This window comes from Rahnella rivi (assembly GCF_019049655.1).
Lineage (GTDB): Bacteria > Pseudomonadota > Gammaproteobacteria > Enterobacterales > Enterobacteriaceae > Rahnella > Rahnella rivi.
In genome coordinates, this window is the sequence record NZ_JAFMOX010000066.1 from 225605 (window position 1) to 283275 (window position 57671).

Annotated in this window: 58 protein-coding genes and 4 tRNA genes (1 of these 62 cut by a window edge); 33 read left to right on the plus strand and 29 right to left on the minus strand. The window is 52.2% G+C overall.

From position 1 onward, the window contains the following. Positions 1-2103 carry the 3' portion of a ribonuclease E gene (gene rne / locus J1779_RS22260; RefSeq protein WP_217204819.1) on the plus strand. It extends 1245 nt beyond the left edge of the window, so 2103 of the gene's 3348 nt are visible here — the last part of the coding sequence; its start codon lies off the left edge, out of view; the stop codon is at positions 2101-2103. Between the two features lie 109 nt (positions 2104-2212). Here rne and J1779_RS22265 read toward each other — a convergent pair whose 3' ends face one another. Further along, the gene (locus J1779_RS22265) at positions 2213-2500 is read right to left on the minus strand and encodes a putative quinol monooxygenase (RefSeq protein WP_217204820.1); all 288 of its coding nucleotides are present in this window, start codon (positions 2498-2500) and stop codon (positions 2213-2215) included. 223 nt (positions 2501-2723) lie between these two features. On the opposite strand from J1779_RS22265, the gene pyrC reads away from it, so the two are divergent. From pyrC to J1779_RS22295, 6 genes are all read left to right on the plus strand, one after another. Further along, positions 2724-3773, plus strand: a complete 1050-nt coding sequence (pyrC, locus tag J1779_RS22270) for a dihydroorotase (protein WP_217204821.1) — start codon at positions 2724-2726, stop codon at positions 3771-3773. Between the two features lie 116 nt (positions 3774-3889). After that, a complete protein-coding gene (gene dinI / locus J1779_RS22275) occupies positions 3890-4144 on the plus strand; it encodes a DNA damage-inducible protein I (protein ID WP_056778732.1) in 255 nt (84 codons plus the stop codon). 360 nt (positions 4145-4504) lie between these two features. Then, positions 4505-4759: a biofilm formation regulator BssS gene (gene bssS, locus J1779_RS22280; RefSeq protein WP_056778730.1), complete on the plus strand. Its 255-nt coding sequence runs from the start codon at positions 4505-4507 to the stop codon at positions 4757-4759. A gap of 143 nt (positions 4760-4902) precedes the next feature. Beyond that, on the plus strand, positions 4903-6018 hold the full coding sequence (gene solA, locus J1779_RS22285) for an N-methyl-L-tryptophan oxidase (RefSeq protein ID WP_217204822.1): 1116 nt from the start codon (positions 4903-4905) through the stop codon (positions 6016-6018). A 203-nt stretch (positions 6019-6221) separates the two neighbouring features. After that, positions 6222-6890: a LuxR C-terminal-related transcriptional regulator gene (locus J1779_RS22290; protein WP_217204823.1), complete on the plus strand. Its 669-nt coding sequence runs from the start codon at positions 6222-6224 to the stop codon at positions 6888-6890. Between the two features lie 160 nt (positions 6891-7050). Beyond that, positions 7051-7515 carry a MarR family winged helix-turn-helix transcriptional regulator gene (locus tag J1779_RS22295; RefSeq protein WP_056778722.1) on the plus strand — a complete coding sequence of 155 codons (465 nt, stop codon included), beginning with the start codon at positions 7051-7053 and terminating at the stop codon, positions 7513-7515. On the opposite strand, the gene J1779_RS22300 is transcribed toward J1779_RS22295, so the two are convergent. From J1779_RS22300 to J1779_RS22310, 3 genes are read right to left on the minus strand one after another with little or no spacing between them, the layout of a single operon-like run. After that, positions 7512-8549 (minus strand): AI-2E family transporter, encoded by a 1038-nt coding sequence (locus J1779_RS22300; protein WP_056778719.1) that lies wholly within the window; start codon positions 8547-8549, stop codon positions 7512-7514. The genes J1779_RS22295 and J1779_RS22300 overlap by 4 nt on opposite strands. Positions 8550-8581: 32 nt before the next feature. Continuing rightward, positions 8582-11677, minus strand: coding sequence for an efflux RND transporter permease subunit (locus J1779_RS22305; protein WP_217204824.1), 3096 nt, complete (start codon positions 11675-11677; stop codon positions 8582-8584). Positions 11678-11686: 9 nt separating this feature from the next. Then, entirely contained in the window at positions 11687-12850 is a 1164-nt protein-coding gene (locus J1779_RS22310; protein ID WP_238485259.1) for an efflux RND transporter periplasmic adaptor subunit, read from the minus strand. Between the two features lie 564 nt (positions 12851-13414). Here J1779_RS22310 and J1779_RS22315 point away from each other — a divergent pair. Next, positions 13415-13960: a cytochrome b gene (locus tag J1779_RS22315; protein ID WP_217204825.1), complete on the plus strand. Its 546-nt coding sequence runs from the start codon at positions 13415-13417 to the stop codon at positions 13958-13960. Positions 13961-14009: 49 nt separating this feature from the next. Continuing rightward, the gene (locus J1779_RS22320; protein ID WP_122096104.1) at positions 14010-14585 is read left to right on the plus strand and encodes a YceI family protein; all 576 of its coding nucleotides are present in this window, start codon (positions 14010-14012) and stop codon (positions 14583-14585) included. Between the two features lie 69 nt (positions 14586-14654). Here the strand turns inward: J1779_RS22320 and trhO are convergent, their stop codons facing one another. Then, on the minus strand, positions 14655-15710 hold the full coding sequence (trhO, locus tag J1779_RS22325) for an oxygen-dependent tRNA uridine(34) hydroxylase TrhO (protein WP_056778700.1): 1056 nt from the start codon (positions 15708-15710) through the stop codon (positions 14655-14657). Between the two features lie 218 nt (positions 15711-15928). On the opposite strand from trhO, the gene J1779_RS22330 reads away from it, so the two are divergent. The 4 genes from J1779_RS22330 to mdtG all read left to right on the plus strand — a co-directional run bounded on the left by J1779_RS22330 (position 15929) and on the right by mdtG (position 20447). Continuing rightward, positions 15929-17026, plus strand: a complete 1098-nt coding sequence (locus tag J1779_RS22330; protein ID WP_122095751.1) for an NADH:flavin oxidoreductase/NADH oxidase — start codon at positions 15929-15931, stop codon at positions 17024-17026. A gap of 346 nt (positions 17027-17372) precedes the next feature. After that, entirely contained in the window at positions 17373-18308 is a 936-nt protein-coding gene (locus tag J1779_RS22335; RefSeq protein WP_136377435.1) for a Kdo(2)-lipid IV(A) acyltransferase, read from the plus strand. Between the two features lie 199 nt (positions 18309-18507). Next, entirely contained in the window at positions 18508-18942 is a 435-nt protein-coding gene (locus tag J1779_RS22340) for a DoxX family protein (protein WP_217204826.1), read from the plus strand. Positions 18943-19208: 266 nt separating this feature from the next. Continuing rightward, entirely contained in the window at positions 19209-20447 is a 1239-nt protein-coding gene (mdtG, locus tag J1779_RS22345) for a multidrug efflux MFS transporter MdtG (RefSeq protein WP_056778688.1), read from the plus strand. Between the two features lie 29 nt (positions 20448-20476). On the opposite strand, the gene J1779_RS22350 is transcribed toward mdtG, so the two are convergent. After that, on the minus strand, positions 20477-20818 hold the full coding sequence (locus tag J1779_RS22350) for a hypothetical protein (RefSeq protein ID WP_217204827.1): 342 nt from the start codon (positions 20816-20818) through the stop codon (positions 20477-20479). A gap of 336 nt (positions 20819-21154) precedes the next feature. Between J1779_RS22350 and J1779_RS22355 the strand changes: the two genes are divergently transcribed. Further along, the gene (locus tag J1779_RS22355) at positions 21155-21562 is read left to right on the plus strand and encodes a MysB family protein (RefSeq protein WP_056778676.1); all 408 of its coding nucleotides are present in this window, start codon (positions 21155-21157) and stop codon (positions 21560-21562) included. 3 nt (positions 21563-21565) lie between these two features. On the opposite strand, the gene J1779_RS22360 is transcribed toward J1779_RS22355, so the two are convergent. The 3 genes from J1779_RS22360 to J1779_RS22370 all read right to left on the minus strand — a co-directional run bounded on the left by J1779_RS22360 (position 21566) and on the right by J1779_RS22370 (position 26142). Beyond that, a complete protein-coding gene (locus J1779_RS22360) occupies positions 21566-21811 on the minus strand; it encodes a YceK/YidQ family lipoprotein (protein ID WP_056778675.1) in 246 nt (81 codons plus the stop codon). Positions 21812-22025: 214 nt separating this feature from the next. Then, entirely contained in the window at positions 22026-24614 is a 2589-nt protein-coding gene (gene mdoH, locus J1779_RS22365) for a glucans biosynthesis glucosyltransferase MdoH (RefSeq protein ID WP_056778672.1), read from the minus strand. After that, a complete protein-coding gene (locus tag J1779_RS22370; RefSeq protein ID WP_056779164.1) occupies positions 24607-26142 on the minus strand; it encodes a glucan biosynthesis protein G in 1536 nt (511 codons plus the stop codon). Before J1779_RS22370 ends, mdoH begins: the two co-directional genes overlap by 8 nt. 331 nt (positions 26143-26473) lie before the next feature. Here J1779_RS22370 and mdoC point away from each other — a divergent pair, with 331 nt between their 5' ends. Then, entirely contained in the window at positions 26474-27658 is a 1185-nt protein-coding gene (gene mdoC, locus J1779_RS22375; protein ID WP_056778670.1) for a glucans biosynthesis protein MdoC, read from the plus strand. Between the two features lie 94 nt (positions 27659-27752). Here the strand turns inward: mdoC and J1779_RS22380 are convergent, their stop codons facing one another. Next, positions 27753-28787 (minus strand): HlyD family secretion protein, encoded by a 1035-nt coding sequence (locus J1779_RS22380; RefSeq protein ID WP_217204828.1) that lies wholly within the window; start codon positions 28785-28787, stop codon positions 27753-27755. A gap of 71 nt (positions 28788-28858) precedes the next feature. Next, positions 28859-30472 (minus strand): MFS transporter, encoded by a 1614-nt coding sequence (locus tag J1779_RS22385; protein ID WP_238485260.1) that lies wholly within the window; start codon positions 30470-30472, stop codon positions 28859-28861. A gap of 252 nt (positions 30473-30724) precedes the next feature. On the opposite strand from J1779_RS22385, the gene J1779_RS22390 reads away from it, so the two are divergent. Further along, positions 30725-31504: an IclR family transcriptional regulator gene (locus J1779_RS22390; protein ID WP_217204829.1), complete on the plus strand. Its 780-nt coding sequence runs from the start codon at positions 30725-30727 to the stop codon at positions 31502-31504. Between the two features lie 14 nt (positions 31505-31518). Beyond that, on the plus strand, positions 31519-31965 hold the full coding sequence (locus tag J1779_RS22395; RefSeq protein WP_217204830.1) for a universal stress protein: 447 nt from the start codon (positions 31519-31521) through the stop codon (positions 31963-31965). Between the two features lie 64 nt (positions 31966-32029). Here the strand turns inward: J1779_RS22395 and J1779_RS22400 are convergent, their stop codons facing one another. The 3 genes from J1779_RS22400 to J1779_RS25675 all read right to left on the minus strand — a co-directional run bounded on the left by J1779_RS22400 (position 32030) and on the right by J1779_RS25675 (position 33446). Next, on the minus strand, positions 32030-32287 hold the full coding sequence (locus J1779_RS22400) for a hypothetical protein (protein WP_056778659.1): 258 nt from the start codon (positions 32285-32287) through the stop codon (positions 32030-32032). A 408-nt stretch (positions 32288-32695) separates the two neighbouring features. Next, a complete protein-coding gene (locus J1779_RS22405) occupies positions 32696-33061 on the minus strand; it encodes a DUF2502 domain-containing protein (protein ID WP_056778656.1) in 366 nt (121 codons plus the stop codon). A gap of 253 nt (positions 33062-33314) precedes the next feature. Further along, the gene (locus tag J1779_RS25675; protein WP_256370271.1) at positions 33315-33446 is read right to left on the minus strand and encodes a hypothetical protein; all 132 of its coding nucleotides are present in this window, start codon (positions 33444-33446) and stop codon (positions 33315-33317) included. Positions 33447-33659: 213 nt separating this feature from the next. Between J1779_RS25675 and J1779_RS22410 the strand changes: the two genes are divergently transcribed. Further along, positions 33660-33872: a YccJ family protein gene (locus tag J1779_RS22410; RefSeq protein ID WP_056778653.1), complete on the plus strand. Its 213-nt coding sequence runs from the start codon at positions 33660-33662 to the stop codon at positions 33870-33872. Positions 33873-33943: 71 nt separating this feature from the next. Here the strand turns inward: J1779_RS22410 and J1779_RS22415 are convergent, their stop codons facing one another. The 3 genes from J1779_RS22415 to J1779_RS22425 all read right to left on the minus strand — a co-directional run bounded on the left by J1779_RS22415 (position 33944) and on the right by J1779_RS22425 (position 35159). Beyond that, complete coding sequence (locus tag J1779_RS22415; protein WP_235533458.1) at positions 33944-34207, minus strand: hypothetical protein; 264 nt, start codon at positions 34205-34207, stop codon at positions 33944-33946. 29 nt (positions 34208-34236) lie between these two features. Continuing rightward, a complete protein-coding gene (locus tag J1779_RS22420) occupies positions 34237-34512 on the minus strand; it encodes a hypothetical protein (protein ID WP_122095761.1) in 276 nt (91 codons plus the stop codon). 140 nt (positions 34513-34652) lie between these two features. Then, complete coding sequence (locus tag J1779_RS22425; RefSeq protein ID WP_056778642.1) at positions 34653-35159, minus strand: YlaC family protein; 507 nt, start codon at positions 35157-35159, stop codon at positions 34653-34655. A gap of 184 nt (positions 35160-35343) precedes the next feature. Between J1779_RS22425 and J1779_RS22430 the strand changes: the two genes are divergently transcribed. Then, positions 35344-35820: a GyrI-like domain-containing protein gene (locus tag J1779_RS22430; protein WP_056778638.1), complete on the plus strand. Its 477-nt coding sequence runs from the start codon at positions 35344-35346 to the stop codon at positions 35818-35820. A gap of 5 nt (positions 35821-35825) precedes the next feature. Here the strand turns inward: J1779_RS22430 and deoR are convergent, their stop codons facing one another. Beyond that, positions 35826-36590: a DNA-binding transcriptional repressor DeoR gene (deoR, locus tag J1779_RS22435; protein WP_217204831.1), complete on the minus strand. Its 765-nt coding sequence runs from the start codon at positions 36588-36590 to the stop codon at positions 35826-35828. A 267-nt stretch (positions 36591-36857) separates the two neighbouring features. Between deoR and J1779_RS22440 the strand changes: the two genes are divergently transcribed. Further along, entirely contained in the window at positions 36858-37124 is a 267-nt protein-coding gene (locus J1779_RS22440; RefSeq protein ID WP_056778632.1) for a hypothetical protein, read from the plus strand. Positions 37125-37429: 305 nt separating this feature from the next. On the opposite strand, the gene J1779_RS22445 is transcribed toward J1779_RS22440, so the two are convergent. From J1779_RS22445 to uvrY, 6 genes are all read right to left on the minus strand, one after another. Continuing rightward, a tRNA-Leu gene (locus J1779_RS22445) sits at positions 37430-37515 on the minus strand. 11 nt (positions 37516-37526) lie between these two features. Then, positions 37527-37600 (minus strand) — tRNA-Cys (locus tag J1779_RS22450). A gap of 59 nt (positions 37601-37659) precedes the next feature. Beyond that, positions 37660-37735, minus strand: a tRNA-Gly gene (locus tag J1779_RS22455). Between the two features lie 147 nt (positions 37736-37882). Next, complete coding sequence (pgsA, locus tag J1779_RS22460; RefSeq protein ID WP_056778604.1) at positions 37883-38431, minus strand: CDP-diacylglycerol--glycerol-3-phosphate 3-phosphatidyltransferase; 549 nt, start codon at positions 38429-38431, stop codon at positions 37883-37885. 56 nt (positions 38432-38487) lie between these two features. Beyond that, the gene (uvrC, locus tag J1779_RS22465) at positions 38488-40323 is read right to left on the minus strand and encodes an excinuclease ABC subunit UvrC (protein WP_072158130.1); all 1836 of its coding nucleotides are present in this window, start codon (positions 40321-40323) and stop codon (positions 38488-38490) included. Then, positions 40316-40972, minus strand: coding sequence for a UvrY/SirA/GacA family response regulator transcription factor (gene uvrY, locus J1779_RS22470; protein ID WP_013576296.1), 657 nt, complete (start codon positions 40970-40972; stop codon positions 40316-40318). Before uvrY ends, uvrC begins: the two co-directional genes overlap by 8 nt. A gap of 790 nt (positions 40973-41762) precedes the next feature. Here uvrY and J1779_RS22475 point away from each other — a divergent pair. The 3 genes from J1779_RS22475 to J1779_RS22485 all read left to right on the plus strand — a co-directional run bounded on the left by J1779_RS22475 (position 41763) and on the right by J1779_RS22485 (position 43043). Beyond that, the gene (locus J1779_RS22475; RefSeq protein WP_056778602.1) at positions 41763-41987 is read left to right on the plus strand and encodes a DUF2594 family protein; all 225 of its coding nucleotides are present in this window, start codon (positions 41763-41765) and stop codon (positions 41985-41987) included. A gap of 105 nt (positions 41988-42092) precedes the next feature. After that, positions 42093-42263: a hypothetical protein gene (locus tag J1779_RS22480; RefSeq protein WP_162997847.1), complete on the plus strand. Its 171-nt coding sequence runs from the start codon at positions 42093-42095 to the stop codon at positions 42261-42263. Between the two features lie 3 nt (positions 42264-42266). After that, complete coding sequence (locus J1779_RS22485; protein WP_217204832.1) at positions 42267-43043, plus strand: AraC family transcriptional regulator; 777 nt, start codon at positions 42267-42269, stop codon at positions 43041-43043. Here J1779_RS22485 and leuA read toward each other — a convergent pair. Next, entirely contained in the window at positions 43012-44682 is a 1671-nt protein-coding gene (leuA, locus tag J1779_RS22490) for a 2-isopropylmalate synthase (protein WP_122095765.1), read from the minus strand. The two genes, J1779_RS22485 and leuA, sit on opposite strands and share 32 nt — an antisense overlap. Positions 44683-44874: 192 nt before the next feature. Here leuA and J1779_RS22495 point away from each other — a divergent pair, with 192 nt between their 5' ends. Further along, a complete protein-coding gene (locus J1779_RS22495; protein WP_217204833.1) occupies positions 44875-46641 on the plus strand; it encodes a sensor domain-containing phosphodiesterase in 1767 nt (588 codons plus the stop codon). A 67-nt stretch (positions 46642-46708) separates the two neighbouring features. Here J1779_RS22495 and J1779_RS22500 read toward each other — a convergent pair whose 3' ends face one another. Next, on the minus strand, positions 46709-47122 hold the full coding sequence (locus J1779_RS22500; protein ID WP_217204834.1) for a hypothetical protein: 414 nt from the start codon (positions 47120-47122) through the stop codon (positions 46709-46711). 227 nt (positions 47123-47349) lie between these two features. On the opposite strand from J1779_RS22500, the gene J1779_RS22505 reads away from it, so the two are divergent. Further along, the gene (locus J1779_RS22505) at positions 47350-47598 is read left to right on the plus strand and encodes a hypothetical protein (protein ID WP_056778590.1); all 249 of its coding nucleotides are present in this window, start codon (positions 47350-47352) and stop codon (positions 47596-47598) included. Positions 47599-47869: 271 nt separating this feature from the next. On the opposite strand, the gene J1779_RS22510 is transcribed toward J1779_RS22505, so the two are convergent. Beyond that, a tRNA-Lys gene (locus J1779_RS22510) sits at positions 47870-47945 on the minus strand. Between the two features lie 370 nt (positions 47946-48315). Between J1779_RS22510 and cycA the strand changes: the two genes are divergently transcribed. Beyond that, positions 48316-49710 (plus strand): D-serine/D-alanine/glycine transporter, encoded by a 1395-nt coding sequence (cycA, locus tag J1779_RS22515; RefSeq protein ID WP_217204835.1) that lies wholly within the window; start codon positions 48316-48318, stop codon positions 49708-49710. A gap of 55 nt (positions 49711-49765) precedes the next feature. Here the strand turns inward: cycA and J1779_RS22520 are convergent, their stop codons facing one another. Then, positions 49766-50755 carry a metal-dependent hydrolase gene (locus tag J1779_RS22520; protein WP_217204836.1) on the minus strand — a complete coding sequence of 330 codons (990 nt, stop codon included), beginning with the start codon at positions 50753-50755 and terminating at the stop codon, positions 49766-49768. A 10-nt stretch (positions 50756-50765) separates the two neighbouring features. Further along, a complete protein-coding gene (gene rutR, locus J1779_RS22525; protein ID WP_217204837.1) occupies positions 50766-51455 on the minus strand; it encodes an HTH-type transcriptional regulator RutR in 690 nt (229 codons plus the stop codon). A 411-nt stretch (positions 51456-51866) separates the two neighbouring features. Here rutR and rutA point away from each other — a divergent pair, with 411 nt between their 5' ends. The 7 genes from rutA to rutG are packed head-to-tail and all read left to right on the plus strand — an operon-like array spanning position 51867 to position 57616. After that, positions 51867-52958 (plus strand): pyrimidine utilization protein A, encoded by a 1092-nt coding sequence (gene rutA / locus J1779_RS22530; protein ID WP_056778579.1) that lies wholly within the window; start codon positions 51867-51869, stop codon positions 52956-52958. Continuing rightward, a complete protein-coding gene (gene rutB / locus J1779_RS22535) occupies positions 52955-53707 on the plus strand; it encodes a pyrimidine utilization protein B (protein WP_181955514.1) in 753 nt (250 codons plus the stop codon). Before rutA ends, rutB begins: the two co-directional genes overlap by 4 nt. Before the next feature lie 26 nt (positions 53708-53733). Then, on the plus strand, positions 53734-54120 hold the full coding sequence (gene rutC, locus J1779_RS22540) for a pyrimidine utilization protein C (RefSeq protein ID WP_217204838.1): 387 nt from the start codon (positions 53734-53736) through the stop codon (positions 54118-54120). Between the two features lie 32 nt (positions 54121-54152). Then, positions 54153-54992: a pyrimidine utilization protein D gene (gene rutD / locus J1779_RS22545; protein WP_217204839.1), complete on the plus strand. Its 840-nt coding sequence runs from the start codon at positions 54153-54155 to the stop codon at positions 54990-54992. Further along, a complete protein-coding gene (locus tag J1779_RS22550) occupies positions 54977-55567 on the plus strand; it encodes a malonic semialdehyde reductase (protein WP_217204840.1) in 591 nt (196 codons plus the stop codon). Before rutD ends, J1779_RS22550 begins: the two co-directional genes overlap by 16 nt. 29 nt (positions 55568-55596) lie before the next feature. Continuing rightward, on the plus strand, positions 55597-56241 hold the full coding sequence (gene rutF / locus J1779_RS22555) for an NADH-dependent FMN reductase RutF (protein WP_217204841.1): 645 nt from the start codon (positions 55597-55599) through the stop codon (positions 56239-56241). A gap of 25 nt (positions 56242-56266) precedes the next feature. Further along, positions 56267-57616: a pyrimidine utilization transport protein G gene (gene rutG, locus J1779_RS22560; RefSeq protein WP_217204842.1), complete on the plus strand. Its 1350-nt coding sequence runs from the start codon at positions 56267-56269 to the stop codon at positions 57614-57616. The last annotated feature ends 55 nt before the right edge of the window (positions 57617-57671 follow it).

Sequence of the window (57671 nt, forward strand, 5' to 3'; positions counted from 1 at the left end):
AACGAATCACTTTCCCTGTCGATTCTGCGTCTGATTGAAGAAGAAGCACTGAAAGAAAACACCAAAGAAGTTCACGCCATCGTACCGGTGCCGATCGCTTCTTACCTGCTGAACGAAAAACGCGAATCGGTGAATGCCATCGAGAAACGTCAGGGTGGCGTACGTGCTGTGATCGTACCAAACGATCAGATGCAGACTCCGCACTACCACGTTCTTCGTGTGCGTAAAGGTGAAGAAATTTCTGCACTGAGCTATCTGCTGCCGCAGATTCATGAAGCTGAAATGCTGCAACCTTCAGAAGAAACGCCGTCTGAGCGTCGTCGTCCTGAGCAACCCGCTCTTGCCGCATTCGCTCTTCAGAGCGAAGCACCGCCATCAAGCTTCGAGCAGACAGCAGTTCCAGATGAGCCAGTACAGACACGCACGACAACCGTCAACGCACCTGCTGCACCGGTCGCTGAGAAACCTGGGTTTGTCAGCCGTCTGCTGAGCGGCCTGAAGGGCTTGTTCGCTGCGGAACCTCAACAAGAAGTTAAACCTGTTGAAGAGCCAAAAGCGGAACCAGAAACCACTGAATCTGCAGAAAACCGCCGTAACAACGATCGCCGCAATCAGCGACGTCAGGGTGGACGTCGTGAACGTAACGGCGAGCGAGGCGAACGTGGTGAGCGTACCGATCGCGGTAATCGTGGTGAAGGGCGTGATAACAATCGTGATAATCGTGGCGAGAGCCGTGATACCCGCGAAAACAACCGTGAACCTCGCGAACCTCGTGAAGACCAGCGTCGTAACCGTCGCAATCAGGAACCTGTTGTTACTGAAACACGCAACGAAGAAGTGGAAACTGTCGCTCGTGAAGAGCAGCAGCAACCTCGTCGTGAGCGCTCGCGTCGCCGTTCTGATGATAAACGCAGAACACAGCCGGAAGAGAAAGTTCAGGACGTTGTGGTTCAGGAAGTGGAAGCTCCGGTAGTTCCTGCTCCAGTGCAGGATGATGCCGAGCAGGAAGATCGCCAGCCAACGCATCGTCGTCAGCGTCGTCAGTTGACTCAGAAAGTGCGTTTCGAGTCAGAAGAAGTGGACTCCGAAGCTGAAGCTGCTGCTCAACTGCTGATTACAGGCAGCCGACCTGCTGAACCTGCATTCACTTCACATGAAGAAGCGGGTGCAGAAACGACTCACGCGTCTGATAACGACGAAAACCTGAATGACAACGCCCGTGAAAACGGTATGCCACGTCGTTCACGTCGTTCGCCGCGCCATCTTCGCGTCAGCGGACAACGTCGTCGCCGCTACCGTGATGAGCGTTACCCGACTCAGTCACCAATGCCAATGGCGGGTGCATTCGTTTCTCCGGAAATGGCTTCAGGTAAAGTGTGGATCACCTACCCGGTGGCTCAGGCATCTGAGCAAGGTCAGCGATTTGAAGAGCACACTGCAGAAACAGAAGCGCCAGAAGTGTTAACTCAGCAAGTTGAAATCGCGCAGGAAAACACCCCTGTTCTGAATGAAACTATTGACGTTACACCTCAGCAGCCAACCGTTGAAGCGACTCGCGTTGAAACGCCAGACGTTGAGCAGGTACATGTTGCTGATACTGCACAGCAAGTTACGCAATCCGAAACTGCTGCAGTAGCTGAACAGCCTGTTGCCGATGAACCTGTTCTGGTTGAGCCAGAGACAGCAGAGCCGGTAGAAGAAACACCAGTGGTCGCGATTTCGCCTCAGGCGCAAGAACCTGCTGTTGTTGAACCGGTAGCTGTCATCGCTGAACCAGAAGTTCAGATTCAGGCTCCGGTAGCAGCACCCGCGGTTGAAGTTAGCCCTGCGCCAGCTCCGGAAGTGAAACCTGTTGTTGAAGCGGCACCTGTCGCGGAAACTCCGGTAGTCAGTCAGGCTGCGGCTGTTGCACCACGCTTTAAGCATCATGCAACGTCACCGATGACTAAAGCACCGGCGCCAAGCTATGTGCCAGAGCCTTCCCGTCAAAGTGACTGGGTTCGCCCTGAGTTTAACTTTGAAGGTAAAGGTTCTGCAGGGGGTCATTCAGCAGTAAGTACGGCGACTGCCCCAGCGACTAAACCTGAAATGCCGACAAAGTAATGCTCTGACTCACTGGTAACTGGTTTACTGGTACAAAAAAACCCGCTTCGGCGGGTTTTTTTACGTCTCAGACTCTGTGAATTGTTTTCAACTCATTGGAATCAAATGTTCAGGCCAGAGTTTTCAAGCGTCGAATGGTGAGTTCATCGAGTTTACCTTCCAGACTCGCGGCGAAGTGCTGGAAGTGAGAAGTGTTATTGTGCTGATTCAGGGCTTCTTCGGATTTCCAGCGCTCATAAAATACGAACGTTCCTTCTTTATCCAGATCCCGATGAAGCTCATATTGCAGGCAACCCACTTCCTGGCGGCTGGGCTCAATAACTTCGAGCAAAGCTTCCGTTACCTCAGCCTTAAATTCCGGTTTAGCAACAATAGTGGCAACAACTCTGATTTCCATAGTAGTTCTCCTGTTATTTTGTCCTGCTTCCGGGTGATCCCGTGAAGCCCGGCGAGTAAAATCTGTGACTACTATGACCCCTTCTCTGCATTGATTTCAATACGAAGTTTATTTAACAGATGCAAGCCAGCGGTTTTGCGCTTATTCTTGTTCCCCGCCGCTAATGCTCCCATTACCGCACCTGATCCCAACATCTTGTCTCTCAATGCCGGAGTTTTGCCTGATGACCGCAACACCGCAAGTTTTAAGAATCCGCCGCCCAGATGACTGGCACATTCACCTACGTGACGATGATATGCTCAGTACGGTGTTACCTTTCACCAGTGAAGTATTTGGCCGTGCGATTGTCATGCCAAACCTGACACCGCCTGTCACTACTGTGGAAGCTGCTCTGGCCTACCGCAGCCGCATTCTCAACGCAGTGCCTGAAGGCCATAATTTCACACCGTTGCTGACCTGTTATCTGACCGATTCAGTCGATCCTGACGAAATTGCCCGCGGATTCGAACAAGGTGTTTTCACCGCTGCAAAACTGTATCCGGCAAATGCCACCACAAATTCCCAGCATGGTGTGTCTGATGTGAAAACCATTTATCCGGTGCTGGAGCGTATGCAGAAAATCGGCATGCCGCTGCTGATCCACGGTGAAGTGACTCACAGCCATGTCGATATTTTCGACCGTGAAGCGTATTTCATTGATGAAGTGATGGATCCGGTTCGTCGTCAGTTCCCGGAACTGAAAATTGTGTTCGAACACATCACCACCAAAGATGCCGCTCAGTATGTTCTGGAAGGCAATCAGTATCTGGGCGCAACGATTACGCCGCAGCATCTGATGTTTAACCGCAACCACATGCTGGTGGGCGGCGTTCGTCCGCACCTGTTCTGCCTGCCAATTCTCAAACGCAATATCCATCAGGAAGCACTGCGTAATGTGATAGCCAGCGGCGCCGAGCGCTTCTTCCTTGGCACTGACTCCGCGCCTCACACCAAAGGGCGCAAAGAGTCGAGCTGCGGCTGCGCGGGGTGTTTCAATGCTCCTTTGGCGATGCCCGCGTACGCTACAGTGTTTGAAGAGATGAACGCGCTGCAGCATTTGGAAGCCTTTAGCTCACTGAATGGTCCGCGCTTCTACGGCCTGCCGGTCAATGAAGATTTTATCGAACTGACCCGTACGCCGGTGACACAGCCGGAGGAAATCGCCCTGGGTGATGAGTGCGTTGTGCCATTCCTGGCGGGGCAGACCCTGAACTGGACAGTGACGGCCTGCTAAATACCCGTCAGACAAAATCGTAAGTAACTGCACTGTGCGATTTTCTCTTCATCTCCTAGTTGCGTAACCCGCGGATTGACTGTATAAATATACAGTCAATCTATTCAGGAGGTCCTATGCGTGTTGAAATCACTATCGATAAAACCAAACCTCTGCCTGTCGGTGCGCTTGATGCGTTATCAGGCGAATTGAGTAAAAGAATCAACAAACAGTTTTCCGACCGTGAAAATAATATTCAGGTCCGTTATGCCGGCGCTAATAGCTTGTCCGTTCTCGGTGGTGCAAAAACTGACCGTGATCTGATCGAGGAAATTCTTCAGGAAACCTGGGAAAGTGCCGATGACTGGTTTTCAAATCAGAATGATGAGTAACGCGATGAAACGCCTGAAAATCAATCTTACTGACCCATCTTATTTATAATAATCAGGTTTTTTACAAACCACGCCGCAAGGCTATTTCAGTATTTTACCGGGCGTCGCAGTCCGGTTTTTTATTGCTCTTTTCTGCTTAACATTGACTCACCGCTAAAAATCGAACACGCATAAATCCCCAGATAATTCTTACTCCACAGTTTGTCACTCACTAACAAATACAATTTTTTTACAATTAAATTCAATCAAACACTCCTCAAAGCGATTTAACTGTTTATACTGAAATAGCTCACCTGATAATGAGCCGCATTGATCCTCAGATAGTCACTCACGTTAGTCACTACAAGATAAGGGGTCTATATGGACAGAAATGATGAAGTTATTCAGACACACCCGCTTGTGGGTTGGGATATCAGTACCGTCGACTCTTATGACGCGATGATGATACGTCTACATTACCTGTCTTCTAAAGACCAGACTCCCGAAAATGCTCAGGTAGACAGAACACTTTGGTTGACTACCGACGTTGCACGGCAACTGATTCACATTCTCGAAGCCGGTATTGAAAAGATTGAATCGAATGAGTACGAATACAGTGATCACCGAAAACACTAATCTTTATCTGCCAGTCTGAGGCACCAGCGATTTCCATCCTGGTGCCTTTTTCTTTGCTGCCGCCCCGCTTGCCTTCGCTGCTGTAAACTCTCTATCATGCCCCAAACCATTTGTTAAATTTTTGTCAGAGGAGTCTGAGTAACATGGATTATGACCTCATCATTGTCGGCAGCGGCTCAGTAGGCTCTGCGGCAGGCTACTACGCCACCCGCGCAGGATTGAAAGTCCTGATGATCGACAGCGCGATGCCACCGCATCAGACCGGCAGCCATCACGGTGAAACACGCCTTATCCGCCATGCCTATGGCGAAGGTGCGCGTTACGTGCCGATGCTGTTAAGGGCGCAGATGTTGTGGGATGAACTGGCTGAAGTCAGTGAAGAAAAGGTCTTCCACCGCAGCGGTGTGCTGAACATCGGCCCGGAAAACTCAGATTTTATCGGAAATGTAAAAAACAGCGCCGAAACCTATGACCTGATAACGCAGGATATGAATGCTGAAGAAATCCGCACCAGATGGCCGCTCTTCACGCTGCCCGACGGCTACTGCGGCGTATTTGAGCCTGACTCCGGGTACCTGCAAAGTGAAATCGCCATCAGCGCTTACATACGACTGGCGCGTGAAGCGGGCTGTGCGCAGTTGTTTAACTGCCCGGTCGACAGCATCCGCTGGCTGGAAAATGGTGTGGAAGTGTCCACGGCAGATGGTGTGTACAGTGGCGCAAAACTGGCTGTCACCGCCGGAACCTGGGTGACAAAAATTCTGCCTGAACTTCCGGTTAAACCGTTGCGAAAGGTATTTGCCTGGTTCCACGCCGACGGACGTTACAGTGAAGAAAATCACTTCCCCGCGTTTACGCTCGAAACCCAGCAGGGCGATCAATATTACGGTTTTCCTTCGGTAAAAGACGCTCTCAAGCTCGGTAAGCACAACGGCGGGCAGTGGATCAATTCGCCGGAAGAACGTAAGCCTTATGGCGGATTCAGTCAGGACGGTACAGAGTCATTTAACTTTTTCCGTCACTTCCTGCCGGGTGTGGGGGTCAACCTGCGTGGTGCATCCTGCACGTATGACATGACGGAAGATGAAGATTTCATCATCGACACGCTGCCTGACCGCGATAACACGCTGGTCATTTCGGGTCTGAGCGGTCACGGTTTCAAATTTGCCAGTGTGTTAGGCGAAATAGTAACGCAATTCGCTAACAATCATCCTATCCCCTTTGATTTAAAGCCTTTTTCACTTTCGCGTTTCAAATAATGGAATGAAAGAGAACCGTCATTTATATTCTGCTGACCGTTCTCTTTTATTCTTTACACTTTATCGGTGGGTTTCACTTTGAACCAGATCAATAGACTGGTATTTCCGAATTGACAGCATTATAGAAAAAAACCTATGCTAGCCCAAGAAATCACAGGAGTGGTTTCCAACGCGTAAATCATACGCTTACACAAGGATGTAATATGAAACTCTCCGTTATTGAACCCTGTGGTTTCACCCGCTTAGGTGTTTTCTCTTATCTGATCGAGAATAATGATCTCTATATTATTGATTCGGTGAATATCTCCCAGGCACTCAAATCTTTCAATGAATTCCAGCCTGATTTGATTCTCGTTAACATGACGCAATATTGTCATAGCGCAGAATTATCTGAAGAATTAAAAGCATTCTTTGAATTCCGCCATGGTGCCCGGATTTACTGCTACATCGACGCAAACTACCCGGAATGTGACGATCCGATCCCGATTACCCGCGATGTTTTTATCCTCAATAAACAATCACTGACAACACTTTTGAAACAGATTGCTTCAGATCCTGATGCTTACGTGCAGGCGAATAATGTCGGATTACCGCGCATGTTGTTCAGCGATCAGGAAATTCTGGTGATGAACTACTGGATGTCGGAAATGCCGAACTACCGCATTGCCAGAAAATTGAATATCAGCAGCCGCACCGTTTATGTCCATAAACGCCATCTGGCGCAGAAAATAAAAGTCCGCAACCGCTTAGAGTTCTGTTTCATATACAATTTGATTAAATATTTGTTCTGGCCCATTGATGACATATCTGCCAGTCCCATCAGCCGCCAGATCAAAGACGATTTGTTAATGATCTATAAAGCTCACAGCTAAAAACAATCGCCCCGGCCTGCCGGGGCCTTTTTTTGTCCTCTCCGCCAACCTCTTCGCAATATTCAGACACGTTTTCCCTTCCCATCACGCGGTTGCAGTTTTAATGCATAGGCCTACAATCGGTTCAGATTACCCGCCTCATTTTGAGGAGCCTCACAAAATGGCCGAATTAAACATGGTGGACGCGACTCCCGCCGAGATCACAGAAACATTACTTTCCGTTATTCGTCTGATGCGTAAACAGGTCGATGCGGCAATGTCCGCTCAGGGGCTTTCACTTGCCCGTGGAAAACTGTTAACCGCCATTGCACATGAAGGCACCTGCCGTCCGGGCGAACTGGCGCACGCGCTTCAGCAATCACCGCGAACGATCACTGACGCGATCGATGCAATGGACAGAGACGGTTTGTTAGTGAGAAAGCCGCATCCCACCGATCGCCGTTCACAGTTGCTTGAACTCACAGACGCAGGGAAGCAGGCGCTGGAACAGGTGAAGCAGCCAAAACAGGCCGCCATTGACCGCCTGTTTGAAGGTCTCGATCCCCTTGCCCGTCAGCAGTTGCTGATTTCGCTGCGAAGTATTGAATCGCATGCGCAAGATATTGAGGAGCAAAACAAGGTCTAGCGGTTTGGTGCGCCATCGCCCAACAGGACAGCAATTTTATGTCCTGCGGCTGTGGGCTCCAGAGCGATTTTCATTACAATCGTCAACGGAACAGACAACAGCATGCCCACCGGCCCCATCAGCCAGCCCCAAAAAATCAGCGAAACGAAGACCACCAGCGTGGACAGCCCAAGCCCGCGTCCGAGGATCCTGGGATCAATAATGCTGCCAAAAATCACGTTAATCAGGATGTAACCCGCCGTCACCATCAGCCCGTCGCTCACGCCGTTGAACAGAAACGTCTGAATAATTGGCGGGATGGCCGCCAGGAAGGATCCGATATTCGGAATATAGTTCAGGGCAAAAGCCAGCATTCCCCACAGAAAGGCAAACCTGACGCCGATGAACGCCAGTAATCCCCATACCGCCAGACCAGTGACGACGCTAATCAGCGTTTTAATCACCAGATACCGCGTCACACTGTCCAGTGCACGCTGGATATTTGCCCTGCCCTTGCCGGGATCGTCTGAGAGTTGTTCCAGTTTGTAGGGCAACTGCGGGACTTCGAGCAGCATAAAGGCGACGGTCATCAGCAATAAGAACAGGCCGGCCATGGCGTTCGACAAATAGCTGATGAGCTTACTCACCAGATTCAGTGTCGCAGCCGGATCAATGTAGCCTGCAAGCTGTTCCGGTGTGAACGTCAGTTCGCCCTGCGGAAAATAGGCATCGTACTGGCGCAGTTTCTCGGCAATGATCCCGCGGTATTGCGGCAAGGTGCGTGCGAAATCATTGAGCGTGACCAGCAACGTCGTTGTCAAAAACACCATCACACAAATCACCACCGTCGCCACCAGCATTACCGCGAGCGCTCGCGGCACCCGCGCTTTCTCCAGCAAAACAATCAACGGATTCAGGACGAAAGCCAGAAACAGCGCCAGAATCAATGGGACGATAATATCTGCGGCGGATTTGATGCCGGCAAAAATCACCACCAGCATCGCCATCATCATGACAATTTTCAGCCCCTGATCCGTCACTATTGTCTTTCGCATGGCTTTCTCCTGTTCATGGCCTGTGCAGCAGATTAACGCGATTTCGTCCATTCACGGAAACGTTGAATATGGACATACAGTGCCGGGATAAACAAGATCCCCGCCGTCGTTGACAGCAACATGCCACTGAATACCGTGACACCAATAATGTGTCGGCTCATCGCGCCGGCACCGGAAGCCAGTACCAGCGGCAAGACACCGAGAATGAAGGAAATTGCCGTCATCATGACGGCACGAAAACGCTGTTTCGCCCCGTCCTGTGCCGCCTCCCGTACAGACGCCCCTTCTTCACGGCGTGCTTTCGAGAATTCCACAATAAGAATAGCATTCTTGGCCGCCAGCCCTATCAGCAACACCATACCAATCTGCGCATACACATCATTGCTCAGCCCGGCCAGATGTAATCCCGCGATAGCGCCAAACACCGCGAAGATGACTGAAATCATCACCACCAGCGGAATACTCCAGCTTTCATACTGCGCCACCAGGAACAGGTACGCGAATAACAGTGCCGCGGCGTAAATCAGAATCGCCTGGCCGCCAGCCTGAATTTCCTGTAATGACATTCCCGTCCATTCATATCCGTAACCAGCAGGAAGCTTTTCACTGAGAATATGTTCCATTTGCGCCATAGCTTCACCGGAACTCACGCCCTGCGCCGCCGAGCCGCTGATGGCCAGTGACGGGAACTGGTTGTATTGCGTGATAAATGGCGCGCCGAGTGAAGGCGTCAGATCAACCATTTTGCCCATGCTGACCAGCGAACCGTTATCGCTACGGACGCTCAGCGTGGAAATCTGGTCGGCGCGCTGGCGGTCCTCCATTTCATTTTGCATCTGCACATTGAACAAACGGTTATTGATAATGAAATCGCTGACATTCACGCCACCCAGAGAGGTTTGTAGTGTGCCGAAAATCCGGCTGACCGGCACCTGCAACTGCGCGGCACGGTCACGGTCAACGCTCAGGGCGATTTCAGGTACCGAGGCGCTGAAAGTGGTGAACACGCGGCTGAGCTGCGGATCCTGATTTGCCGCCATGATCAGCGCCTGACCGGTCGCTGCCAGTTCCTGCGGCGACTGCCCCTGCAATGCCTGCAGGCGAAGATCCAGACCCGATGCGGTTCCCAGGCCGGAAATCGCAGGCGGATTAATCGCCATGATCATCGCCGACGGGATGCCCGCCATCGCGGGTTGCAGGCGGCCTATCACCTGATCCACGCTGCTGCGTTCGCCCCAGGGTTTCAGCAAGACAATCCCGAACGCCGAATTTGGCGCACTGCCGCCGCTAAGCAGGCTGAAACCGCTGATGGCGATGACATCGTCAACGGCCGGGTCGTTTTCCAGCAGCGTCTGCATTTGTCCCAGTACCGCATCCGTTCGCCCGAGCGATGCGCCATCCGGCAACTGTACGTTGACGAAGAAATAGCCCTGATCTTCATCCGGCAGGAAGGATTTTGGCAACGTGGAATAACCCCACACGCACGCGACAAGAATCACCATCACGGTGAGGGCACTGGTCAGCACATGTTTACTAAGCCCGCCGGTCGCCGTGACATAAACATCACGCACCTTGTCCAGCCCCCGGTTGAAAGCGCCAAACAGGCGTGCCGGCTTTTCAGGGCGGGGTTTGAGCAAGGTCGCACAAAGTGCGGGTGTCAGGGTTAATGCATTGATACTTGAAAGAATCACCGCAGCCGACAGCGTTACCGCAAACTGACGATACAGCGCGCCTGTGATGCCGGGTAACACGGCGATCGGCACAAATACCGCCATTAATACCACCGTTGTGGCGATGATTGGCCCGGCGATCTGTTTCAGCGCTTTACGGGTGGCTGCCACCCGGCCCAGCGAGGGATCTTCCGTCATCAGGCGCTCGACATTTTCAACCACCACAATGGCGTCATCCACCACCACCGTCAGCGCAAGAATGATGGCAAATAAGCTCAGCGTATTAGCGGAATAGCCAAACGCGTAGAGCACGGCAAAGGTGCCCAGCAAAGAGACGGGAATGGTCAGCGCGACAATAAAAGTGGCGCGTGCACTTTGCAAAAACAGAAAGACAATCGTCAGGACGACCAGAAATGTCAGGACGAGAGAGACGGCGATTTCATCCAGCGTGGCACTGACAAACTGGGTCGAGTCGAATTTAATTTCGTAGTTGAGATCGTCCGGGAAATAACGCGCCTGTCGGGTCATCTCCTCACGCACAGCATTTGCCACGTTCAGCGCATTGGCACCGGGCGCAGGATAGACAGAAAGGAAAGCCGAAGGCGTCTGATTCAGCGTCGCGTTGACCTGATAATCCTGCGCACCCAGCTCAATGCGCGCGACGTCGCGCAACCGCACCGCTCCGCCCTGTTCATTCTTACGCACGATAATATTGGCGAACTCTTCCGGTGAGCTGAGACGCCCGGCACCGCTGATCGTCAGGGTTTGCTGCTGTAACGAAGGACTCGGCGATGCGCCAATCTGACCGGCCGCAGCCTGGACGTTCTGGCTCTGGATCGCGGCGCTGATTTCTGTACTGCTGACGTTCAGCGCCTCCATCTTGCGCGGATCCAGCCAGATACGCATGCTGTAATCACGCGATCCGAAAACCTGTACGTCACCCACACCATCGATTCGCGCCAGAGCGTCCCGCAACTGAATGCTGGCGAAGTTGCTGATAAACAACATGTCATGGGTATTGTTGGGTGAAAGCAGGCTGATGCCCATTAAAATATTGGAAGCCTGTTTACGAACCGACACGCCCGTGTTCAGCACTTCGGCGGGCAATTTTGCGCTCACCTGAGAAATCCGGTTCTGCACTTCAACCGCCGCCGTATCCGGATCGGTACCGCTGGCAAAGGTGATATTCAGTGAGTAGCTGCCGTTATTGCCGCTGTTTGAGGACATGTACAGCATATTGCTGACGCCGTTAACCTGCGCTTCAATAGGCGCCGCCACAGATTCAGCCACGTCCCGCGCACTCGCCCCGGGATAGATGGCGCTGACAGACACAACGGGAGGCGTGATATCCGGATATTGCTCAACCGGGATCACCTTGAGCGCCACCGCACCAATCAGTGCGGTGACCAGCGCGATGACCATCGCAAAACGGGGTCGCTTGATAAATTGCTGAAGCATCGTCGTTCCTTAACGTTGAGTCGTCTGAGCCGTTGAAACACCCTGAGCATCCCGCGTTGAGACGTTCATCCCCGGCTGGATCCATTGCAGACCTTCGGTTACCACCTTGTCTCCGCCCTGCAAACCTTCCAGCACGAAATAACCCTGAGAATTTTGAGCCCCCAGACGTACCGGCCGCGCTTCAATTTGCTGTTGCGCATTGACCAGCAGGACAAAATGACCGGCCTGATTTTGCTGCAATGCATTGGCTGGCACGACGGGCAGACGGGCATCAGATTGCGGTTCCGCCAGCACGTTTACCGTACCGCCCGGCAGCAAACGATGCTGCGGATTCGCCACCACCAGCCTGACGGCGACGGTGCCCGTTTGCGCATCAATACGGTTGCCCAGGGATTCAAAGGTCGGTGTGGCCATGTACGGAGAACCATCCGACAGACGCAGCGACAGTGCCATATTCTCCCCGGACATCGCCTGTTCAAGCGAACCGGTATTCTGGCTGGCGCTGAGAAAATCTCGTTCATTTACGGAAATCACCACACGCACCGGATCAAGCTGAACGATTTCCGTCAGTGTCCCGCTGGCCGGGTTCACCAGGCTGCCGGTATGAAAATGGCTGACGCCGATACGCCCGGAGATGGGCGCAGTAATGCGCGTATAACTCAGCTGTAATTCCTGCGTTTTTAGCGCGGCCTGTGCTTGTGCAACCGCTGCCCGCGCGGTATCACGTGCCGCCACTGCAGCATCTACATCAGACTGGCTGACAGTGCGGGCATCTCCCAGACGCTGAATACGGTTAAGGTGAGTTTGCGCGTGGCGCGCGGTGGCATTGGCGCTGTCGAGCTGCGCTTTGGCTTGGGCGACGGCAGATTTATGCAATGCGGGCTCAATCTCATACAACAGATCGCCCGCGTTAACGAATTGCCCTTCCTCAAAGACACGGCGGGCAATAAAACCTTCAGTACGGCTGGCAACGTTGACTGATTGCACCGCTTCCAGGCGACCAAGATAGGTGCGGTTCACACCCTCGTTCTGTGTGGCGATGGTCACGGTGCCGACAACCGGGAGTGGCTGCGCGCTCACTGCGCCGCAATGGAGCAGGAAAAAAGCCATGACCGCCGCGATAGCAGTAATGTGTGTACCTGTGGTCAGGCGGCGAATTGCAGGAAATACCATAGCGTCACTCTCCATGTGATGTCTCAGGCCTGCGCTGTCAAAAATGTACCAACAAGCATCAGCAGACATCAGATATAAGGAATATAAGAAAATTCCTAAGCAAAATTTTCGGTAAGTATAATTTCGGAAATATTTCGCAACCTGATCTCGATCACTTACGTCGTCACCCTTATATTTCTTTACGTTCTATTTAAGAAACATTTAAACTTTAGGATCATGTACAGAGAATTATATGGGGATATTCCATACTCATATTTAGAGCCTCAGCGGGATACATCAGAAATTATTAATCACGGGCGAAATTACGTTTTTTACTCAAATTTTTAGAAGTGGAATAATCTTTACCTTGCATGACAAATCCTGACAATCCCCCGCCAGTCAGGGCTTCCTTCAATTTTACGGCGTACCTCGCTAACAAAACCGAAACCATTGAACAAGCAGCGGTCATTAGCATCAAAAATAATGAACAAATGAAATTAATCGACATTTTTGATAATTAAATATTGCCAAGATGTTTCAATATGTTTAGCTTTCGAAAATATCATATTGAACGAGAAGCTTTATATGCAGTGGAGAAATACGCCTGTCCGCTTTGGCCATATTTCCGTGTTGATTCATTGGGGCGTTGCTTTTGCCGTTTACGGATTATTTGCCCTGGGTTTATGGATGGTGGGACTGGGTTATTACGATACCTGGTATCACCGCGCGCCCGAAATACATAAAAGCATTGGCGTATTACTTTTCGTCGCCATGGTATTCCGGCTGGCGTGGCGGTTTATTTCCCCTCCGCCAAAAGCCCTGAGCACTTACAGCGCTAAAACCCGCCTCGGCGCCTGGCTGGCACATGTGCTTCTGTTTGCCGGTCTGTTTGCCATCCTGATCAGCGGTTACCTGATTTCCACGGCAGAGGGTCAGGCTGTCAGCGTGTTCGGCTGGTTTGAAATCCCCGCGACGCTTTTCGGGCTGAACCAGCAGGCAGATCTCGCCGGGACGATCCATTTATGGCTGGCGTGGGGAATTGTGATTGTTTCTGCATTCCATGCGCTCGCGGCACTTAAGCACCATTTCATTGACCGGGATAGCACCCTGACACGCATGCTCGGACGCTAACCCGTTTCACTTTCTGCTCTTCACATATGGACAATGGAGAATCACCATGTTGAAAAAGACGACCCTGGGACTGACGCTGGCATCGCTGTTACTGGCAGCCGGTTCAGCAACGGCCGCAAATTACAAAATCGATAAAGAAGGCCAGCACGCCTTTATTGAATTCCGTATCAAACACTTAGGCTACAGCTGGTTGTACGGCAGCTTTAATGATTTCGACGGCGGTTTTACTTTTGATGAAAAAGATCCGTCAGCCGATAAAGTTGACGTCACCATCAACACCACCAGCGTTTTCACCAATCACGCTGAACGCGATAAACACCTGCGCAGCGCTGAGTTCCTGAACGTCGGCAAACATCCGCAGGCAACGTTCAAATCAACGTCGGTGAAGAAAGAAGGTGAAAACCTGGCTGTGACCGGTGATTTCACACTGAACGGCGTGACGAAACCGCTGACGTTGCAGGCTAAATTACTGGGTCAGGGCAAAGATCCGTGGGGCGGTTACCGCGCAGGCTTTGAGGCGGCTGGCACTATCGCCCTGAAAGACTACGGTATCACCACCGATCTGGGCCCGGCCTCTCAGAATGTTGAGCTGATCATCTCTGTTGAAGGCGTTCAGGAGAAATAATTCCTGCCTCATAAAAAAGGCCCTGCATGGCATTGCCAGTCAGGGCCTTTTTACGTTGGGGTAAACGTATCAGTCGTTTTCAGGCGCAGGAATGTGCATGGTGGTTTGCAACAACCCTTTGGACTTATTGAAAATCTTGATCCCGTTCTCACGTCCTGCACGCAGGGAACGCTGTTCCTCCACCGGCAGTTTCAGTTCTGTCATGCAGATTTCACTGCAACAACCGTCAAACTTCGCCGCACAGGTCGGGCACTGAATAAACAGCAAATGGCAGCCGTCATTTTTGCAATTGGTGTGGTTATCGCAGGCCGTGCCGCACTGGTGACAGTGGGCGATCACGTCGTCTGAAATACGTTCACCCATGCGTTCATCAAAGACGAAATTTTTGCCTTTGAATTTCACCGGTAAGCCCTGCTCTTTCGCCCGGCGCGCATATTCAATTATGCCGCCTTCCACGTGATACACATTTTTAAAACCCTTGTGCAGCATGTAGGCGCTGGCCTTTTCACAGCGAATACCGCCGGTGCAGTACATGACGATCTTCTTGTCTTTGTCTTCTTTCAGCATATCGACGGCCATCGGCAGTTGATCGCGGAAAGTATCCGAAGGGACTTCAATCGCCTTGTCGAAATGCCCCACTTCGTATTCGTAATGGTTACGCATATCCACAAACAAGGTGTCCGGATCGTCGATCATCGCATTGACCTGTTCGGCTTTCAGGTATTCACCGATCTTTGACGGGTCAAAACTTTCGTCGTCAATACCGTCCGCCACAATGCGGTCACGCACTTTCAGGCGCAGAACCCAGAAGGACTTGCCGTCATCTTCCAGCGCGATGTTCAGACGGATCTGATCCAGCGCCGGATGGCTGGTAAACAGCTCGGTTTTGAAGGCCTCAAACTGACTTTGCGGGACGCTTATCTGAGCGTTAATCCCTTCTTTTGCCACGTAAATACGGCCAAATACGTTCAGGCGCGTCAGGCTGATATAGAGGGCGTCGCGGAAGGCTTTCGGATCGTCGAGCTGGAAATACTTATAAAAAGAAACAGTGGTGCGCGGCTCAGTTTCAGCCAACATACGCGCCCTCAGTTCCTCATTAGAAATACGGTTATGTAACACTGGCATGGTGTACGTTCCTGTCTTTCGGGGAATTTAAAGATTGGTCACTTTTAAGCGGCAAGATTATACATTAAAGCAACATTGAGGACATCTCCCGTTGCAAATTCCTCAACAGAAAAACACCCGCTGCACCTTGCCGCCGGGATAATTACGATAACCTATGCTTAGGTGTTATCCATTTTCGGGATTTAACGACGATTCAACTTTTCGCAGGAGCAGGAAACATGAGCAAGCTTTTTGAACCGATTACGCTGGGCAAGCTGACACTCCCAAACCGCATTGTGATCGCGCCAATGTGCCAGTATTCCTCGGATAACGGCAAAGCCACATCCTGGCATCATGCCCATCTCGGTCAGTTATCTTTTTCCGGGGCAGGTTTACTGATCCTCGAAGCGACCGCCGTGGAAGCCGTCGGGCGCATTTCTGCCGAGGATTTGGGGCTATGGGATGACGAAACCGAGGCTGCACTGAAGGACCTTATCACGGGCTTGCGCGAAAACAGCGATATGCCCCTTGGCCTGCAGCTCGGCCATGCAGGGCGTAAAGCATCCTGTGCCGCACCCTGGAAAGGAGGCGCACAAATTCCTCAGTCCGCCGGAGGCTGGCAAACCGTTGCCCCTTCTGCCGCAGCCTTTGCTGAAGGCACTGAAGCCCCGGAGGCGATGTCGCTGGAACGCATTGCACAACTGAAACAGGCGTATGTCGACAGCGTCCGCCGCGCCGATCGTCTGGGGTTTGATTTGCTCGAGCTGCACGGAGCGCACGGCTATCTGCTGCATCAGTTCCTGTCACCGCTGTCGAACCAGCGCACCGACCAGTACGGCGGCTCACTGGAAAACCGTATGCGGCTGCTGCTTGAGATCTTCCAGGACATCCGCGAGGCATTTCCGGCCGACAAACCGGTGGGCGTGAGAATTTCCGCAACTGACTGGGTGGAAGGCGGCTGGGATCTGGAGCAGTCTATTGCGCTGGCAAAAGCGCTGGATGCGCTGGGTTGCAGTTATATTCACGTCTCCAGCGGTGGCCTGAGCACTCAGCAGAAAATTGCCGTTGGCCCGAACTACCAGGTGCCTTTCGCGGACGGCATTAAACGTTACGTGAAAATGCCGGTGATTGCCGTTGGCCTGATCACCGAGCCGGAGCAGGCAGAAGCGATTATCGGTACCGGTCAGGCCGATATGATCGCGCTGGCACGCGGTATTTTGTATAACCCGCGCTGGCCGTGGCATGCTGCTGCCAAACTAGGCGCGAAGGTAGCCGCACCGAAACAGTACTGGCGCAGCGAGCCGCACAGCGTGAAAGGTTTATTCCAGCCCGATTAATCCTCCTTTGTAAATTTCCCCGCGGGCAGCACAATTGGCTGCCCGTTTATTTGACAAAAACCGGTTCTCTGCTGATATTCAGTCGGAAAGAAGCGCGTTTACTTAACGGCGGCTTATAAATAGAGCAGATTGCTTTACATTCAGGCAGTGAATACCAAAAAATGAGGTATTAGTGCCGACGCCTTTCACCTCGCACCAAAAAAGTGCCACAATATGTCACTTTGCTACAAATAATTAACGCATAACACGCACTCCATACGGGGAGTGAACGTACTTATGTAGCGGGCTGCTGCACCAGACAGAGCTTATATATTTTCTACTTCGATTATTATGACGCAGAGATTTTATGACTCAGGTACCAACTTTTACTCTTTCATTACTGCATCCGCGTTACTGGATGACCTGGTTAGGTCTGGGATTACTTTACGCGCTGGTGTTACTGCCTTATCCGGTTATTTATCGTATTGGTACAGGCTTAGGCCGCTTTTCAATGCGCTTTCTGAAACGCCGCTACAAAATCGCGTCGCGTAACATCGAACTTTGTTTCCCTGATATGCACCCTGACCAGCGGGAAGACATGGTGGTGAAAAACTTCGAATCCGTCGGCATGGGGTTGTTTGAAACGGGCATGGCGTGGTTCTGGCCTGACAAGCGTATCGAACGCTGGTTCAGCGTCAGCGGTCTTGAACACATTCAACGTGCACGCGACAACCAGCAAGGCGTGTTGTTAATCGGTGTCCACTTCCTCACCCTCGAGCTTGGTGCGCGTATCTTTGGTATCCATAATCCGGGTGTCGGCGTCTACCGTCCGCATGATAATAAGCTGATGGATTGGATCCAGACCAAAGGCCGTATGCGTTCTAATAAAGGCATGCTGGATCGCAAAGACCTTAAAGGCATGATCCGCAGCCTCAAGCAGGGCGATATCATCTGGTATGCACCGGATCACGACTACGGCCCGCGTGCCAGCGTATTCGTGCCGTTCTTTGCGGTGGATAAAGCCGCGACCACGACGGGGACTTACCTGCTTGCGCGAATGGGTAAACCGGCGATCATTCCTTTCACCCCGCGTCGTCTTGAAGGCGGGAAAGGCTATGAGATGATCATTCATCCTCAGGTCGCCGATTTCCCACTGGATGATGAAGTCGTTGCCGCTGCGTACATGAATAAAGTGGTCGAAAATGAAATTCGTCAGGCACCGGAGCAATATATGTGGCTGCATCGTCGTTTTAAAACGCGTCCGCAGGGCGAATCTTCACTCTATAAAAAGTTGAGTGACTGATGAGAGGGCCGGTTCAGGTTCACTGCACCGGTTCTTATTTTTGATTTGCTTAAACAGTTTTTTTGACAGACTTCTTCAAAGTTATCAGATTTTATCTCATGGCGTTTAGGCCAATACTCTCAGCATAATTTCCCCACGTGATTACCCCGGAACGTTAGGGGCCGCGTGATCAACGAGTCTCTCCCGAAAGGAAACTGTTATGCTGGCTAAACTGAACACTGCTTTTACCCGCGCCACCGATCATCCTGATTTTGGTAAGCTTCTGTTACGTCTCACTTTCGGTATTCTGATCCTGTTTCACGGCGTGGCTAAAATCGAGAACGGCGTCGGCTGGATCGCCAACATGTTAGTCGCCGCTGGCCTGCCTGGCTTTATCGCTTACGGCGCGTACATCGGTGAAGTGATTGCTCCGGTACTGATCATTCTGGGCATCTTCACCCGCCCTGCCGCACTGGTGATGGCATTCAATATTCTTGTTGCCGTTTTCCTGGTTGTCGCCGGTAAATTCTTTACGGTCACCGACGTCGGCGCATGGGGTCTGGAAGGCGAAGCGTTCTATTTCTTCGGCGGTCTGGTGATCATGTTCCTTGGCAGTGGCCGTTATTCCGTGATGAAAAACCCGGCCCTGCGTTAATTACGTTTTATTTTGGTTTTTTGTGTCTGTCGCGGCCAGCCTCATCACTGGCCGTTTTTTTTTGCTTTTTGCCAAATTATTGATCTCCTTCAGTCCGCCAAATTTTTTAAACCTGTATTTTACTCCGCTTGTTACAGTTCATTAACATCATTGAAGTGGATGATAATTAGGCGCATAATTATCCATCTGACTGATTGTTACTTGTGCTCTGCCTTGTTTCTTTCTGCCATCACAGAGCGAACCTGACCTCTTTTTTCCGGTAATTTATGACCTCGGCTCCTGAACCTGAACTCGCCCCAGAACCCATTAACTGGAAACGTAATCTGTTTGTTGCCTGGATTGGCTGCTTTCTTACCGGTGCCGCATTCAGCCTGATCATGCCCTTTCTGCCGTTATACGTAGAAACCCTGGGCGTGACGGGCCATGAATCCCTGAACATGTGGTCCGGTCTGGTCTTCAGTATCACCTTTCTGTTTTCCGCCATTGCCTCGCCATTCTGGGGCGGCCTCGCCGACCGTAAGGGCCGTAAGATCATGCTGCTGCGTTCCGCGCTCGGTATGTCGATTGTCATGGTGCTGATGGGATTCGCACAAAATATCTGGCAGTTTCTGGTGCTCCGCGCCCTGCTCGGTTTACTCGGCGGATTTGTTCCCAACGCCAATGCACTGATTGCTACCCAGATCCCGCGCAATAAAAGCGGCTGGGCGCTGGGTACACTGTCCACCGGCGGCGTCAGCGGCGCGCTGCTCGGGCCACTGGTAGGCGGGTTGCTCGCCGACAGCTACGGACTGCGTCCGGTCTTCTTCATCACCGCTGCCGTACTTTTCCTGTGCTTTGTGATGACGCTGTATTGCATTCGTGAGCAGTTCGTTCCCGTCAATAAAAAGGACATGCTCAATCGCAAACAGGTATTCGCTTCCCTTAAAAATCCAAAACTGGTGCTGTGCCTGTTTGTCACAACGATGATTATTCAGGTAGCGACAGGCTCTATCGCGCCCATTCTCACGCTGTACGTGCGTGAACTGGCGGGGAATACGCAGAATCTTGCGTTTATCAGCGGGATGATAGCCTCCGTACCGGGTGTGGCCGCGCTGATGAGTGCGCCGAGGCTGGGCAAACTGGGAGACAGGATCGGGCCGGAGCGTATTCTGGTGGCGATGATGGGGATTTCAGTGTTGCTGCTGATCCCGATGGCTTTCGTGCAAACGCCGCTGCAACTGGGAATTTTACGTTTCCTGCTCGGCGCAACGGATGGCGCATTGCTGCCCGCCGTTCAGACCCTGCTGATTTATAACTGCACCAATCAGGTGGCCGGTCGGGTATTCAGTTACAACCAGTCGTTCCGTGACGTCGGTAATGTCACCGGCCCGCTGCTCGGTGCAGCGGTGTCAGCAAGTTATGGCTTCAGGACAGTATTTTGTGTCACGGCACTGGTGGTGTTGTTTAACGCATTTTATTCCTACTGGTGTCTGCAACGGCGGCCACGCCAGGCGATGACCGATTAAACGCGGCCGCCCTGCCAGACTGACGCGCTTTAAGGTGCTTTGTCTGGTTGCGGCGGCACAGGCATATCGTCGGGCACTTCAACAACCACCAGACGCACTTCGTAATGCTTGCCGGCCGTCGTCGCTGGCAGCACAGACGTCAGTTTTTGGATGGTGGCTGTCGGGTTATCACTGGCCACGCTGGCACAGAACAATTGCCCCGGATGGCAGAACCCCATCATCATCGGTGGCGGCGGCAGCGGCAAACCTTCTCCGTGGAACATGTTCACAGGAGGTTGCGGATGCGTATTTTCACTGGCCTGACTGGAAATGCTGAATAGCACGGCAAGCGCACACAGCGGCAGGAGTAAAGCGCGGGAAAGAGTCTTCATAAAAGTCACCTTAATCTTGAAAGTTCAGGGTCACTGTAGCCCTCAATTTCACGCCCCGCCGGGGGTTTGCTAAACCTTTACCCCTCCCCTTCAGAGCCTTTGCAAATCAGGGAAAGTGCTGACAGTTGTGTCTGTGCGGTTCCTTTTTCCCGCCAGCTTTCCAAAAAAACATCAATGGTCAGACTGTTTTTCTCTGAAAACTTGCATCCTGTCATTTATCGACAACACTCATTGAATCAGCATTTTTACTGACGAGTGGTTGTTACCTGTTCATTCATAACACTATTTACACCACACGCTTTTTAGCTACACCCCATTTCAACTCAGGAGACAACAATGAGCATGTACGTAACGCTTGAAGAAGCTATTGATGCCGCCCGCGAAGAATTTCTCGAAGCCGCGCAGGACAGGATCCAGGGCGATGAAGAGCCGCTTCCCGATCAGTTCAATTTGCAGAAATACATCATGCAGGATGGCGACATCATGTGGCAGGCAGAATTTCTCAGCGCCGAAGGGGAATCCATTGATGCGCTGACCTTCCGCAGCGGTGCCGCTGCACAGGCCATTTTCGATGAGGATTACGACGTCATCGAACTCGAAGAAGAGTGGCTGGAAGAGGCGACGCTGTACGAATGGGATGAAGGGGAATTCCAGCACGAACCGCAGACCGACACCGAAGAAGGTGCGGCAGCGGCAGAAGAATGGGATGACGAAGACGATTATCCGGGCCGTGACATCGACTGACGTTTAATTGTAAGGGCCGTGGCGGGCGTCAACTGGCAGCATGAAGGTGTCGACAATCATCGACAGCGGAACGTCGATCACAGTGACATAACGCCACGGACTGTCCCGAAGATCCCATTGCACGCCAGGATAATACTGATTGCCATGCCCCTGCCCCGGCACCGTGCGGCTGATGATACTGCCACATCCCGAGAGCGTGACGGCCAGCAAAGCCAGAACAGACCCGCGAAAAACACCCCGATTAATCACTCACACAACCTGTCAAATTGAATCAAATGAAGCACTCCGTTGAGCGCTGAATAGCGCTGTCAGCTTAGCATGCGCGTGAAGACCGGCCATGTTAAGACAAAGTAAAATTTTATACGCTGCGGGTTAAAGAGTCACTGAACTTCACACCATAAAAAAACGGACAGTATGCAAATAACATACTGTCCGTTTATTTTTACTGCCCCTTTACGTCAACTCAGGCCGGTTTAACTTCCAGCGTTTGAGTTTCAGGGAAGGCCTGCGCATTACGAGGCAACTTACTGTAATACTCGCCCCACGCTTGCTGATCAGGTTGCGTCCAGACCGCAGAGTGTAACCGCGCCATCAGCACCGGATCGCTCAGAAGAATCAGGCGATCGGCTTTGCCCAAATCTTTCGGCCCGGTTTTCAGCGCCTGCTCAAGATGAGCGCGACGTCCGTTTTCAACCGCATCGCGCAGCAGGTGGCGTGATGTTGCCATGGCGGAGGCCAATGCGTTGAATGCCGGATCAAACACTGCGTGCATAAAGCCGTTTTGCAGTTTACGTTCACGGTTCAGCTTGAGGTATTCCTCGGTGGCAACCAGTTCGCGCGGAGGATCGTATTCTTCCGGGATCAGGAACAGTTTGGCTCGCTTACTCTTAATCCCAAGCGTTGCACGGCTCGACAGCACCGAAACAATTGGCGAGAGGATCAGAGAGAAGACGATTGGCGCCAGCCACCACAGGAAACGCAAGTCCAGCCAGGCCATACCGGCCGCCCAGACAGCACCCAGCAACAGCTGAGATCCGTGACGTTTAAAGGCTTCGCCCCACGGCGTGTCATCATCGTCACGCTGCGGTGAATTCCAGACCACTTCCCAGCCCAGGAACGCACTGACCACGAAGACGGTGTGGAACAGCATACGCACAGGGGCCAGAAGAACCGAGAACAGCATTTCCAGCAGCATGGAGATCAGCAGGCGGAAACCGCCACCAAACTGTTTCGCACCCTTCGCCCAGATCAGGACGATACTCAGCAGTTTTGGCAGGAACAGCAGCACCATGGTGGTCGAGAACAAGGCGATTGCCAGTTCAGGACGCCATTGCGGCCACACCGGGAACAGCTGACGAGGTTGCAGGAAGTACTGCGGTTCCATCAGCGTATGCACCACCTGCAAGGCGGTAGACAAGGCCAGGAACGTAAACCACAACGGTGCGGAAAGATACGACATGACACCGGTCAGGAACACCGCACGGTGAACCGGGTGCATCCCTTTCACCAGGAACAGGCGGAAGTTCATCAGGTTACCATGGCACCAGCGGCGGTCGCGTTTCAGCTCATCCAGCAGGTTTGGCGGTAACTCTTCATAACTGCCCGGCAGATCGTAGGCGATCCAGACACCCCAGCCCGCACGACGCATCAGTGCCGCTTCCACAAAGTCATGCGACATGATGGAGCCCGCAAATGAACCTTCACCCGGCAACGGTGCCAGCGCACAGTGCTCAATGAAAGGTTTCACGCGGATAATGGCGTTGTGCCCCCAGTAGTGGGATTCACCCAACTGCCAGAAGTGCAGTCCCGCGGTAAACAGCGGGCCGTAGACGCGGGTAGCAAACTGCTGACAACGCGCATACAACGTATCCATTCCGGACGCTTTCGGCGAAGACTGGATGATACCGGCATTCGGGTTAGCATCCATCAGACGAGCCAGACCGGTCAGACATTCGCCACTCATCACGCTGTCGGCATCGAGGATCACCATATAGGCATATTCCCCGCCCCAGCGACGGCACCAGTCATCAATGTTTCCGCTTTTGCGTTTCACACGGCGACGGCGGCGGCGATAGAAGATACGGCCATGGCCGTCTACGTCGCGGCAGACTTCCATCCAGGCTTTCTGTTCAGCCACGCAGATATCCGGGTCATAGCTGTCGCTCAGGACATAGATATCAAACTGATCCAAATCACCGGTCGCTTTCACGGATTCGTACGTTGCACGAAGACCCGCGAATACGCGCTCCACGTCTTCGTTACAAATCGGCATGATAAGCGCGGTACGGTTATTCGGGTTCAGCGGCTCGTCGCCTTTGGTGGACGCCGTGATGCTGTATTTATCGCGGCCAATGAGCAGTTGTAAAAAGCCCATCAGTGCGGTCCAGAAACCGGCCGATACCCAACAGAACAAAATGGCAAACAGCACCAGAATACCGGTCTGCAACACATAAGGCAGCAGTTGCAGCACAGACTGTTGCCAGTCCTGATTCAACATATCTGCGGGGTCGATCAGCGCCCAGCCCTGATAAGGCAGGATGGTTTTCATGTACCAGGTAGCGATCGCCGTTTGCACCAGCATCAGAGCCAGCAAAATATAACGGCGAACGGAACCGGCATGACGCCAGCGTTTTTCGGATTCAGGCATTTCTGAGGCGCGGTGACGGGAAGCCGCGCTGCGCCCCATCAGATTGTCCCAGAAACGGCCTACCGGGTTGGTGCGCCAGACATCAGGGAACATGCTGGAACGCTTAACCGGTGGCATAGCGCTGGCGATGGTGCGGCCTTCGTTATCCACTTCATCCAGCGAGCCCTTTTCCAGAGCGTAAGGCCAGCTGCCGCCTACGCGCGCTTTCACCGAGGCCAGAGGCGCGTCGATGTCAGCCGCAGCGGCAACCGCTGAAGCCGTATCATCGGCGCCTAAGCGCCGGTGCACGGTGGCAAAAGCTTCCCCTTCAGCAGCCGGAAGCTGCTGAAGGAGCGCCGCTTTCTGTTCTTCAGTAAGCGGCAAAGCTTCTACGTAATCATGTGTAGAGTGCGTTGACTTATTCATTTGCAGGCAGCTGATAGCTCCAGGTTTCACTCAGTGTTTTATCGCCATTGGCCAGAGAAGCGCGCATTTCAATCGCTTTCTTCGGATCTTTCACTTTCAGGCGCAGCGTCAGACGCCAGCCTTTGGTTACCGGATTATAGCGGACAGTGTTTTCAACCAGATCGCCGTTGTCGCCTACGCTGACCTGAGACGCCACCGGCGTATCACTTTTCAGGGCTTTGAGGTTTGGACCGACAAAATCAACCAGGAAGGCAACGCTGCCATCTGGTTCACGGATCAGATTTGACTGCTTAACATCACCGGTTGAGCGCATGGTACGTTCGACCCACGCCAGATCGGGTGCATGCAATTTGTCTTCTTCAATAGTGAAGTGCAGACGGTAGTCCATGTTCAGCGGTTTACCCGCATCAGGTAACTGATCCGGCGTCCAGAAGGCGACGATGTTGTCATTGGTTTCATCGGCGGTAGGAATTTCTACCAGCTCAACTTTCCCTTTACCCCAGTCGCCTTTGGTTTCAACCCAACCGCTCGGACGCAGATCGTAACGGTCGTCCAAATCTTCAAAGTTGGAGAAGCTGCGGCCGCGTTGCAACAAGCCGAACCCTTTCGGGTTTTCCATGGAGAACTGGCTGACGGCCAGATGTTTTGGATTGTTCAGCGGACGCCAGATCCACTCACCGTTACCGGCGTGGATGGACAGACCGTTGGAATCATGCAGCGCCGGACGATAGTTCATCACCGGAGACGGCTGATTTGCACCGAACAGGAACATGCTGGTCAGGGGAGCGACGCCCAGTTTGCCCACTTTATCGCGCAGATAAACTTTAGACTGCACGTCTACGGTCGCTTCTTTACCTGGATACACATCCATGCGGTAAGCACCGGTCGCGCGCGGCGAATCCAGCAAGGCATAAATGACTAAATGCTTTTCATCAGGATTAGGACGTTCGATCCAGAATTCGCGGAAACGCGGGAACTCTTCACCCGATGCCAGTGCGGTATCGATAGCCAGACCACGGGCAGACAAGCCATACACCTGGCCTTTACCGATGACGCGGAAGTAGCTGGCACCCAGCACACTCATTATTTCATCATCTTTGTCTGCTTTATTGATCGGATAAAGCACTTTGAAACCGGCAAAGCCGAGGTTTTTCACTGAGTCAGCGTCATGTTTGACGTTGCCAAAGTTGAAGTAGTCCGGGCTGTACTTAATTTCTTTGACTGCGTTAGCCGTCACTTCATTGATTTTCACCGGAGTGTCGAAGTACATCCCCTGGTGGTAGAACTCAAGCTTGAAAGGCGTGTTCTGGTCTTTCCAGTACGCTTTGTCATGATTGAATTGAATTTGTTGGTAGTCTGCGAATTTGAGATCGCGGAACTGGGACGGTAAATTGCTTTTAGGCGCTTCGTAGCCTTTATCGGCTAATGCTTTCGCTTGTTTTGCAACATCGTCAATAGAAAAAGCCCAGGCAGATGAGGTGAACATGGCCATCAACACTGCGGCACTTAGCAAACGGACTTTGATCATACGTGACCCTATGGAAAAATTTTTATCCGACACCTTGTCTCCTTTAAGCGCGCTTAAGGCAATTGCTGTCACTGTTTCATGAGAAGTGTCAGGTTTCCGACAACCTGAGCTGTCGATGGTTCATTCATTGAAGAACCGTTTAAGCGCAACAGGGTACAAGGATATCAATTCGTTGAAACACAGGCTATGGAAACTTGTCCTATAAGAAAGCCTGATTGAGGTTCGGAGTAATACTATTGTCAGTCACGTTCATTTCTGGTTACCTGAGAAAATAAACCTAAAGACAAATTACGCTCTAAAATTAGGATGAGCTGCATACAACGGATACGTGATGAAACCACAAAAACCACAACGTGAGTTCTTTTTAGACTCCATCCGCGCATATTTGATGCTGCTGGGTATTCCGTTCCATATATCATTGATTTACTCCAGTCATATCTGGGCGGTAAACAGTGCAATACCCTCGCACGGCCTGACGATCTTCAATGACGTGATCCACGCCTTCCGCATGCAGGTGTTCTTCGTTATCTCAGGCTACTTCTCTTATATGCTCTACGAGCGGTACGACTCGCACCAGTGGCTTAAGGTGCGTCTTGAACGGGTTGCCATCCCGCTGGCTGCCGCATTCCCGTTGATTACTCTGCCGCAACTCTATTTCCTGATGAAGTACACCAGCAAATTTTCCGACTGGAGCACAATGGGGCTCTATCAGAAAATTAACATCACCGTCTGGGAATTAGTGTCCCATTTATGGTTCCTGTTAACGCTAGTTATTCTCACCAGCATTTGTTTTTACCTGTTTAAATTCATAAAAGAAATTAAGACTAATCGCATTCAATTAATTAAAAGCCGAACAAACAGTTTAGGAAAGCTCTCAATCTTATTTTTATTTATCGGCTTAATTTATGCGACCTTTAACCGTGCATTGTATCTTTTCGCGCCGGATTTACTTTCCAACGGTGCCTTTAACTTTATCGTGATGCAGACGTTGTTTTATCTGCCATTTTTCATTATTGGCGCTTTTGCTTATAAGTTCTCATGGTTAAAGGAACTGTTCATCAAGCCATCGGCTACCGCCGGGGTAGTGAGCCTCCTGCTGTTTGCGGTTTACATGTTCAATCAGCACGTGAATACCCCGCAGCTTTACTCGATGGAGATTGACGCCATTGTCACTACCTTGCTGGGTATCCTGATGGTGAACGTGGTGTTCTCCTTCAGCCACTATCTGTTGAACTTCCAGGCGCCGTGGATCACTTACCTGGTGAACTCCTCATTGTTCATCTACCTGATTCACCACCCGTTAACGCTGATTTATGGTGCGTTTATTACTCCAAAAATTCACAGCGACTGGATGGGATTCTGGCTGGGTCTGGTGTTCGTGTTCGGTATCGCCTTTGTGCTTTATGAAGTGCATAAACGTATTCCGCTCCTGCGTTTCCTGTTCTCAGGCAAACCGCAGCATGTGGCTAAAAAGAATGAAACCGGCCCTACCCCGCCGCAAAATCAGGCTTCATGATCGTTTTATAATGCCGGACGGAAGATCAAAAAAGGCGGCCCCGCACTTACGCAGGGCCGCCTTTTTTATTCAGTTCGGATGACCGGCGACTGAATTATCGCTCGGCGGTAATGATCGTCGGAATCACTGACATGCCCACTTTAAGACGATTCGCATCGGGTTGATTGGGTTCCAGCACAATTTTTACTGCCAGACGTTGCACCACCTTGGTGTAATTCCCGGTGGCATTGTCCGGGGATATGGGAGAAAAGGTCACACCGGTCGCCGGAGAAATACTGTCCACTTTTCCCTTCAGCACCAGGCCCGGCAGTGCATCAACTTTTATGTCTGCAGCCTGACCGGCTCTGACATCCCCTAACTGTGTCTCAAGATAATTCGCCACAATGTAGGCCTCGTGAAGCGGAACGACGGCCAGAACGCGGGAGCCCGCACTGACATAACCGCCGATGCGCAGGGAACGCTGCCCGACAATACCGTCAACCGGTGCTGTGATTTCTGTGTAAGAGAGATTCAATTTCGCCTGGGCCAGCGCCGTTGCGGCTGAATCGATTGCCGCTTGAGCTTCCGCCTGTCCGGCTTTAAGCACGTCAATTTGTTTTATCGCCGCCTGCGCCGCCGCCATATCACTTTGCTGAGCGGCCAGTTTTGATCGCAAATTCGCATCTGATTCATCCCGCGCATCGGCGGTGCCTGAACCATTTTGCAGCAGACGTTTATAGCGGTCAGCACTCTGGCGCGCATAGGCAATCCCAGCGCTGTCGGCGTTCACCTGCGCCTGTGCCTGCAAAATAGTTTGCTGTTGTTTTGCTAACTGGGCAGTCAGGCTGAGCATTTTAGCATTCGCCGTTTCAAGGCTGGCCGCCGCCGTCAGCACGGCATTCCGATAATCCCGGTCATCAATGCGCGCCATCACTTCCCCGGCTTTCACCGCCTGATTATCCCGCACATACACCTGAGTGAGGGTGCCGGAAATCCTTGGCGCGACCAGCGTGGAGTCCGCAGAAACAAAGGCATCATCCGTGCCCGGGTTGCTTTCACCGGTCAATATCCAGAAGGCCATCCCAGCCAGCAATATCACGACGAGGGCGGCGACCAGCCAGCTCAGGCGAACGGGTAATTTTTTTATCATGATTCTTTTCTCTCATTTTTTCTTATAAAGAAATGCACATATTTTGGTAATGACGGGTTCAGACTGATGGTTCAGGAACGATTGACCAGCGACTGCGGCGGATAGGTACGCTTTGGCAAAATGGCCGCCAGCAGGATCAACAACAGCGCCAGCCCGATGATCACCAGATAGGTGTCTGCCAGCCCCAGCACCAGCGCCTGCTTTTTCACCAGCCTGGAAAACTGGGTAATCACTTCGGTCGAGATCGCGGTTCCGTCGCCATTGAGCGGTGCAAGGAAACTGCTTTCGCCGCCGTAAGGCTGTGAAAGGAGATAGCTCACGCTACCGGCGTGGTTAAGCAATACGTTGGAATGAAACTGTTCCCGGTGGCTGACAAAAACGCCCAACATCGCACCGCCCATCACGCTGCCCAGACCGCGCGTGGTGTTGAACATCGCCGAAGCAAAAGGTCCTTCCTGCGGCTGAACGACACTGGTCGCACTCATCAGAATCGGCAAAACGGCCATCGGCTGGCCTAACGCCTGCATCATCTGAATCAGATAGAAATTATCCCGTGCCCAGGCACTGGTCATGAACGTACCCAGATAGCAGGAAACACCGATCAGCCCCAGCCCGCAGGCCAGCACCCAGCGGCTGTCCACACGGCGGATGGTGAGAACAAACGCCACCAGCGGCGCAAGTAAGAGTTGCGGCAGCCCTATGGTCAGCGCCAGCGGCCCCACCTGGACGGCGCGGAATCCGCCGACCTGTTCCATGTAGCTGGACGGCAGCGCAGAGCCCGATAAAAACAGGAACATCAGCGCAAACAACGTGATCAACCCATGGGCCAGATTGTGGCGTTTGAGCATTTGTAATTTGAAGAGAGGCAGCGGATGGTGCCATTCATTGACCAGAAAAATTGTCAGCAGTGCCAGCGCAGCAAAAAACATCAGCGTGATCAGCGGAGAGTTGAACCAGTCCAGACGCTCTCCCTGTTGCAATGACAGCACCAGAAGGGAAATGCCGCTGCACCCTGTCAGCATGCCCACCTTATCCATCTGTTTAAAACGCTCGAAGCGCAGAGGATCCTGTGGAATGCCATAACCGACCATGATGATTGCCAGAAGACAAGGCGGGATGACCTGCCAGAAAACCCATTCCCAGCCCACATAGTCTGTCCAGAGGGCAGCTAAAGAAGTGGCCATATTTGGACCAAATGTCGCCGTCAGGGCATAGGCGCTCAGCCCGTATAACTTGTAATGAGGCGGCATAAAGCGCAGAGCAGCCGTCATCAGCAACGGCGGCAACGCCCCGCCGAATATGCCCTGCACGGTGCGCAAGGCAATGAATACCGGCAAATCAGGCGCGAAAGGCAGTAACGCAGCCAGCAGCAAAAAACCGAAGGTGACAAACAGCGTAAATCGACGCAGCGAGAAGGTCATGGCAAACCAGGGAGCAAGCATCATCGCCGCCACTTCGGCAGCCTGATAAACACCAATCAGCCAGGAACCTTGATCGCTGCTGATACTCAACGCGCCACGAACATCGGCCAGCGCGATATCAGTGACACGATCGTTAAGGCCTGAGCACAGCGAGGCAATTAATACGCCGAGTAATCCGATCACCAGCCTCAGAGTAAAGGCCGGCGGAACGGGCTGCGCGGCACTGCCGGGGGCAGATGCGGGTGTGTCTGATGGGTTCATCATTTCGCTCATTAACATCGACGCATAATCATTGATACGCCGACCGTGGAAAGGCAGGTGTGGGGCAACACAAAGGGGAATGCGATCGCTATCACTTTAATTTCGATGCATTGCACCACAATGCGGTACATGCTTAAATACTATAATACGGTGCACTGTATTGCAATGTGATTAAAATTGTTTTCAGAGCGCCCAGCCATTACATTGGCAGTACAGCTTTGGTAAGGATCACCCGACGGTGACAAAGGAGAATTGATGGCACAGGACATAGCAGGAGATGAAGAACGCAGCGGCGGGATCCAGGTGATTTCACGCGCGGCAACCATTCTGAATGCGCTGGGGAAACATCCACACGGGATGAGCCTTGGCGCGATCGCGAATGATGTCGATTTGCCCCGCTCCACCGTACAACGCATCGTCGCAGCACTCGCCGAGGAAGGGCTGGTGCGATCCGAAGGCAGCGGCGGCGTCAGGCTCGGGCCAACGCTGCTTAAGCTGGTGTCGACGGTGCATACCGATGTCATCGCCATTGCCTCACCGTTTCTTCGTCAGCTCAGCGAAATGACCGATGAAACCGTCTCACTGGGGCGCGCCAGTGGCCGCCAGATAGCCAACATTCACAGCATTGTCGCTGAGCGGGAATTACGCGTGGTGCCAAGAGTGGGGCTGAATCTGCCGATTTACAGTACCTCCGGCGGACGGGCACTTTTGTCACTCAAAACAGATGAAGAGATCCACGCGCTGGTCGGGGATGTGCTGGAACCGGCCACCGAACATACCGTGCGCACTCTCGATTCTCTGCTGGAAAAAATTGCAGACGTACGTGAAAGCGGGATCTCAATGGAAAACGGTGAAACCGTAGACGGCGTTTCGACGCTGGCGGTGGCCATCGACACCATCTTAGGTCGCTACTCTGTTTCGGTGCTTTTTCCAACCCCGCGCCGTGAGGCAAAAGAAGCACAAATCCGCGAAGCCCTGCTTGATTGCAAAAACGCATTGATTGGCGAAATTGGTAAGCTGAGCCAAAACAACTAAACCCAGGAGTGACCGTGTTTGATGTTATTTTGCTGGCCGTAGATGGCTCTAAACAATCCGCCGTTGTCGTCGATCTTGCCCGTCAGCTGGCAAGCAGCCATCAGGCAACGGTATTTGTCACCTGCTGTATCGATGAATCCTATGCACTTGAAGATAATGGCGATGTTCCCGGTGAAATCATCGATTATCCTCCCGCAGAAGAAGAACAAAATACTGCACGCGCTGTGGTGGGTAATGCGCTGAAAACGCTGGAGCTGGCAGGGGTCAAGGCTAAAGGGAATCTGATTGTCGGTGACGCAGGGGAAGCGCTGGTCTGCGAAGCCAAAAGGATTCATGCATCGGTGATCGTCATCGGTCACCGTCAGCTCTCGGCATTCGGTCGTATGATGAAAGGCTCCGTCAGCGCTGACGTCATCGCCCATGCGCCCTGCCCTGTTTTGGTCGAAGTTCGCGGAAATTAATCCCCGGCGATAAAATGCAAAAAGCGCCGCTCTGGCGCTTTTTTATCTCTGAGCAATCCGCCTGTTAACTATTCATCAGGCCCATGGACATCGCCCAGTCATTAATGTTGTTGCGATAGAAAAACATGATATCGCTGTCCAGAGGATTCTGTTTTGACGGTGTCACCATGCCGAGGCAAGGGTATTCCTGCGGGCGGGAGTCAAAAAGAAAGTCTTCCATCTCTTCTTCGGTCAGAAGGGTATCACCGTAGATATTATCCTGGCGGAAATAGGCTTCAAGCATCCAGGAACGGTATTCAAAATCATTTTTAATCAAGTGCATAAGAGGAGCTCACAGTAAAATAAGTCTGACGCACCTGATGAAAAGCTTCCTTAAAATACTGAATATGAGATCAGGCACGCGTTGCGTTCGGGCCATCCATTGCTGATTTCACATAACAGAAAATTAACATATTAATTGCAGTTAGCAAGCTGCAATCCGTCCTAAATGCCTGTTTACGGGCTTCATTGATTAATTATTTTAAAATGGACGTCATTTCCATAAATCTTATTAATGTGTTTTTGTATTCACATATTTTTAATCAATTAATTACCAAAGTAACAATCGGTTTTTGACGTGATAAAACGTAAAAGGAACAGAACTGACGTTAGGGATGCATTTGCATCACCACCGCCAACCCTGTTCCCAAAATTTGTTTAATTCTGTGTGGTCTGATATGCCGCTCTTGCTTTACCAGCGACCAGGAGGTGGCCCTTCACGCCAGTGTCCCGGTGGCCCATCGCGCCAGTGCCCAGGAGGGCCGTCACGCCAGTAACCGGGTGGCGGACCTTCATGCCAGTGTTCATGGTGCCAGTAGCGAGGCGGCGGTGGCGGAGCGGGTTCGTAATACACCCAGTGTCCACGCCCCTCATCACGATAATGTTCATCCCACCAGCCTGGCGGACGCCAGTCTCCGCCATCCCAATAATATCCGCGCGGGTCGCGGTCACCGATATGCAGTGACAGCCCCGGCATGTTCACCCCCAGCTCGACGTTTGCATGCGCGAGAGCCGGCAAAGTCAGCAAAACGGCGAGAACAAGAATCAGTTTTTTCATTATAAACCTCACGACCTGCTCATCAGGTGGTGACAAATTACCTCCCGCTATCTTCCTGTTCTATAGGAATTTATCCCAAAAAAAATGTCCTTTCGCTATCCTTACATTTGCGTCAAAAAGGGCTGAGGGAGATGACTGCGCAACGCTATGTCAGTAAAGGAGATTCGGTGAAAAAAACGTGAACGCCCATAAATGTCAGACACAAAAAAACCGCCGAAGCGGTTTCTTTTTTTACTGTACTTCGGGGCAAAAATTAGATTTTGCAGCCTTCACAGTCACTTTCATCCTGAACAGCCTCAGGCACTGCTGCTGCTTTCTCAGCCGCTTTTTCTTCCGCGGACACCAGTGCAGCATCAATGTCAAAATCAAAAATATCGTCGCTCATGTTCATCACCTTAAATGTTCAAATCACCCTCATTATAAACGACACTGGCACACATCTGACGCCTTTTTTGTGCCCTGATGACGCTTTTATTGCCCCCGCACTGAGCACAAAAAATCACCGGAGTTTGCAAAAGTGGTTCACGGAAACCATAGTTATAGTGATTATTCTGGTGTCCCGAAGACACTATTTGCGAACCCTTACGAGGAGAACCTGATGACAACGTCAAACATCAAAGCCTGGGCCAACACCCGTGAAACCTCTCACGAAATCGCCGAAGCTATTTTTGAGCTTGCCAAGAATGATGAAACGCTGGCGCAGAAAATTTGGGAAGAAGGGAACGATGAGGTGTTACCGATCGCCTTCGCCAAAACGAAGGAAGACCATCTGTTCTGGGGTGAAGAAAAGATCGACAGGAAAAATGTCTGAGGGCTAACGACTGTCGGACTATGATTGGGCCCTGAGCCATGCTCAGGGCTGGCAGGAAATTTAGGTCGGAGTTAGCTGTCGAATCCAAAACCCATCTGATGCGCCCACTCAAAAATCTGCTCTTTGTAGACAAACCGCGGTTCGCACACGCCCGGCTCTCCCGGTGTCTGGATCATCACCGCGACACAAGGGTATGACAGCGGTCTGGCATCAAAAATAAAATCATCGACTTCCTGATCGGCAAACTCAGAGGTTTCACTTACCGCGCTCGCCTGGAAAATTTCATCCATTATCCACTTACGGTATTCCACTTCGTTGTTGATAAACTTCATCATTCACCTCAGCTTTTGCTCTCTCTGTATTCTCAACCGTGAAGCTCGTCGCCACCACAGCACGGACAGACTTCTGCACGGGAAACCGACATTTCAGCGAATCCGTCGCACTCCCACTCCACGCGTAACGGTTTCCCGCTGTGATCATCAGCCTTGATATAGCGATTATAGTGGAGAGCCTGCCCGGTCATGGTTTCAGTCAGCAGCAAATGTTCGCCAGCATAAATGCGTGCGACAGCCTGCGCATCCTGTTTTTCACCCGAAACGATTTTGTGAAGATGATGAATAGTCAGTTTAATTCGTTCCACGGCAGCTCCGGTAACGGCTCAACATACAGTGTGTTTCGTCCTGTGCATCGACGATTCATTCAAAAAATGTATATCCAGCCGCTATTTTATCAGAGCTGACGGGGTGACGTCATGGGCGGAAGCCATGTGAATGGGGGCAATTAGTGCGCTAGCTGAACGCTGTTCAGTGTTGAGGGCTGCTGATGCTCGAGGCGCGCCAGATCATATACATCGTAAAAATCGACAAAACCTTTGTTTTTCACGATCGACTCAATGCGGTTTTTAACTCCGGCGCTCACGCTCTCAGCGCTGAGGATTTGCCGTACTGCATCTTCAGATAATTCGCGGCTGAAATACCACTCCCCGTTGTAGCAGACACGCAAATCCAGCACACCGATATCTTCATAGCGGTAGACCGGTTTGATTTCCAGCAGCAACATAGCGGACATGAAAACCAGAAAAGCTGTGAATCCGATAAACCAGCCGATACCCATATAAGGTGAAACATACATCACAATACCGACGGCAATATACCCCACCAGCATCGCGAGACACAGCCAGGGATGCTTCACAAAAAACTCAACGTTGACGCGCGCCCTGCCGTCACGACCTTCCTGACGGTTGATACGGTCAATTTCACTATTTAATACATTTTTGATCACGTCCATTTCATAACCTCGTTGCAGTCACGACTATAATGCAATCTGATAATGTTATTTTATCATGACAACTGTTATAGCGCGTAGAGCAGTTACCGGCCTCAAAACGGGAAACTGTTATAGCTGGCATTTGCGTCACTGATATTTTCATCATGGAATTCTCTCTGTTCATGTCAGATAAAAGGAGAACATCGTGGCACTATTAATCGTAGAAAGACCGGCTAAAAAACTGGTGAGTTACCGGGTAGTCGGGCCATACAAGGAGTCAATCCACAGCGGTTTCCAGCAGCTGACGAAATGGGTCGCACGACACCATCAGCCACACACTGAATGGCTGACATGGTTTCACGATAACCCCGATACCACGCCAGCCGAGGCATTGCGGGCGGATCCTTCCGTGTGTGTGGCTGATAATTTCATACTGGATGACGCTGACGGGCTGGCACTGCAAACCTTGCCCGGTGGCACCTATGCGGCCTATCACACCACCATCACGGACGGTAATTTTGAACACGCCTGGCGGGAATTTTATAGTCAGTTGTTGGCCAGCAATCATTACCGGCCGGATGGCAAAGCCTGTTTTGAACATTACCTGAGTGATGGCACTAAAACCGGCATCTGGGAAGTGGTGTTTTATCAGTCGGTCGAGAAGATCCCGGCCATTCGCTGAAAGGTTCAGACATTGAGTGTGATGTCTGCCTGCTGGCAAAAATCAAGGTAAGCCTGCGGCGGTCTGGCATCGCTGACCAGCGTATTGAAACGGGCTAAAGGTGCGATCGCCGCCGGTCGCACCTGATCAAACTTACTGCTGTCGGCGACTAAAATACTCTGCGCAGACCGCTCCATCGCCTGATGTTTCATCAGCAGTTCATCAAAATTAAAACAGGTCACCCCGTGTTCGATGCTCACACCGGCGGCTGAGATAAACGCCTTCGTTGGCCGGATAAAATCGAGCTCACTGCTGCGACCAATTGGCGTAAAAATACTGTTGCTGGATTTAAACGCGCCTCCGCATAAAATCACATCGCAGTGAGGTTTTTCCTGCAGCGCCAGAAAAGTATTCAGCGAATAACAGATCGCGGTAAATACCCTCGCCTCGGAGATACTCTCGATGACATACGGCATGGTCGTTCCGCAGTCGAAAAATACCGTGTCATTATCAAGTATCAAACTGGCTGCGTTTTCGGCCAGGCGACGCTTTTCCGCCACCTGGCGCATTTTCTGTTCACTGATAAAATAATGCGTCGCCGGGTTATTTTTCGGATCCATCACGATATAACCGCCGAGCAGGATAACCGGCGCAGGGTCGCTGCTCAAATCACGCCGGATAGTCATTTCGGAAACATTGAGCAGTAAAGACGCTTCTTTCAGGTGAATTTTGTCGGTCTTTTTTAGTGCCAGCAACAGACGCTGGATCCTGTCTTCACGCTTATTTTCCATGATGTTATCTCAGCTTTCCGGTTCGCAGCCCGCCACTATACCTTCGCAGCCATCTGGCCGCAAACCGGTGCGTTGTGTGAATCAAAGGGATAATAATGAACAATAAATTACCCATGCAGACTTTGAGGTTTTTTCCATTTCTTCAAATGGTTGAACGCGCCCTACACCTTGTCGCGGCTGAAATCCACTGATAATTTATTTATCGTTAAGTAACTGCCGCCTTTTTGTGCTAGACTACTGGCCGCTCTAAGTAAAACCGGAGGTTTTATGAGTTCTACCGTTGTAAACGCTCAAGACGAGTGTCCGTTGTGTCAAAACACGAATAAGACGTCGGTGAATATGTCGGCGAAAATTGTTACTGTGACCTGCACATCATGTGGCCGTTACAGTATCTTCCGCAAAACCATGGAAGAGATTTCGATAGACCGGAAGAAACGCGTCGCGCTTCAGGCGTTTTTCACCAGCCAACCGAACTACCACCTGCCTTTATCTATCCGGGCACTGAGTAATACAGAAGCACCGGGTGAATTTTAGCCCTAAAAAACGCCCTTCGGGGCTGTTTTAATCTGCATTTCCTACATCTCACACTAACGATCAGCGCAAACCTCACCGGATACTCACGGAGGGAATGATTTCGTCTCAGGGCTGATAAGATGTCGTGTTGCTGTAAAAACATAAAGGCCACTCTAAGAAGTGGCCTTTATTATATTTAAACATATCGTTATCACACGCGTGTTTCTCACGATGCCTGACTGAATTTCAGACATAAAAAAACCACCCGAAGGTGGCTATAACGACATTACTACTTTATTGCTTTTGATTATTCAGCTAATTTTCCATGGTACCCGGGACGAGACTTGAACTCGTACAGCCTAAGGCCGAGGGATTTTAAATCCCTTGTGTCTACCGATTCCACCACCCGGGCTCCGGGAAAATTGGAGGCGCGTTCCGGAGTCGAACCGGACTAGGCGGATTTGCAATCCGCTACATAACCGCTTTGTTAACGCGCCTTAAATCTTACTACTTGTCTTGCACTTAAACCAATCACGAGGATCAGTTTAATAAAATTTGGAGCGGGAAACGAGACTCGAACTCGCGACCCCGACCTTGGCAAGGTCGTGCTCTACCAACTGAGCTATTCCCGCTTTAATCAGAACGTACTGATTTTTTTAACTATCTTCCGGCTCATTGCTGTCTGCCTTCCGATGCGTTGCATTCTACTGACCTGAGAGAATGAGTCAATAAAATTATCTGCATCCTTCGCTCGTTTGACGTTTTTTACGTCAGTTTGATCAGGGTTCCAGCAAATCGTGACGTGCAGCGTTCAAATACTGGAACATTGACCAGAATGTCAGCACCGCCGCGATATAAAGTGCGACCACACCGACACCCACAACGATGTTGTCCGGACGCCATAACAAGGCTACCAGCGATAGCATTTGCGCTGTCGTCTTCACTTTGCCAATCCAGGAAACCGCCACACTGCTTCGCTTTCCAATTTCAGCCATCCACTCGCGCAGCGCCGAAATGATAATTTCACGGGCAATCATGGTGGCAGCCGGTAACGTTATCCACCAGGAATGGAAATACTCCGCCACCAGCACCAGCGCAATCGCCACCATCACCTTATCGGCAACCGGGTCGAGGAACGCACCGAACCGTGTGGTTTGTTTCAGGCGGCGCGCCAGATAGCCGTCAAGCCAGTCTGTCATGGCAGCAAAAACAAAAATGAGCGCGCAGGCCATCGGTGCCCATGGATATGGCAGATAGAAGGCGAGCACGAAGAAAGGTATCAGCGCAACGCGGAACAGGGTGAGGCACGTCGGTATATTAAATTGCATAGCGAAGGTAACTGTTTGTCCAGTTTAGATATTATGAGTATGTTGCTACAACGGCTTTAGTGTTTCAACGCATTATGAATCTTTTCTGCTAATGCGGTAGAAATACCGGGTACCTGTGCAATTTCCTCGACGCTGGCATTCAGTAATGGCTGGATGCCTCCCATATACTTCAATAATACCTGACGTCGTTTCGGCCCGACGCCTTCAATCTCTTCAAGTGCGCTGGTAGTCCGCACCTTGGCACGTCGCTGACGGTGCCCGGTAATGGCATGATTATGAGAATCGTCACGGATATGCTGAATTACGTGTAAGGCTGGCGAATCTGACGGTAAGGCAATTCCCTCACCTTCAGGCACAAAGAATAATGTTTCCAGACCTGCTTTACGATCGGCACCTTTCGCGATACCAATCAGTAAAGGTTTCGATTTATCCCACGTCACATCCAGCGAATGAAACACATCCAGCGCCATTCCTAACTGCCCTTTCCCGCCGTCGATAAAAATTACGTCGGGAATTTTTTTCTCATCCAGCGATTTACTGTAGCGGCGGGTCAGCACCTGACTCATCGCGGCATAATCATCGCCCGGCGTAATGCCGGTAATGTTGTAACGACGGTATTCAGAGCGAACCGGGCCGTTGTTATCAAATACCACGCAGGAAGCGACCGTTTGTTCGCCCATAGTATGGCTGATATCGAAGCATTCCATGCGGTTAATTTCCGCAAGATTAAGGGTTTTCGCCAGTTCAGCCATGCGCTGATGGATTGTTGACTGCTGTGCCAGCTTGGTGGTCAGCGCCGTGGAGGCGTTAGTGCGCGCCAGTTTCAGATAACGGGCGCGGTCACCGCGCGGTTTACTCTGAATCAGGACTTTACGACCCGCTATCTGGCTCAGGGATTCAGCCAGTAACTCTTTCTCTGGCAGACTGAAATCCAGCAGGATTTCGCCGGGCAGCGTTCGCATCTGGCTGCCCTGGAGATAAAACTGACCGACGAAGGTTTGCACCACTTCGCCCAGGTCGGTGCCACCGGGGACTTTCGGATAGTAGCTGCGGCTGCCCAGAACTTTACCCTGACGGATAAACAGAACGTGCAGACAGGCCATGCCGGATTCGAACGCCACACCGATAACATCAAGATCTTCGCTGTTGCCCGAGACGAACTGACGCTCAGTCACCCGCCGCACCGCCTGAATCTGATCGCGGATACGCCCGGCATCCTCGAAGCGTAAATCTTGACTGGCTTCTTCCATGCGATTAACCAGTTGCGTCACAACCTGCTGATCTTTCCCCTCGAGGAACAGACGCACGTAATCAACCTGGTCTTTATAATCCTGATCGCTGACCAAACCTTTCACGCAAGGCCCGAGACACCGACCAATCTGATATTGCAGACAAGGGCGTGAACGGTTGCTGTAAACGCTGTTTTCGCACTGACGGATCGGAAAAAGTTTCTGTAACAGCGCCAGCGTTTCACGCACCGCATAGGAGTTGGGGAACGGCCCAAAATACTCGCCTTTTGCGTGCTTGGCACCGCGATGCACGGTAATGCGTGGATGGTTATCGGCGCTGAGAAAAATCAGCGGATAGGATTTGTCATCACGCAACAGTACGTTATAGCGCGGCTGATACAGCTTGATGTAGTTGTGTTCGAGGAGAAGCGCCTCGGTTTCCGTATGGGTCACGGTGACATCGATTTGCGCAATATTTTTGACCAGAGTTTCCGTTTTACGGCTGGAAACCTGAACACGAAAATAGCTGGAAAGACGCTTTTTAAGGTCTTTAGCTTTACCTACATAGATTACGGTGCCGCTGGCGTCATACATCCTGTAGACGCCCGGTTGGCTGGTGACCGTTTTCAGAAAGGCTTTAGGGTCGAAACGCTCATCATTCACTGCCTGATAAAGTCTCCGTATTGAACAAACCGTGTCGAATAGCCAGATGGGTCAACTCAACATCGCCGCTGATATTTAATTTACTAAACATCCGATAACGATAACTGTTAACTGTCTTAGGACTCAAGTTAAGTTGTTCTGAAATTTCATTCACTTTTTGCCCTTTGGTAATCATCAGCATGATTTGTAACTCACGCTCTGATAACGAATCGAAAGGCGTTTCAGACTGCGGTTCAATCTGACTGAGTGCCATTTGTTGCGCGATATCAGACGCAATGTAGCGCTGACCCGAGTCAACCAGGCGGATAGCATTGACCACTTCCTGTGGTGCTGCACCTTTACTCAGATAACCGGAAGCCCCCGCCTGCATCACTTTTGCGGGCAACGGGTTCTCAGTGTAAATCGTTAACATGATGATCTTGATATCCGGCGAGAAACGGACGATTTTCTTCGTCGCTTCCAGCCCGCCAATACCCGGCATGTTCATATCCATCAGGACAATATCAACGTCATTGGTACGGCACCATTTCACGGCATCTTCGCCGCATTGTGCTTCCCCGACAACTTTGATGCCTTTGATATCTTCGAGAATGCGTCGGATCCCTGCGCGCACCAATTCGTGGTCATCAACAAGAAGAACGCTAATCAAAGAGAATTCTCCAAAAAATAAGGGCGACACACCATCAGGTTCTTCCGCTGGCCTTTACACAATAAGAGGCATTAAACATTAATATGTACAGACAGCGTAGAGAAGAGAAGGTGGCAATAAGAAGCCAACATCAACTCAGTTACCCCACTAGCGCACAGCGATAGTGTTTTTAAATCAGGCATTCAGGTTATTTATTATAGCCCGCGCATTTTACTCTATCTCGCCAGCTTCACCAACAAATGTCTGCAAAAAACTAGTTTGCTGAATGTAAATGAGAACTGCCATCACCTGTATTAATGATACAGAAAAAAAGCATTTTGAATCAAACAATAAGGTCTGTATCAAGCTACATCTTTTTTCCTGTAAAAAATAATGTATTCACCATTCCTTGGGTTCAAATAACGTGTTTTAAAGAAAGGTGATTAAATCAGCAAAGCATCAATTTCATATATCTATGATATACCCAATGATTATTTGCAATAGCACGAAATGTCGCGGTTTTTATAAGAATAAACTTAGCTTTTAACATGCGAAACATCCTGTTCCAAATATGTTTAGTATTCTGTACTGACTTCCGGGAAATGGATTTATCTCAGGTTATTCGTTTCGCTAAATGTTGCATCGCCCCTCCTTTTAACCCGCGCCAGCCCTGTCAGTGCCCTAAAACCTGCGACTATGCTAAAATGCTGTCACTTTGCACCCCGCCCTTTCGGGTCAACCTGTTAATACCCCCTTCTTTTTACTGTATAAAGTCGGGAGCGCTGCCTTGCAGCCTGCCTGAGGAGAAATAATGAGTAACTGCGATTTTACCACTGAAGCAAACGTTGAAACCCTGGCGACAGAAGTTGCCTGCCTGAAAGCCACTCTGACCCTGATTTTGAAAGCTATCGGTCAGGCTGATGCCGGTAAGGTCATGTTGAACATGGAAAAATACGCTGCGCAGATGGAAGATGAACAACAGGCAGAAATCTTCAGAAATTCCCTGCAACAAATCAAATTCGCTTACCGCCAGTAATGTTTTCCCGGAGTCTGTCGCCCGACGGACTCCGCCTTTCCAGCGCGTCCCCGCACAAAATCTGCTATAATTACGCCCTCTTATCATTTCATCAGGACAACGGTTATGAGCGAAAATAATAAAGAAAACAAAAGTAAAGCTGACGATGTTCACGTTAGCGACGGCCTTGCAGAACTGATTGAAGTCTCAGAACAACTGACTGAAGAAGAAATTCAACAGGCGGCAGAAGAAGCAAAACAAGCTGTTGAAGACGCTAAGAACCAGAAACATCACTGATTCATGCATTATAACGTTCTCGCCCCGTATCAGGCCATTGTGCCGCTGGCCATTGATTATCAGCATGGCGACAGCGAACCTGCGCACAGCCATAACTGCTCGCAACTGATCCATACGTTGTGTGGCGTTGTTGAAGTGCATACCGCTCTCGGCACCTGGATGGTTCCGCCGGGGCGCGGCGTTTGGTTACCCGCCCACGTTGAGCACAGTCTGCGTTTTATCGGGGGCGTAAAGGCCCGAACTCTTTTCGTCGATCCGCTGGCACGCGCTGATTTACCGGCTCAGTGTCAGGTGGTGCAGATTTCTCCGCTACTGCGTGAACTCATTCTCGTCTCGCTGACGCTTCCTTCAGACTACCTGCCCGGTGGCCGTGATGAACGCATCATGGAATTACTGCTTGATGAACTGCGTCTCTTGCCGACGCTGCCGCTGCATTTACCCGAACCGCAAGAGCCGGAACTGCTGGCGCTGAGCCAGCATATTTGCAGCGATCTGAGTGCATCATGGGAGCTGGAGGATGTCTCGCAACGTCTGAACATCAGCAGCCGCACGCTTTCCCGCCGTTTTCAGCGCGAAACCGGTCTGCGTTTCAGTGACTGGGTGCGTCAGGCTAAATTGCTTGAGGCGCTTCAGCAATTAGCGGCTGGAAATTCGGTGATTGATGTGGCGCTGGCGCTCGGCTATGACAGCCCGAGCGCCTTCAGTGCAATGTTTCGTCGTTCACTGGGCGTTTCGCCGAGTGAGTATTTTAGTCAGCCAGAATCCCGCCCGCCGCATTAAACAGCGCCTGCAAAGATGCGCTGGACACGTCACTGTCGATGCCCACGCCGTAGCACGTTTCCCCATGCTTACCCTGGCAACTCACATAAGCCACGGCCCGGCTGTGGCTCTGATGCCCTAACGTATGCTCGTGATAATCACCAATCTCGAGCTGAATGTCGTAACTACGGCGTAATGCATCCACTGCGCCGGACAACAACCCGTTGCCGCTGCCGGTAATATTCTGCTCTTCATTGCGGTAACGGATACGCGCGTTGAAATGACAAACGTTCTGCTCATCGCTGCGGATGTCATAACTCAGCAGTTTCACCACCGGTTGCTCGGTCAGGCCGTAGCGCTGACGGAACAGCCGCCAGATATCGCTGGTGCTCATTTCCTTGCCGTGCGTATCCGTATCCCGTTGCACGGCTTTACTGAAATCAATTTGCAGGCCGCGCGGCAGTTTCAGGCCATGATTCTGCTCGAGTAACCATGCCGCACCGCTTTTCCCAGACTGACTGTTTACGCGGATCACCGCTTCATAACTGCAACCGACATCCGCAGGATCCAGCGGCAGATAAGGCACGCGCCACACCGCATTTTCTGCGGTTTTCTGCGCAGCAAACCCTTTTTTGATGGCGTCCTGATGCGATCCGGAAAACGCGGTAAACACCAGCTCACCGGCATAAGGGTGGCGCGGGTGAACCGGCAACTGATTACACTCTTCCACCGCCTCGACAATCGCCTGTAAATTGCTGAAATCCAGCTGCGGCGCGACGCCCTGCGTATAGAGGTTCAGCGCCAGCGTCACGATATCCACATTCCCGGTGCGCTCGCCATTGCCAAACAGACAGCCTTCGACGCGATCGGCGCCCGCCAGCATTGCCAGCTCGGCGCAGGCGACGCCGGTTCCCCGATCATTATGCGGATGCACGCTGATGGAAACCTGCCCGCGACGGCTGAAATGACGGCAGAACCATTCAATCTGATCGGCATAAATATTCGGAGTACTGACTTCGACGGTGGCCGGCAAATTAATGATCATTGGCCGCGACGTGCCCGGTTCCCAGACATCGGCCACCGCTTCGCACACTTCCAGCGCAAACTCCAGTTCGGTAAAGCAGAAGGTTTCCGGGGAATATTCAAACGTCCAATTCGTCTGTGAATATTGCTCACAAAGCTGACGGATTTGCTGCGCACCGCGAACGGCCAGATCGCGCGTGGCTGCCTGATCCTGATTGAAAACCACTTCGCGAAACACCGGCGCAGTGGCGTTATATAAATGCACGATCGCGCGCGGTACGTCCTTCAGCGCTTCAAAAGTACGGGCAATCAGATCTGGCCGCGAAGGTGTCAGCACCTGAATCACCACGTCATCCGGAATTAATTTGTCTTCAATCAGCCCGCGAACAAAATCGAAATCGGTTTGCGAAGCCGAAGGAAACGCCACCTCAATCTGCTTAAAACCACATTTCACCAGCAAATCAAAAAACTGACGTTTACGCGCATTATCCATCGGTTCTGCGAGTGCCTGATTGCCGTCACGCAGATCGCTTGAACACCATTGCGGCGCCTTGTCGAGTACCTTTCCCGGCCACTGGCGGTCGGGTAAATTCACCTGCGGGAAGGGGCGATATTTTTGCGACGGGTCGTTTAACATACGATTCTCCTTTTATCATGTGGGCAGCGTTAATCTTGTGTTAAATCCATAGTACGCAAACGCTATCTTTCTGCGCCTGAATAACTGACAGCAACCCTCGCAAAACGGACAAAAGAAAATGATAAATGAATGAGACTCACGCTATAGTGCATAACTAAACGCGTCCAGGTTGGCGATCAGAGGTCGTACAGAATGAAAAGGGTTCTGAATCTAAACGAAAAAAAACGGCTCTCGGCGCTGCAAAACCTCAATATTGCGGACAGCAATCCGGATGAAGTGCTAGATCTGATTACCCGCCTTACCCAACAGATTTTTGATATCCCGATGTGCCTGATTACCCTGGTGGACGAACATCGCCAGTGGTTCAAATCAAAGACCAATATGGCCATCAGCCAGACGGCGCGTGATATCGCCTTTTGCGATCACACCATTCGTTCTGCCTCCGTGATGGTGGTGAACGATGCGGAACAAGATCCGCGTTTCAGTGACAACCCGCTGGTCACCGCCGAAAAAGGTATGCGTTTTTACGCCGGTGCGCCGCTGATTACCCGTAAAGGGTTTGCCATCGGCAGCCTGTGCCTGATTGACAATCAGCCGCGCGATTTCACCGTGCAGGAGATCGAGATGTTGTCCGATCTCGCGGCCATCGTCATCGATATTATCGAATCACGCAGCTCCGTCGGTTTTACGGATATCGTGACCCGTCTGCCCAATCACCAGCGATTGATGGAAGACATCGCAACGCTTATCAAAACCTCTGATCACACGCCTTATTTGCTGATTCTGATCGACACGCTCGACACCTTGTATGCCTACGATATCGGCCGCGCGATCGGCATTCCGAAAGTCGAAAATATTCTGAAAGATGTCGGATCATTTTTGCGCACAGAGCTCAATGAGAACGACAAAGTTTACAGCCTGATGCTCGGGCGTTTCGCCCTTATCAAACGGCTGGATGAACAGGAAGAGACGTTCAGGCAACTGGAAATCGCCGCGACCAAAATTCAGCAAAGCATTACCAGCGATATCCCGATTAACGTGCGCCTCCACGCCGGTTACACGGTATTTTCGTCCACCTCTGAGTGCGCCGAAACCATCATGCGACAAGGCATGTCTTCGCTGCATGAGGCGATAAGCCACAACCGCTTGGTGATGCCGTACCAGCACGAATCTGATGTGATTCAGTTGCGTGCGTTTAATCTGCTCAATGATTTGATGGCGACGGTGTCATCCTGCGAGGATTTTCATCTGCTCTATCAGCCAAAAATACGGCTGGCGGATAAAAAATTCCACGGCGTCGAAGCGTTAATCCGCTGGCATCATCCGACGCTCGGCATCATTTCGCCCTCAGAATTTATTCCTCTGGCAGAAAAAACGCCGCTTATCACTCCGCTGACGAACTGGGTGATTACGCAGGCGGTGAGGCAGATTGCCGAGTGGCAAAAGCGCGGTGCACAAATTCAGGTGTCGATTAATCTGACCGCCAATAACCTGGTGGAACAGGATTTGGTTCAGCGCATTCATACCGCGCTGATCCTGCATCAGGTTTCGCCCTCCATGCTGGAAATTGAGTGTCTGGAAACCCAGACACTGATGAATAATCCTCACGCCGTTGCCTCCCTCGACGCCCTGCGTCACATGGGCATCAGCATCGCACTGGATGATTTCGGCTCCGGCTACAGCAACCTGAATTACCTGCAAAAAATACCGGCGGATACCCTCAAACTGGATCAGTCGCTGATTCAGGGCATCAGCCGCGACAGTAAAAGCAAAGTCATCGTGAAATCGATGATTGATATGGCGCACGCGCTCAGCTATCACGTCGTCGCCGAAGGCGTTGAAGACAATGACACGCTGCGTTGTCTGGAAGAGCTGCAATGTGATTCCGTGCAAGGGTTTTACTATTCGCGTCCGCTGCAACACGATCAGATTCTGGAATGGTCGAAACCTTACATTTGATTGTGCCCTTCGCCTCAGAAACAAAAAAAACCGCCGCGGCGGTTTTTTTATATCCTCTGCTGAGCGCTTACTGGCCGCTTTTAAGACGAATATCGTAGGTGCCAAAAATGCTGCGGTCAGTTTCAAGATCAACGCTCTGCCCCTTCGCATCCACTGTGATGGCGCCGGTGGTTTTGGTCAGCGCGCAGGCAAGACGGACTTCAACCTTGCGCATCCCATTCGGCACATTCAGGTCCACGAACTGATTGAAATGCAGCGAAGCCACAGTCTGACCATCCAGAATCACAATCAGCGGGCAGGTTTTTTCAAACGGGATCATTGACCACTGATCGATGCGATGCAATCTGATGTGCGTTTGCCCTTCCGGTGCCTTGGTGCTGGCATTAGCGAAAGAGGATTTGACCTGAAGTGTCGGTTCATAAGGATTGCTTGCGCACCCGGCTAAGAGTAAAGCAGCCAAGGCCACCAGTGTTTTTTTCATCGTTATCTCCCTGAGTTTATGCACGAATGATAGCAGCGTGCGCGGCGCGGGCAACAAAAACCGGTGGGAGTTCGGCAGGCAGGAATGAGAAGCCTGAAAACCGGGACAAATCTGTGATGTTCGTACGAAAATCAGCCACCCGAATTGCTAATCACCGTCCACTCGTATTTGATACTCTAATTAAGAGTTATCCGACCCGACGTTCACTTCAGATTCAGGAAACACCTATGTACAGCTACACACTTATCGCACCCGCCGGGATCGTAAAGACGTATGAAGACGAGTTCCGCGAAAAAGGCATTGAGCTGCTGGTGGCCAAACAAAACCGTTCAGAAATGGTGGTTTTCCGCAGCAGCAAGTTTACTGAAGAACGTGCTTTTATCACTCACGTTCACCTGCTGATTTTCAGCCTGTGCATGCGGGTACAAAAACAACTTAAAAATGGTAATAAGCCTAATACGACAATTATGTATTAATTTTTTCTATCCGAAAGAGAATGTTCCGGCCTCAGACATTGAGGCCTGACGCACCGCTCCCTGTTATTTCCCCCTCTGTATTTCGCGTCAACACGACAAATAATCTTATTCCATGATTTACAATTAACCCTCACGCTCAGCGCTTATTTATATGCGATAAATACGGCATGATTTTTTTCAGGCATTGCCTGCTGAAAGGGTGAAGAAAAAAAGCAGAGGGATAAAAATTAAAACTCGGAGGGGAACACTATCACGTTGATTTACTGAATGTTGGTGGGTCGTGCTGGGTTCGAACCAGCGACCAATTGATTAAGAGTCAACGGCTCTACCAACTGAGCTAACGACCCAACGGGACGGATTATTCGCCTCTTGAGCGGTGATGTCAAACGCTTATCCTTACTTTCTTTGCCGTTATTCTCGCGTAAATTTGTGAAGCCCATCACACCTAAAAGCGTTATTATTCCCCCGCAGTCACGCTCATCTGATTATTTAACACGCGGTTATCCTCGATGTAAAAATTACGATACATTTCTTCGATTGGCATTTTTCATGCCCGTTATAATAAATGCGCGCTTAACATTACTATTACATCGTCAGCCCGTCTCTGTCGTTCCAGTGCCGGTCAAATTAACAACGGTTTAAAACATAATTTGTTGAAATAAAGGCGATATGGCGGAGTTCATACGCAAAAAGCAAAAAAACAGGAATCAATACAACATGCAAGAAGAGTCAAAAATCCTCGCTAAGCCGGAGGAAGAGAACGCGGAAGGTCTGCGTCGCAATCTCTCCAACCGGCATATTCAGCTGATTGCCATCGGTGGCGCCATTGGTACGGGTCTGTTTATGGGCTCCGGAAAAACCATCAGCCTGGCTGGTCCGTCTATCATCTTCGTCTACATGATCATCGGCTTTATGCTGTTTTTCGTGATGCGCGCGATGGGCGAACTGCTGCTGTCCAACCTCGAATACAAATCCTTCAGCGATTTTGCCGCCGATCTGCTTGGCCCATGGGCCGGGTATTTCACCGGCTGGACCTACTGGTTTTGCTGGGTGGTGACCGGCATTGCGGACGTGGTAGCAATCACCGCCTACGCCCAATTCTGGTTCCCCGGACTTTCCCAGTGGATAGCCTCGCTGTTATGCGTTTTGCTGTTACTCAGCCTGAATCTCGCTACCGTAAAAATGTTTGGCGAGATGGAATTCTGGTTCGCGATGATCAAAATCGTCGCCATTGTCGGGCTGATTATTGCCGGGCTGGTGATGGTACTGACCCACTTCCAGACGCCCACGGGCACCGTCGCCTCTTTCAGCAATCTGTGGAATGACGGCGGCTTCTTCCCGAAAGGCATCAGCGGCTTCTTCGCCGGTTTCCAGATAGCCGTGTTCGCGTTTGTTGGTATCGAACTGGTCGGCACCACCGCGGCCGAAACCAAAGATCCGCAGAAATCGCTGCCACGCGCCATCAACGCCATCCCGCTGCGCATCATCATGTTCTACGTGTTCTCGCTGATCATGATTATGTCTGTCACGCCGTGGAGCCACGTGGTTGCCGATAAAAGCCCGTTTGTTGAACTGTTCGTGCTGGCCGGTCTTCCGGCGGCGGCGAGCATCATCAACTTTGTGGTGCTGACGTCGGCGGCGTCGTCCGCTAACAGCGGCGTGTTCTCCACCAGCCGCATGTTGTTCGGCCTGGCGCAGGAAGGCAATGCGCCGAAGGCGTTTGGCAAACTGTCATCGCGCGCGGTGCCGTCAAACGGCCTGACCTTCTCCTGTATCTGCCTGCTTGGCGGCGTGGTGCTGATTTATCTGATCCCAAACGTGATGACCGTCTTTACGCTGGTGACCACCGTTTCGGCGATTCTGTTTATGTTCGTCTGGACCATCATCCTCTGCTCTTATCTGGTCTACCGCCGTAAACGTCCGCAACTGCACGAAGCGTCAATCTACAAAATGCCGCTGGGTAAAGTGATGTGCTGGGTCTGTATGGCGTTCTTCGCCTGCGTGCTGGTGCTGCTGACCCTGCAGGATGACACCCGTCAGGCGCTGATCGTCACGCCATTGTGGTTTGTCATTTTGGGTATCGGATATTGGTTGCGCTGCCGGAAAGCCTGAACAATGTCCTGATGTAACAAAGGAGCCTTTTGGCTCCTTTGTTTTTTAGTGCGGATCACTCAACGTCCAGCGCCTGCCTGAACTGTTGCCACATTTTTGTGGCCGAAGGTCTGGCTGAGGCCACTTTCACCGGCAGCTCAGGCGGTGCACCGGCTTTCATGTCACCGAGATCGAACACAAAGCTGTAATCCGGCTCCTGTCCCATGCGTAAGTCGCTGACCAGAATATGCCCGCCCTGCTCTTTTACGCTGAAGAACCCATGGCTGAACCAGGCGACGCGGGCCATAAATGCATTATCTTTATGCGCTTCATACAGGGCTTCACCGCGTGGATAAAAGCGGAAACGGATCGGCGAATCCGGGTGCAGCAGCGAGGTAAAGCCTTCGCCGTAACTGTCTTTATTCATCACCACAACCCGCCATACCAGCGTATTGAGCGGTGTGGGCGTCACCAGTACCTGCGTGCTTTCAATGTTCTGACGTTGCAGTTCCTCGCCCACGTGGCGCGTCACCTGATGCTGCTCGACCACGGTACAGGCCAGATATAAACAACTGACGCCCAGCAGTACGTTATTCCACATGATCCCGCGCTGCTGCTCGCGATACAGCGCCAGCCCGACGCCGATGATCAACGGCAGCGTATAGAGCGGGTCGATGATAAAAATACTGCCGACCGCAAAAGGATAATTCGTGAACGGCAGGCCGAGCTGGGTACCGTACACAGTCATCAGATCCAGCAGCGGATGGGTGATCAATGCCAGCCAGACCGCGCCCCACCAGTGCCTGAAATGCTGCCCGGCGCTGAACAGTTTTGCCATCAGCCAGGCCAGCAGCGGCGAAATCAGCGTCAGATAAAACAGCGCATGGCTTTCCGTGCGGTGCATCGTCATATTGCTGATGGCGTCACCGTGATCGTAAAACACATCGAGATCGGGCAAAGTGCCGCACACCGCGCCTGCCAGCGCCGCTTTCCACACGGGCGTGCGTTTGCCCATCACCGCGATACCGACCGCCGCGCCCAATACTAATTGTGATACCGAATCCATCCTGACCTCTTTAAGCCCGAAGCTGTATGCCTTCGGTAATAATGCGCTGCACGTTACTCACGGTCTGCTCGAAAAAGTCAGGATCGTTGAGCGTTTTGCCGGTAATGGCTTCCACCTGCACCCCGAAATCAGCGTAATGCTGCGTGGTTGCCCACAGAATAAATATCAGCTGCATCGGGTCAACCGGCGCGATCAATTCGGCTTTTATCCAGCCGCGGATCACGTCTGATTTATCTTCCACCAGCGTTTTCAGGCTGCCGCCCAGTTCCTGTTTCAGCAGCGGCGCACCCTGCACCATCTCCAGACAAAACAACTTTGACGCCTGCGGGTGATCGCGCGAAACGCACAGCTTAAGGCGGATATATTCCCGGATGGCTTCCAGCGGATGCTGATCCGACTGCAAGGCTTTCAGCGGCGCCAGCCAGATATCCAGCAACCCTTTCAGCACCGCGATATACAAATCTTCTTTCGACGGGAAGTAATAGAGCAGATTGGTTTTGGATACGTCCGCGCGCTCTGCCACCTGATCCAGACTGGTGCCATGAATACCGTACAACGAAAAAAATTCCAGCGCGGCGGCCATGATATTGCCCCGTTTGGCGGCGACGGCACGCGAGCGGCGGGTGGGGGCTTTCGCCGCGGCTTTACGGGGTTTACTTTCCCCGACTGCAGACAGCGGATGTTCATCCATTGGCTTCACAATGTCTCCCTGAGACAAACGGCAAGGCAGAAATCATAACAAATGGGGATACCAGCGACTATCGCTATGCGTCGGGATGATAAAAGCAACAAGCCATCTAATACCAGATAACCACAAAGGGTTATAAATTTAACAAATTTGCACCATTTCCGCACATTCCTGCCTGATTTATGTGCAGTTTGTTTTGACCAAATGGTCTGAAACAGACCATTTGCTCCACCTGCCTGTCAGCCCCCTTTTTAACCCACTGAAAATAATAACAATTAAAAAACTGGCATCCCCTTTGCAATAGTTCTTTCGTCAGGAGATTTCAGCACGGTGCAATTCGGAACCCGCAGGACGCACTCAAGCCGCGCAGAGATTTTCGCAAGCCCTTGTTTTGGTACTTATTATTTTCAATCGAGGTGAGCTATGAAAATCGGTGTCTTTATTCCTATCGGCAACAACGGCTGGTTAATTTCAGAAACTGCGCCGCAGTACAAACCAACCTTCGAACTGAACAAAACCATCGTGCAAAAAGCGGAGCACTACCATTTTGATTTCGCGCTTTCGATGATCAAACTGCGCGGCTTCGGCGGTAAAACCGAATTCTGGGAACACAACATGGAGTCGTTCACGCTGATGGCCGGTCTTGCCGCCGTGACGTCGCGCATTCAGCTTTACGCCACCGCCGCCACGCTGGTGATGCCACCGGCGATCGTCGCGCGCATGGCCGCCACCATTGATTCCATCTCCAATGGCCGTTTCGGTGTGAACGTCGTCACCGGCTGGCAGAAACCGGAATACGAGCAAATGGGCATGTGGCCGGGCGATGACTATTTCACCCGCCGCTATGACTACCTGACCGAATACGTCAGCGTGCTGCGCGACCTGTGGGGCACCGGCCACTGCACGCTGGACGGCGAATTCTTCAAAATGGACGACTGCCGCGTCAGCCCGCGCCCGCAGAGCGAAATGAAAGTCATCTGCGCCGGACAAAGCGATGCCGGTATGGCCTTCTCCGCCAAACATGCCGATTTCAACTTCTGCTTCGGCAAAGGCGTCAATACCCCGACCGCCTTTGCGCCGACCGCCGCACGCATGAAAACGGCGGCCGAAACCGAAAACCGCGACGTCTCCTCTTACGTGCTGTTTATGGTGATTGCCGACGAAACCGACGCCGCCGCCCGCGCCAAGTGGGAGTTGTACAAATCCGGTGCCGACGCGGATGCCCTGGCGTGGCTCACCGACCAGAGCAGCAAAGACACCAAATCCGGAGCCGATACCAACGTTCGCCAGATGGCTGACCCGACTTCGGCGGTCAACATCAACATGGGCACGCTTGTCGGTTCTTACGCCAGCGTCGCCAGAATGCTCGACGAAATCGACACCGTCCCCGGCGCCGGTGGCGTGCTGCTGACCTTTGACGATTTCGTGGAAGGCATTGAAAACTTTGGCCGTTATATTCAGCCATTAATGAAAACCCGCCAGCACATCGGCATCGGGCATAAAGAGGTCGCATGATGAACGTTGTTGAGAATCAAACCGTGGTCCGCCGCGAACCCCAAAATACCGGCGAGGAAACGATCCTCACAGCACGTCCTGAAGCCATTGCGTTCACGCCCCAGCAAACGGCGCTGATTGTGGTGGATATGCAAAACGCCTACGCCTCACAGGGCGGTTACCTGGATCTGGCCGGTTTTGACGTCTCCGCCACCGCGCCGGTGATTGCCAATATCAAAGTGGCGATTGCTGCCGCCCGCGCCGCCGGGATCAAAGTGATTTTCTTCCAGAACGGCTGGGACAATCAGTACGTCGAAGCCGGCGGCGCCGGTTCGCCGAACTTCCACAAATCCAATGCGCTGAAAACCATGCGCAAGCGGCCTGAACTGATGGGCAAACTGCTGGCGAAAGGCGACTGGGATTATGACCTGGTGGATGAACTGCAGCCACAGCCGGGCGACATTGTGCTGCCTAAACCGCGTTACAGCGGCTTCTTTAATACCCAGCTCGACAGCCTGCTGCGCAGTTACGGCATCCATCATCTGGTGTTCACCGGCATTGCCACCAACGTGTGCGTCGAATCCACCCTGCGCGACGGGTTCTTCCTCGAATATTTCGGCGTGGTGCTGGAAGACGCGACCCATCAGGCAGGCCCGGAATTCGCCCAGAAAGCAGCGATTTATAACATTGAAACCTTCTTTGGCTGGGTGTCCAGCGTACGCAATTTCTGCGACGCGGTGGGCTATAAAACTGAACAAAACGCGGCCTGACCGCTTTCTGAAAAGGATGAGTAAACATGCCTAAAAGCGCCATTATTCCGGCTGGCAGCGGCGTTCCGCTGGCACCTTTTGTTCCGGGCACCCTCGCCGATGGCGTGGTGTACGTTTCCGGTACATTGCCGTTTGATAAAGACAATAACGTGGTGCATGTCGGCGACGCTGCCGCGCAAACCCGCCATGTATTGGAGATCATCAAAAGCGTGATCGAAACCGCGGGCGGCACGATGGATGACATCACCATGAACTCGATTTTCATCACCGACTGGGCGAACTACGGCGCAGTGAATCAGGTTTACGCCGAATACTTTCCGGGCGAAAAACCGGCACGGTTCTGCATTCAGTGCGGGCTGGTAAAACCGGATGCGCTGATCGAAATCGCCTCGATTGCCCATATCGGCAAATAATCCGCCACGTCCTGAAACCCTGAGGAAACAGCATGTATTACAAGGTATTGGGTAAGAAAGAGGCGAATGCAGAAACCATCGTGCTCTCCTCGGGGCTGGGCGGTTCCGGCGGCTTCTGGCAGCCGCAACTGGCGATGCTGGCAGAACATTTTCGCGTGGTGGTGTACGACCAGCACGGCACCGGCGTCAGTCAGGGCGCGGTGCCCGCCGGTTACCGGATGGAAGACATGGCCGACGAACTGGCGGGCATGCTCAATGAACTGGACATCAGCCGCTGTCATTTAGTCGGGCACGCGCTCGGCGGCATTATCGGCCTGCATCTTGCCCTGCGTTATCCGGCGCTGTTGCAAAGCCTGGTGGTGATTAACGGCTGGACCAGGCTCGACAGCCAGACCCGCCGCTGCTTTGAAGTGCGGCAGAATTTGCTGCTCAACAGCGGGGTCGATGCCTACGTGCAGGCGCAGCCGCTGTTTCTGTATCCGGGCGACTGGCTTTCTGAAAATGAAGCCTTACTGCAGGAAGAGCGCCAGCATCAGGTAGCGCATTTTCAGGGAATGGAAAACCTGCTGCACCGCCTGCAGGCGCTGATGGCTTCCGACCTGACGGAATCGCTCGGGCAGGTGATCGCCCCGACGCTGGCGTTCAGCTGTAAAGATGATTTGCTGGTGCCATGGTCGCAATCTGCCGATCTCGCCTCCCGCCTGCCTAACGGCGAGCACATCCACATGCTCTACGGCGGCCACGCGATGAGCGTGACCGACCCGGAAACCTTTAACCCGATTTTACTGGACTGGCTGAGGCGGCATTCATCGCGAAACCCTGCCACGCCTTCCGGCCACCTGCCCACGGAGACATCATGGCCGAAGCATTAACCGCCAGCGCACTGGCAACGTTATTCACCGAAGCCCGCACCCACAACGGCTGGCTGGATAAACCCGTCACCGGCGAACAGCTGAAAACGCTGTATGAACTGGCGCGCATGGGGCCGACCTCGGCCAACTGCAGCCCGGTGCGCATCGTATTTATTCAGAGTCAGGAAGCCAAAGCGAAACTGGCTCCGGCGCTTTCCAGCGGCAATCTGAAAAAAACCATGACTGCGCCGGTGACGGCGATCATTGCCTGGGATCCGGCGTTCTACGAACTGCTGCCTGAGCTGTACCCGTCCGGCGATGCCCGTTCGTGGTTCACCTCCAGCCCGCAACTGGCGCACGACACGGCCTTTCGCAACAGCAGTTTGCAGGCCGCGTATCTGATCATGGCCTGTCGCTCGCTCGGGCTGGACACCGGCGCGATGTCCGGTTTTGACAACGCGAAGGTCGATGAAACCTTTCTGGTGCACGAAGGCTGGAAATCCAATTTCCTGATCAACATCGGTTACGGCGACAGCAGCAAAGTCTATCCGCGCGCGCCGCGCCTTGATTTCGACCGCGCCTGTCGCGTGCTGTAAGCACACTGATTCATTCTGAGGAGCAGACCATGCCATCAACCCTGAACGCCACATTGTCAGCAACCGATATGCCTGTTGCTGAAAAATTCACTGCCGTTGATAAAAACGCCGCTATTGAGAAACCAGCCGCTGTTGATAAAAACGCCGTCGTTGATAAAAAAGCCGTCGTTGAAAAGCAAGCCGCTGTTGAAAAGCAAGAGTATCGCGATGCGATGGCGCGCCTCGGCTCCGCCGTCAACATTATCACCACCGACGGCCCCGGCGGGCGGGCGGGCTTTACCGCCTCTGCCGTGTGCAGCGTTACCGATACGCCGCCGACATTGCTGGTGTGCCTGAACCGCTCGGCGTCGGTGCACGCGGCATTCACCCAGAATCAGGTGCTGTGCGTCAACACGCTGGCAGACTGCCATGAGTCGCTCTCCAATTTATTCGGCGGCAAAACGCCGATGGAGCAACGCTTTGACGCCGCCGAATGGGCGCGTCTCGCCACCGGCTCCCCGATCCTCACCGATGCGCTGGTGTCGTTTGACTGCAAGGTCACGCAAATCACCAGCGTCGGTACGCACGACATTTTGTTTTGTGAAGCCGTTGCATTACGACGTAACGACGACAGCCACGGACTGGTGTATTTCGACCGGCGCTATCACCCGCTGATGCGTCAGACAGCCTGTTAACTCAACCTGATTAGGGACTTACAGCATGGCAAATACCTCCTGGTTTCCACAATGGCGTAAAAGAGAAGGTAATCTGGATGGCGCGGTGATCGCGCCGGATGAAAGGCTGCCGTTTGGATCGACGGTGATCATGGGGCTGCAACATACGGTGGCGATGTTTGGTGCCACCGTTTTAATGCCATTGCTGATGGGTTTTGACGCCAATATGGCGATTTTGATGTCGGGCATCGGCACCCTGTTGTTCTTCCTTGTTGTTGGCGGGCGTGTGCCCAGTTATCTCGGTTCCAGCGCCGCGTTTGTCGGGCTGGTGATTGCGGTGACCGGCTACAGCGGCCACGGCGCGAACCCGAATATCGGCGTGGCGCTGGGCGGGATTATTGCCTGCGGCGTCGTCTATACGCTGATCGGCTTTGTGGTGATGGCGGTCGGCACGCACTGGATCGAACGCCTGATGCCGCCGGTGGTGACCGGTGCGGTGGTGATGGCGATTGGCCTGAATCTGGCGCCGATTGCCATTAACAGCGTGTCGGCATCGTCTTTTGACAGCTGGATGGCGGTGATGACCATACTCTGTATCGGCTCGGTGGCGGTCTTCACCCGGGGTCTGGTGCAGCGCCTGTTGCTGTTGCTCGGGCTGGTGGCGGCGTACCTGATTTATATGGTGATCACCAACGGCCTCGGGCTGGGCGCGCCGGTGGATTTCAGCGCCGTGGCGCAGGCGCCGTGGTTTGGTTTACCGACGATCACCACGCCGGTGTTCAGCTCGCACGCCATGCTGATGATTGCGCCGGTGGCGGTCATTCTGGTCGCCGAAAACCTCGGCCACATTAAAGCAGTGGCGGGCATGACCGGCAAAAACCTCGACCCGTACATGGGCCGCGCGTTCGTCGGCGACGGTCTGGCAACTTTACTTTCAGCGTCTGCTGGCGGTACCGGTGTGACCACTTACGCTGAAAACATCGGCGTGATGGCGGTGACCAAGATCTACTCCACGCTGATTTTTGTCGCGGCGGCCATCGTTGCCATTGTGTTGGGCTTCTCGCCCAAATTTGGTGCACTGATCCACACCATTCCGGGGCCGGTGCTCGGTGGCGCGTCAATTGTGGTTTTTGGATTAATCGCTGTGGCCGGTGCCCGCATCTGGGTACAAAACCAGGTGGATCTGGGGCTTAACGGCAATCTGATCATGGTCGCGGTCACGCTGGTACTGGGCGCAGGCAACTTTACCCTGAGCCTCGGCGGCTTCAGCATGGGCGGCATCGGCACGGCGACCTTCGGCGCGATTTTGCTTAATGCCTTCCTGAGCCGCAGCCAGCAGGTCAAAACGCAGCCGGAAATAAAAACTGGCACAGAAGCTGCATTAAAAGATCACTGACGACCTCAGTTTCTCCTTAGCTCATCATTTTTGATGATCGCCAGCGGTTAGCCGG

Bases quoted from the DNA above. Each gene is read 5' to 3' on its own strand.
- J1779_RS22480 (WP_162997847.1), top strand. From the start codon at position 42,093: ATGAGCGAAAATAATAAAGAAAACAAAAGTAAAGCTGACGATGTTCAC.
- J1779_RS22415 (WP_235533458.1), bottom strand. From the start codon at position 34,207: ATGATGAAGTTTATCAACAACGAAGTGGAATACCGTAAGTGGATAATG.
- J1779_RS22370 (WP_056779164.1), bottom strand. From the start codon at position 26,142: ATGATCAAAGTCCGTTTGCTAAGTGCCGCAGTGTTGATGGCCATGTTC.
- rutF (WP_217204841.1), top strand. From the start codon at position 55,597: ATGCCATCAACCCTGAACGCCACATTGTCAGCAACCGATATGCCTGTT.
- deoR (WP_217204831.1), bottom strand. From the start codon at position 36,590: ATGGAAAATAAGCGTGAAGACAGGATCCAGCGTCTGTTGCTGGCACTA.
- J1779_RS22385 (WP_238485260.1), bottom strand. From the start codon at position 30,472: ATGATGAACCCATCAGACACACCCGCATCTGCCCCCGGCAGTGCCGCG.
- J1779_RS22550 (WP_217204840.1), top strand. From the start codon at position 54,977: ATGGCCGAAGCATTAACCGCCAGCGCACTGGCAACGTTATTCACCGAA.
- pyrC (WP_217204821.1), top strand. From the start codon at position 2,724: ATGACCGCAACACCGCAAGTTTTAAGAATCCGCCGCCCAGATGACTGG.
- rutA (WP_056778579.1), top strand. From the start codon at position 51,867: ATGAAAATCGGTGTCTTTATTCCTATCGGCAACAACGGCTGGTTAATT.
- J1779_RS22500 (WP_217204834.1), bottom strand. From the start codon at position 47,122: ATGAAAAAAACACTGGTGGCCTTGGCTGCTTTACTCTTAGCCGGGTGC.
- J1779_RS22355 (WP_056778676.1), top strand. From the start codon at position 21,155: ATGAGCATGTACGTAACGCTTGAAGAAGCTATTGATGCCGCCCGCGAA.
- J1779_RS22425 (WP_056778642.1), bottom strand. From the start codon at position 35,159: ATGGACGTGATCAAAAATGTATTAAATAGTGAAATTGACCGTATCAAC.
- J1779_RS22390 (WP_217204829.1), top strand. From the start codon at position 30,725: ATGGCACAGGACATAGCAGGAGATGAAGAACGCAGCGGCGGGATCCAG.
- J1779_RS22340 (WP_217204826.1), top strand. From the start codon at position 18,508: ATGCTGGCTAAACTGAACACTGCTTTTACCCGCGCCACCGATCATCCT.
- J1779_RS22405 (WP_056778656.1), bottom strand. From the start codon at position 33,061: ATGAAAAAACTGATTCTTGTTCTCGCCGTTTTGCTGACTTTGCCGGCT.
- J1779_RS22310 (WP_238485259.1), bottom strand. From the start codon at position 12,850: ATGGTATTTCCTGCAATTCGCCGCCTGACCACAGGTACACACATTACT.
- J1779_RS22380 (WP_217204828.1), bottom strand. From the start codon at position 28,787: ATGATAAAAAAATTACCCGTTCGCCTGAGCTGGCTGGTCGCCGCCCTC.
- J1779_RS25675 (WP_256370271.1), bottom strand. From the start codon at position 33,446: ATGAGCGACGATATTTTTGATTTTGACATTGATGCTGCACTGGTGTCC.
- rutG (WP_217204842.1), top strand. From the start codon at position 56,267: ATGGCAAATACCTCCTGGTTTCCACAATGGCGTAAAAGAGAAGGTAAT.
- rutD (WP_217204839.1), top strand. From the start codon at position 54,153: ATGTATTACAAGGTATTGGGTAAGAAAGAGGCGAATGCAGAAACCATC.
- J1779_RS22295 (WP_056778722.1), top strand. From the start codon at position 7,051: ATGGCCGAATTAAACATGGTGGACGCGACTCCCGCCGAGATCACAGAA.
- J1779_RS22495 (WP_217204833.1), top strand. From the start codon at position 44,875: ATGAAAAGGGTTCTGAATCTAAACGAAAAAAAACGGCTCTCGGCGCTG.
- J1779_RS22300 (WP_056778719.1), bottom strand. From the start codon at position 8,549: ATGCGAAAGACAATAGTGACGGATCAGGGGCTGAAAATTGTCATGATG.
- rutC (WP_217204838.1), top strand. From the start codon at position 53,734: ATGCCTAAAAGCGCCATTATTCCGGCTGGCAGCGGCGTTCCGCTGGCA.
- J1779_RS22440 (WP_056778632.1), top strand. From the start codon at position 36,858: ATGAGTTCTACCGTTGTAAACGCTCAAGACGAGTGTCCGTTGTGTCAA.
- J1779_RS22315 (WP_217204825.1), top strand. From the start codon at position 13,415: ATGCAGTGGAGAAATACGCCTGTCCGCTTTGGCCATATTTCCGTGTTG.
- bssS (WP_056778730.1), top strand. From the start codon at position 4,505: ATGGACAGAAATGATGAAGTTATTCAGACACACCCGCTTGTGGGTTGG.
- mdtG (WP_056778688.1), top strand. From the start codon at position 19,209: ATGACCTCGGCTCCTGAACCTGAACTCGCCCCAGAACCCATTAACTGG.
- J1779_RS22520 (WP_217204836.1), bottom strand. From the start codon at position 50,755: ATGGATTCGGTATCACAATTAGTATTGGGCGCGGCGGTCGGTATCGCG.
- J1779_RS22350 (WP_217204827.1), bottom strand. From the start codon at position 20,818: ATGAAGACTCTTTCCCGCGCTTTACTCCTGCCGCTGTGTGCGCTTGCC.
- leuA (WP_122095765.1), bottom strand. From the start codon at position 44,682: ATGTTAAACGACCCGTCGCAAAAATATCGCCCCTTCCCGCAGGTGAAT.
- trhO (WP_056778700.1), bottom strand. From the start codon at position 15,710: ATGCCAGTGTTACATAACCGTATTTCTAATGAGGAACTGAGGGCGCGT.
- J1779_RS22410 (WP_056778653.1), top strand. From the start codon at position 33,660: ATGACAACGTCAAACATCAAAGCCTGGGCCAACACCCGTGAAACCTCT.
- J1779_RS22485 (WP_217204832.1), top strand. From the start codon at position 42,267: ATGCATTATAACGTTCTCGCCCCGTATCAGGCCATTGTGCCGCTGGCC.
- J1779_RS22305 (WP_217204824.1), bottom strand. From the start codon at position 11,677: ATGCTTCAGCAATTTATCAAGCGACCCCGTTTTGCGATGGTCATCGCG.
- J1779_RS22265 (WP_217204820.1), bottom strand. From the start codon at position 2,500: ATGGAAATCAGAGTTGTTGCCACTATTGTTGCTAAACCGGAATTTAAG.
- mdoH (WP_056778672.1), bottom strand. From the start codon at position 24,614: ATGAATAAGTCAACGCACTCTACACATGATTACGTAGAAGCTTTGCCG.
- J1779_RS22330 (WP_122095751.1), top strand. From the start codon at position 15,929: ATGAGCAAGCTTTTTGAACCGATTACGCTGGGCAAGCTGACACTCCCA.
- cycA (WP_217204835.1), top strand. From the start codon at position 48,316: ATGCAAGAAGAGTCAAAAATCCTCGCTAAGCCGGAGGAAGAGAACGCG.
- mdoC (WP_056778670.1), top strand. From the start codon at position 26,474: ATGAAACCACAAAAACCACAACGTGAGTTCTTTTTAGACTCCATCCGC.
- pgsA (WP_056778604.1), bottom strand. From the start codon at position 38,431: ATGCAATTTAATATACCGACGTGCCTCACCCTGTTCCGCGTTGCGCTG.
- dinI (WP_056778732.1), top strand. From the start codon at position 3,890: ATGCGTGTTGAAATCACTATCGATAAAACCAAACCTCTGCCTGTCGGT.
- solA (WP_217204822.1), top strand. From the start codon at position 4,903: ATGGATTATGACCTCATCATTGTCGGCAGCGGCTCAGTAGGCTCTGCG.
- J1779_RS22505 (WP_056778590.1), top strand. From the start codon at position 47,350: ATGTACAGCTACACACTTATCGCACCCGCCGGGATCGTAAAGACGTAT.
- rutB (WP_181955514.1), top strand. From the start codon at position 52,955: ATGATGAACGTTGTTGAGAATCAAACCGTGGTCCGCCGCGAACCCCAA.
- J1779_RS22400 (WP_056778659.1), bottom strand. From the start codon at position 32,287: ATGCACTTGATTAAAAATGATTTTGAATACCGTTCCTGGATGCTTGAA.
- J1779_RS22475 (WP_056778602.1), top strand. From the start codon at position 41,763: ATGAGTAACTGCGATTTTACCACTGAAGCAAACGTTGAAACCCTGGCG.
- J1779_RS22335 (WP_136377435.1), top strand. From the start codon at position 17,373: ATGACTCAGGTACCAACTTTTACTCTTTCATTACTGCATCCGCGTTAC.
- J1779_RS22290 (WP_217204823.1), top strand. From the start codon at position 6,222: ATGAAACTCTCCGTTATTGAACCCTGTGGTTTCACCCGCTTAGGTGTT.